General features: G+C 66.7%; 52 protein-coding genes (1 of these 52 cut by a window edge). 21 read left to right on the forward strand and 31 right to left on the reverse strand.

Annotation, left to right across the window (positions count from 1 at the left end):
- From ABS767_RS07800 to ABS767_RS07810, 3 genes are all read left to right on the forward strand, one after another.
- Positions 1–35 carry the 3' portion of a malate synthase G gene (locus tag ABS767_RS07800; protein WP_408077783.1) on the forward strand. It extends 2,062 nt beyond the left edge of the window, so the window shows 35 of its 2,097 coding nt (coding positions 2,063–2,097); its start codon lies beyond the left edge, outside the window; the stop codon is at positions 33–35.
- Positions 36–111: 76 nt separating this feature from the next.
- Positions 112–2,316: an autotransporter assembly complex protein TamA gene (locus tag ABS767_RS07805; protein WP_408077784.1), complete on the forward strand. Its 2,205-nt coding sequence runs from the start codon at positions 112–114 to the stop codon at positions 2,314–2,316.
- Positions 2,316–6,530 (forward strand): translocation/assembly module TamB domain-containing protein, encoded by a 4,215-nt coding sequence (locus ABS767_RS07810; protein WP_408077785.1) that lies wholly within the window; start codon positions 2,316–2,318, stop codon positions 6,528–6,530. Before ABS767_RS07805 ends, ABS767_RS07810 begins: the two co-directional genes overlap by 1 nt.
- 45 nt (positions 6,531–6,575) lie before the next feature.
- Here the strand turns inward: ABS767_RS07810 and ABS767_RS07815 are convergent, their stop codons facing one another.
- Positions 6,576–8,369: a glycoside hydrolase family 127 protein gene (locus ABS767_RS07815; RefSeq protein WP_408078670.1), complete on the reverse strand. Its 1,794-nt coding sequence runs from the start codon at positions 8,367–8,369 to the stop codon at positions 6,576–6,578.
- Positions 8,370–8,662: 293 nt separating this feature from the next.
- Between ABS767_RS07815 and ABS767_RS07820 the strand changes: the two genes are divergently transcribed.
- The gene (locus ABS767_RS07820; RefSeq protein WP_408077786.1) at positions 8,663–10,138 is read left to right on the forward strand and encodes a flavin-containing monooxygenase; all 1,476 of its coding nucleotides are present in this window, start codon (positions 8,663–8,665) and stop codon (positions 10,136–10,138) included.
- Here ABS767_RS07820 and ABS767_RS07825 read toward each other — a convergent pair whose 3' ends face one another.
- The gene (locus ABS767_RS07825; protein ID WP_408077787.1) at positions 10,139–11,941 is read right to left on the reverse strand and encodes an AcrB/AcrD/AcrF family protein; all 1,803 of its coding nucleotides are present in this window, start codon (positions 11,939–11,941) and stop codon (positions 10,139–10,141) included.
- A 107-nt stretch (positions 11,942–12,048) separates the two neighbouring features.
- Between ABS767_RS07825 and ABS767_RS07830 the strand changes: the two genes are divergently transcribed.
- Complete coding sequence (locus tag ABS767_RS07830) at positions 12,049–12,429, forward strand: GtrA family protein (RefSeq protein WP_408078671.1); 381 nt, start codon at positions 12,049–12,051, stop codon at positions 12,427–12,429.
- Positions 12,430–12,432: 3 nt separating this feature from the next.
- Complete coding sequence (locus tag ABS767_RS07835) at positions 12,433–13,164, forward strand: class I SAM-dependent methyltransferase (protein WP_408077788.1); 732 nt, start codon at positions 12,433–12,435, stop codon at positions 13,162–13,164.
- Positions 13,165–13,219: 55 nt separating this feature from the next.
- Here the strand turns inward: ABS767_RS07835 and dacB are convergent, their stop codons facing one another.
- The 4 genes from dacB to ABS767_RS07855 form a co-directional block, all read right to left on the reverse strand.
- Positions 13,220–14,653, reverse strand: coding sequence for a D-alanyl-D-alanine carboxypeptidase/D-alanyl-D-alanine endopeptidase (gene dacB / locus ABS767_RS07840; protein WP_408077789.1), 1,434 nt, complete (start codon positions 14,651–14,653; stop codon positions 13,220–13,222).
- The gene (locus ABS767_RS07845; protein ID WP_408077790.1) at positions 14,650–15,726 is read right to left on the reverse strand and encodes a glycosyltransferase family 2 protein; all 1,077 of its coding nucleotides are present in this window, start codon (positions 15,724–15,726) and stop codon (positions 14,650–14,652) included. The genes dacB and ABS767_RS07845 overlap by 4 nt, the downstream gene beginning before the upstream one ends.
- Before the next feature lie 67 nt (positions 15,727–15,793).
- Complete coding sequence (locus ABS767_RS07850; protein ID WP_408077791.1) at positions 15,794–17,881, reverse strand: RelA/SpoT family protein; 2,088 nt, start codon at positions 17,879–17,881, stop codon at positions 15,794–15,796.
- Positions 17,882–18,000: 119 nt separating this feature from the next.
- A complete protein-coding gene (locus tag ABS767_RS07855; RefSeq protein ID WP_408077792.1) occupies positions 18,001–18,306 on the reverse strand; it encodes a CC_3452 family protein in 306 nt (101 codons plus the stop codon).
- A gap of 220 nt (positions 18,307–18,526) precedes the next feature.
- Between ABS767_RS07855 and ABS767_RS07860 the strand changes: the two genes are divergently transcribed.
- Positions 18,527–18,946, forward strand: coding sequence for a winged helix-turn-helix transcriptional regulator (locus ABS767_RS07860; protein ID WP_408077793.1), 420 nt, complete (start codon positions 18,527–18,529; stop codon positions 18,944–18,946).
- Here the strand turns inward: ABS767_RS07860 and ABS767_RS07865 are convergent, their stop codons facing one another.
- The 3 genes from ABS767_RS07865 to ABS767_RS07875 all read right to left on the reverse strand — a co-directional run bounded on the left by ABS767_RS07865 (position 18,947) and on the right by ABS767_RS07875 (position 22,436).
- Entirely contained in the window at positions 18,947–20,707 is a 1,761-nt protein-coding gene (locus ABS767_RS07865) for a GGDEF domain-containing protein (protein WP_408077794.1), read from the reverse strand.
- Positions 20,708–20,808: 101 nt separating this feature from the next.
- Complete coding sequence (locus ABS767_RS07870; RefSeq protein ID WP_408077795.1) at positions 20,809–21,234, reverse strand: acyl-CoA thioesterase; 426 nt, start codon at positions 21,232–21,234, stop codon at positions 20,809–20,811.
- Positions 21,231–22,436 (reverse strand): LL-diaminopimelate aminotransferase, encoded by a 1,206-nt coding sequence (locus ABS767_RS07875; protein ID WP_408078672.1) that lies wholly within the window; start codon positions 22,434–22,436, stop codon positions 21,231–21,233. The genes ABS767_RS07870 and ABS767_RS07875 overlap by 4 nt, the downstream gene beginning before the upstream one ends.
- Positions 22,437–22,693: 257 nt before the next feature.
- On the opposite strand from ABS767_RS07875, the gene ABS767_RS07880 reads away from it, so the two are divergent.
- The 3 genes from ABS767_RS07880 (at position 22,694) to clpS (ending at position 25,696) form a co-directional block, all read left to right on the forward strand.
- On the forward strand, positions 22,694–24,358 hold the full coding sequence (locus ABS767_RS07880) for a PHA/PHB synthase family protein (protein ID WP_408078673.1): 1,665 nt from the start codon (positions 22,694–22,696) through the stop codon (positions 24,356–24,358).
- A gap of 91 nt (positions 24,359–24,449) precedes the next feature.
- Complete coding sequence (locus ABS767_RS07885; RefSeq protein WP_408077796.1) at positions 24,450–25,181, forward strand: phasin family protein; 732 nt, start codon at positions 24,450–24,452, stop codon at positions 25,179–25,181.
- 170 nt (positions 25,182–25,351) lie between these two features.
- A complete protein-coding gene (clpS, locus tag ABS767_RS07890) occupies positions 25,352–25,696 on the forward strand; it encodes an ATP-dependent Clp protease adapter ClpS (protein ID WP_408077797.1) in 345 nt (114 codons plus the stop codon).
- Between the two features lie 6 nt (positions 25,697–25,702).
- On the opposite strand, the gene ABS767_RS07895 is transcribed toward clpS, so the two are convergent.
- Positions 25,703–26,437: a Crp/Fnr family transcriptional regulator gene (locus ABS767_RS07895; protein WP_408077798.1), complete on the reverse strand. Its 735-nt coding sequence runs from the start codon at positions 26,435–26,437 to the stop codon at positions 25,703–25,705.
- A 124-nt stretch (positions 26,438–26,561) separates the two neighbouring features.
- Between ABS767_RS07895 and murA the strand changes: the two genes are divergently transcribed.
- A complete protein-coding gene (gene murA, locus ABS767_RS07900; protein WP_408077799.1) occupies positions 26,562–27,845 on the forward strand; it encodes a UDP-N-acetylglucosamine 1-carboxyvinyltransferase in 1,284 nt (427 codons plus the stop codon).
- 49 nt (positions 27,846–27,894) lie between these two features.
- Positions 27,895–29,631: a bifunctional metallophosphatase/5'-nucleotidase gene (locus tag ABS767_RS07905; protein WP_408077800.1), complete on the forward strand. Its 1,737-nt coding sequence runs from the start codon at positions 27,895–27,897 to the stop codon at positions 29,629–29,631.
- Between the two features lie 121 nt (positions 29,632–29,752).
- On the opposite strand, the gene nusB is transcribed toward ABS767_RS07905, so the two are convergent.
- The 3 genes from nusB to hisG all read right to left on the reverse strand — a co-directional run bounded on the left by nusB (position 29,753) and on the right by hisG (position 32,262).
- Complete coding sequence (gene nusB / locus ABS767_RS07910; RefSeq protein ID WP_408077801.1) at positions 29,753–30,214, reverse strand: transcription antitermination factor NusB; 462 nt, start codon at positions 30,212–30,214, stop codon at positions 29,753–29,755.
- 96 nt (positions 30,215–30,310) lie between these two features.
- Positions 30,311–31,594, reverse strand: a complete 1,284-nt coding sequence (gene hisD, locus ABS767_RS07915; protein ID WP_408077802.1) for a histidinol dehydrogenase — start codon at positions 31,592–31,594, stop codon at positions 30,311–30,313.
- Positions 31,591–32,262: an ATP phosphoribosyltransferase gene (gene hisG, locus ABS767_RS07920; RefSeq protein ID WP_408077803.1), complete on the reverse strand. Its 672-nt coding sequence runs from the start codon at positions 32,260–32,262 to the stop codon at positions 31,591–31,593. Before hisG ends, hisD begins: the two co-directional genes overlap by 4 nt.
- 73 nt (positions 32,263–32,335) lie before the next feature.
- Here hisG and ABS767_RS07925 point away from each other — a divergent pair, with 73 nt between their 5' ends.
- Positions 32,336–33,388: a DUF2332 domain-containing protein gene (locus ABS767_RS07925; RefSeq protein WP_408077804.1), complete on the forward strand. Its 1,053-nt coding sequence runs from the start codon at positions 32,336–32,338 to the stop codon at positions 33,386–33,388.
- Positions 33,389–33,512: 124 nt separating this feature from the next.
- Here the strand turns inward: ABS767_RS07925 and ABS767_RS07930 are convergent, their stop codons facing one another.
- Positions 33,513–34,835, reverse strand: coding sequence for a methyltransferase family protein (locus ABS767_RS07930; RefSeq protein ID WP_408077805.1), 1,323 nt, complete (start codon positions 34,833–34,835; stop codon positions 33,513–33,515).
- A gap of 111 nt (positions 34,836–34,946) precedes the next feature.
- On the opposite strand from ABS767_RS07930, the gene ABS767_RS07935 reads away from it, so the two are divergent.
- Together ABS767_RS07935 and ppa are read left to right on the forward strand one after the other, a co-directional pair.
- The gene (locus tag ABS767_RS07935) at positions 34,947–36,863 is read left to right on the forward strand and encodes a M61 family metallopeptidase (RefSeq protein WP_408077806.1); all 1,917 of its coding nucleotides are present in this window, start codon (positions 34,947–34,949) and stop codon (positions 36,861–36,863) included.
- Positions 36,864–36,975: 112 nt separating this feature from the next.
- Entirely contained in the window at positions 36,976–37,521 is a 546-nt protein-coding gene (ppa, locus tag ABS767_RS07940; RefSeq protein ID WP_408077807.1) for an inorganic diphosphatase, read from the forward strand.
- Positions 37,522–37,584: 63 nt separating this feature from the next.
- On the opposite strand, the gene ABS767_RS07945 is transcribed toward ppa, so the two are convergent.
- On the reverse strand, positions 37,585–38,310 hold the full coding sequence (locus tag ABS767_RS07945; RefSeq protein ID WP_408077808.1) for an SDR family oxidoreductase: 726 nt from the start codon (positions 38,308–38,310) through the stop codon (positions 37,585–37,587).
- 152 nt (positions 38,311–38,462) lie between these two features.
- Between ABS767_RS07945 and ABS767_RS07950 the strand changes: the two genes are divergently transcribed.
- Positions 38,463–39,350: an AraC family transcriptional regulator gene (locus ABS767_RS07950; protein ID WP_408077809.1), complete on the forward strand. Its 888-nt coding sequence runs from the start codon at positions 38,463–38,465 to the stop codon at positions 39,348–39,350.
- A gap of 6 nt (positions 39,351–39,356) precedes the next feature.
- Here ABS767_RS07950 and ABS767_RS07955 read toward each other — a convergent pair whose 3' ends face one another.
- From ABS767_RS07955 to ABS767_RS07965, 3 genes are read right to left on the reverse strand one after another with little or no spacing between them, the layout of a single operon-like run.
- Positions 39,357–39,707, reverse strand: a complete 351-nt coding sequence (locus ABS767_RS07955) for a TfoX/Sxy family protein (protein ID WP_408077810.1) — start codon at positions 39,705–39,707, stop codon at positions 39,357–39,359.
- On the reverse strand, positions 39,697–40,176 hold the full coding sequence (locus ABS767_RS07960) for a GNAT family N-acetyltransferase (RefSeq protein WP_408077811.1): 480 nt from the start codon (positions 40,174–40,176) through the stop codon (positions 39,697–39,699). Before ABS767_RS07960 ends, ABS767_RS07955 begins: the two co-directional genes overlap by 11 nt.
- Positions 40,173–41,069, reverse strand: coding sequence for a DMT family transporter (locus ABS767_RS07965; RefSeq protein ID WP_408077812.1), 897 nt, complete (start codon positions 41,067–41,069; stop codon positions 40,173–40,175). The genes ABS767_RS07960 and ABS767_RS07965 overlap by 4 nt, the downstream gene beginning before the upstream one ends.
- Positions 41,070–41,163: 94 nt before the next feature.
- Between ABS767_RS07965 and ABS767_RS07970 the strand changes: the two genes are divergently transcribed.
- Entirely contained in the window at positions 41,164–41,991 is an 828-nt protein-coding gene (locus ABS767_RS07970; protein ID WP_408077813.1) for a TonB family protein, read from the forward strand.
- A 6-nt stretch (positions 41,992–41,997) separates the two neighbouring features.
- On the opposite strand, the gene ispG is transcribed toward ABS767_RS07970, so the two are convergent.
- Complete coding sequence (gene ispG, locus ABS767_RS07975; protein WP_408077814.1) at positions 41,998–43,122, reverse strand: flavodoxin-dependent (E)-4-hydroxy-3-methylbut-2-enyl-diphosphate synthase; 1,125 nt, start codon at positions 43,120–43,122, stop codon at positions 41,998–42,000.
- 34 nt (positions 43,123–43,156) lie between these two features.
- Positions 43,157–44,122, reverse strand: coding sequence for a DUF3089 domain-containing protein (locus ABS767_RS07980; RefSeq protein ID WP_408077815.1), 966 nt, complete (start codon positions 44,120–44,122; stop codon positions 43,157–43,159).
- A 144-nt stretch (positions 44,123–44,266) separates the two neighbouring features.
- Between ABS767_RS07980 and ABS767_RS07985 the strand changes: the two genes are divergently transcribed.
- From ABS767_RS07985 to ABS767_RS08000, 4 genes are read left to right on the forward strand one after another with little or no spacing between them, the layout of a single operon-like run.
- A complete protein-coding gene (locus ABS767_RS07985) occupies positions 44,267–45,463 on the forward strand; it encodes an acyltransferase family protein (protein ID WP_408077816.1) in 1,197 nt (398 codons plus the stop codon).
- A 31-nt stretch (positions 45,464–45,494) separates the two neighbouring features.
- Positions 45,495–46,661, forward strand: a complete 1,167-nt coding sequence (locus ABS767_RS07990) for an acyltransferase family protein (protein WP_408077817.1) — start codon at positions 45,495–45,497, stop codon at positions 46,659–46,661.
- Positions 46,658–47,644 carry an isoaspartyl peptidase/L-asparaginase family protein gene (locus ABS767_RS07995; protein ID WP_408077818.1) on the forward strand — a complete coding sequence of 329 codons (987 nt, stop codon included), beginning with the start codon at positions 46,658–46,660 and terminating at the stop codon, positions 47,642–47,644. The genes ABS767_RS07990 and ABS767_RS07995 overlap by 4 nt, the downstream gene beginning before the upstream one ends.
- Positions 47,645–47,654: 10 nt before the next feature.
- Entirely contained in the window at positions 47,655–48,527 is an 873-nt protein-coding gene (locus ABS767_RS08000; protein WP_408077819.1) for a S1/P1 nuclease, read from the forward strand.
- Here ABS767_RS08000 and ABS767_RS08005 read toward each other — a convergent pair whose 3' ends face one another.
- From ABS767_RS08005 to ybgC, 11 genes are all read right to left on the reverse strand, one after another.
- Positions 48,528–48,806, reverse strand: coding sequence for a hypothetical protein (locus ABS767_RS08005; protein ID WP_408077820.1), 279 nt, complete (start codon positions 48,804–48,806; stop codon positions 48,528–48,530).
- A 118-nt stretch (positions 48,807–48,924) separates the two neighbouring features.
- The gene (locus ABS767_RS08010) at positions 48,925–49,140 is read right to left on the reverse strand and encodes a PF20097 family protein (RefSeq protein WP_408077821.1); all 216 of its coding nucleotides are present in this window, start codon (positions 49,138–49,140) and stop codon (positions 48,925–48,927) included.
- Positions 49,141–49,142: 2 nt separating this feature from the next.
- Positions 49,143–49,343, reverse strand: a complete 201-nt coding sequence (locus ABS767_RS08015; protein WP_408077822.1) for a toxin-antitoxin system HicB family antitoxin — start codon at positions 49,341–49,343, stop codon at positions 49,143–49,145.
- A 13-nt stretch (positions 49,344–49,356) separates the two neighbouring features.
- The gene (locus ABS767_RS08020; RefSeq protein WP_408077823.1) at positions 49,357–50,250 is read right to left on the reverse strand and encodes an SPFH domain-containing protein; all 894 of its coding nucleotides are present in this window, start codon (positions 50,248–50,250) and stop codon (positions 49,357–49,359) included.
- 79 nt (positions 50,251–50,329) lie between these two features.
- A complete protein-coding gene (locus ABS767_RS08025) occupies positions 50,330–51,289 on the reverse strand; it encodes a DUF5996 family protein (RefSeq protein ID WP_408077824.1) in 960 nt (319 codons plus the stop codon).
- 238 nt (positions 51,290–51,527) lie between these two features.
- Positions 51,528–52,040 (reverse strand): peptidoglycan-associated lipoprotein Pal, encoded by a 513-nt coding sequence (gene pal, locus ABS767_RS08030; protein ID WP_408077825.1) that lies wholly within the window; start codon positions 52,038–52,040, stop codon positions 51,528–51,530.
- Positions 52,041–52,131: 91 nt separating this feature from the next.
- Positions 52,132–53,502, reverse strand: a complete 1,371-nt coding sequence (gene tolB / locus ABS767_RS08035; RefSeq protein WP_408077826.1) for a Tol-Pal system beta propeller repeat protein TolB — start codon at positions 53,500–53,502, stop codon at positions 52,132–52,134.
- A 2-nt stretch (positions 53,503–53,504) separates the two neighbouring features.
- The gene (locus tag ABS767_RS08040) at positions 53,505–54,314 is read right to left on the reverse strand and encodes a TonB C-terminal domain-containing protein (protein WP_408077827.1); all 810 of its coding nucleotides are present in this window, start codon (positions 54,312–54,314) and stop codon (positions 53,505–53,507) included.
- A complete protein-coding gene (gene tolR, locus ABS767_RS08045; protein ID WP_408077828.1) occupies positions 54,314–54,748 on the reverse strand; it encodes a protein TolR in 435 nt (144 codons plus the stop codon). The genes ABS767_RS08040 and tolR overlap by 1 nt, the downstream gene beginning before the upstream one ends.
- Positions 54,748–55,461, reverse strand: a complete 714-nt coding sequence (gene tolQ / locus ABS767_RS08050; protein WP_408077829.1) for a protein TolQ — start codon at positions 55,459–55,461, stop codon at positions 54,748–54,750. Before tolQ ends, tolR begins: the two co-directional genes overlap by 1 nt.
- Before the next feature lie 7 nt (positions 55,462–55,468).
- A complete protein-coding gene (gene ybgC / locus ABS767_RS08055; protein WP_408077830.1) occupies positions 55,469–55,936 on the reverse strand; it encodes a tol-pal system-associated acyl-CoA thioesterase in 468 nt (155 codons plus the stop codon).
- Positions 55,937–56,014 lie beyond the last annotated feature (78 nt).

A 56,014-nucleotide genomic window follows, 5' to 3' on the forward strand; every position in this document is an offset into this window, starting at 1 on the left:
ACGCATTCCGTGCCCTTGCCAAGGCGCGCGAATGATCCAAATCGCGTCGCATTGAACCTTCCGCGCGCTGGCACGTTGCGCTAGCGGTCGGGGTATGTGCTGTCCTCAGAAATGGCGCGATCCCATTGGGAGGTCAGGGGTATTCCGGGCGTGAGGTTGCTGATTCTGCTGCTGGCGAGCAGCGCGCTGGTTCCGCAGGTTGCGGGCGCCCAGATTCAGGGGGCTGCGGGCAAGCCGGGGCAGGGTGCGCCCGCCGACGAGCCCGATACCCTCAAGCGCGAAGCCGAACGGCAGGCGGAGGGCCAGGACGAGAAGCCGATCGTGCCGGACGCGGAGTTTTCCGAAGCGCTGCCGCAATTGTCGGACGACATGGATGCTCCGCTGGAGACGATGACGCCTCCGGCGCAGACCCCCGCCGAACCGGTGGAGCCGATCGAGCCGGTGGCTCCCGTAGAGCCGATCGAGGACGCGCCGCCGTTCGATGCGACCGGAGCCGAAGCCGAGATCGCCGCACCGCTGACGCCGCTGAGCGCGTTCGACACGACCCCGATCGCCGAGGTTGCGGCCGTGAACGACGAGGCCGCGGTCGAGATCCGCTACGCCACGCGGGTCACCGGGCTCGATGAAGTCGGGCTGGAGGACCGGTTCCGCGACCTCTCCGCGCTCGAGGATGGCGACGGAGTCGCCGCCAATGCCGCGATCATCGGCGCCCGCGCCCGCGAGGACGAAGGGCTGGCGGTGCGGCTGATGAAGTCGCTCGGCTATTACGACGCGACGGCGATTTCGACGATCGACCAGACGCCGCAGGGTGACCGACCGGTCACCGCGACCGTGGCGGCGGTGCCCGGGCCGCTTTACAAGCTCGGCGCGATCCGGATCGACGCGGACCCGACCGTGCCGCCCAATCTGATCGCGGACAATTTCAAGCTGAGGACCGGCGAGCCGATCGACGCGGTGCGCGTGCAGGCGGCCGAGGCGGCGATCAGCGTGGCGCTCCCGCAGAACGGCTATCCCTTCGCGCAGGTGGGGCAGCGCGATATCCTGCTCGACGAGACCACGCGCACCGGCGACTATACGCTGCCCGTCACGATCGGGCCGCGCGCGCGCTTCGGCGGCATCCGTACCGAAGGCGACGCCGTCTTCACGCCCGATCATATCGACGTCCTGACCCGCTTTGATCGCACCGACCTGTATGACAGCCGCAAGGTCGACGATCTGCGCGACGCGCTGATCGCGACCAGCCTGTTCTCGACCGTTTCGGTCGAGCCGGTGAAGACCGGCGAAGTCGCCGCCGATGGAACCGAAGCCGTCGACCTGCTGGTCCGGCAGAGCAAGGGCCCGGCGCGCACGCTTGCCGCCGAAGCGGGGTACAGCACCGGCCAGGGGCTGCGTGCCGAGGTAAGCTGGACGCACCGCAACCTTTTTCCGCCCGAAGGCGCGCTGATCCTGACGGGTGTCGCGGGTACGCAGGAGCAGGGTGCATCGGCAACCTTCCGCCGCTCCAATGCCGGTCGACGCGACAAGACCTTCCAGATCATCGCTTCGGCGCTGCGTTCGGACCTCGAGGCGTTCACCGGTCTGACCGGCACGCTCGCCGCGCGCGTATCGTATGATTCGACCCCGATCTGGCAGAAGAAGCTGACCTATGCCTATGGCGTCGAACTAGTCGGGACGAGCGAAGACCGCTTCGACCTGAGCAAGGGCGTGCGCGAGCGCGGTACCTATTTCATCGCCGCGCTGCCGCTGTTCGCGGGGTGGGACCAGTCGGACGACCTGCTCAATCCGACGCGCGGCTGGCGGGTGAAGCTGAATGTCAGCCCCGAGACATCGGTGCGCGGTGCCGCGCGGCCCTATGCCCGTGCGATGGTCGAGGGAACGGCCTATTACCCCGTGACCGACAGCATCGTCGTTGCCGGACGCGCCCGCTTCGGAACGATCCAGGGGATCGAGCGCAACGATCTCGCCCCATCGCGGCGCTATTATGCGGGCGGCGGCGGATCGGTACGCGGGTTCGGCTATCAGGAACTCGGCCCACGCGCGCCCGACGGCAAGCCGATCGGCGGACGCAGCTTCAACGAATTCGCGATCGAGGCCCGCTATCGCTTCGGCAATTTCGGGATCGTGCCGTTCGTCGATGCGGGGCAGGTCTATGAAGAGTCGACGCCGCAACTGAGCCGCATCCGGTTCGGCGCAGGCATTGGCGGCCGCTTCTACACCAATTTCGGCCCGCTCCGCGTCGACGTCGCGACGCCGATCGCGAAGAAGCCGGGCGAATCGCGCGTCGCGCTCTACATCTCGATCGGGCAGGCATTCTGATGGCCGAAGACACGCCACAGCCCGAAACCGAAGCCGGCACGCAGACGGTCGTGATCGACCGGCGACCGATGTGGCAACGCGTCGCAAAATGGACGGCGGTCGCCCTGGGCAGCCTCGTCGCGCTGCTCGTGGCGGCGGTCGTGGTGCTCGACACCGGCGTCGGTCATCGCTTCGTTGCGGACCGGCTGGCGGGATTCACCACCGCATCGGGCCTCAACGTCAAGGTCGGTCGGATCGAGGGATCGATCTACGGCGCGATGGTATTGCGCGACGTGCGGGTCAGCGACCCCAAGGGCGTGTTCGCCACTTCGCCACGCATCGCCTTGGACTGGCGCCCGTTCGCCTTCGCCAGAAACCATGTCGATATTCGCTCGGCCACCAGCCCGCTGGTGCGCGTCGCACGGCTGCCAGAGCTCACGCCGGGCGACCCCAACGCTCCGATGCTGCCGGACCTCGATATCGATGTCGGGCGGTTAGCGATCGACAGGCTCGTGCTGGAAGCGCCCGTTGCAGGGCAGCGCCATGTCGCGACGCTGACCGGCGAGGTCGCGATCGCGGATCAGCGTGCCCGGGTGATCGTGAACGGCCGCACGCTCGGCGCGGGTGGGGGCGACCGGCTCGCGCTGGTGCTCGACGCGGTGCCGGATCAGGACAAGCTCGACCTGCGCGCAGACCTCAATGCGCCGGTCGGCGGCCTCGTTGCCGGGCTTGCGCAGTTGAAGGCGCCACTTGCACTTCAGCTGCGCGGTGCCGGTAGCTGGTCCAACTGGCGCGGCCGTGCGATCAGTACGCTCGGCGCGGAGCAATTCGCCGATCTGCGGATCGCCGCGCGGGACGGCGCAATCGAAGTGCGCGGCACGACCCAGCCGGGCCTCTATCTCGAAGGACCCGTCGCGCGACTGGCCGAAGGGGGGCTTCAGGTCGCGCTCGATGCCAAGCTCGACGAGCGCCGTGCGGATACGCGGCTGCGGCTGCGGTCGAAGGCGATGGCGCTTGCGACCACGGGGACGATCGACCTCGGCCAGAGCCGCTTCGACCAGTTCCGGGTCGAAGCGATGCTGCTTACGCCCGGGGCCATCGCGCCGAATCTCAACGGCCGGTCGGTGATCGGTGCCGTCGCGCTCAACGGGCCGTTCGCAACGCCGACGGTCGACTACAAACTGCAAGCGGCGGCGCTCGGCTTCGGCGAAACGGTGGTCGAGCGGCTCTATGCCGAGGGGCTGGCGACGGTGAACGCCGACCGTATCCTGATCCCGCTCAAGGCGAAGGCGGCTCGGGTATCGGGCCTGAATGTCGCTGCGGGCGGCCTGCTCACCAACGTCACGATCAACGGCGATCTCGCCATCACCGGCGACCAGATCCTGTCGGAGAATCTGCGCATCCGATCCGACCGGATCGATGCGACGGCGATCGTGGCGGCGGACATGGGCACCGGCCGCTACACCGCCGGACTGAAGGGCCGGGTCAACGACTATACGATCGACGGCATCGGCATCGTCAATGTCGAGACCGACGCCGATCTCTACGCTGCTGCCAATGGCGGCTGGGGGATCAAGGGTCGGATCGTCGGGCGCAGCACGCGGCTGTTCAGCGACGGCGTGCGCAACTTCCTCGGCGGCAATGCGATCGCGCGCGTCTCGCTCGATTTCGGGCCGGACGGCATCATCCGCTTCAGCGATCTCAAGGTCGCGGCGCCCAAGTTCCGCGTAATCCGCGGGTCGGGCCGCTATGACCCTGCCGGGCCGCTCGCGCTCACCGCCGATGCCTGGTCCAATGCCTATGGTCCGATCTTCGCGCGCGTATCCGGCAGCATGGCCAAGCCGATCGTCAACCTGCGCGCGCCGCGCCCCGGCCTTGGCGTCGGCCTGGCCAATCTCGAGGCGCGCGTTCGCGGCGACGGTGTCGCCTATGCCGTGGATGCGAAAGGCGACACCAGCTATGGCCCCTTCACCGCCGACGTCCTCGTCCGCACCGGACAGCAGCTCGCGATCGATGTCCGCAATGCGCGCTTTGCCGGGACGGACATCAAGGGATCGCTGGTCGAGACCGCTGCGGGACCGTTCGACGGCGACCTGACCTTCGCCGGATCGGGGGTCAATGGCGCGGTCGATCTGTCGGCAGCGGGCAAATATCAGCAGGCAGTGCTGCGCGCGACCGCGAACAACGCCGCCATCCCCGGCGACATGGAACTGACGATCGGGCGCGCGATCATCAACGGCACGGCAATCCTGTACGACGATGCCCCCGCGATCACCGGCGAGGCCCAGATCGCCAATCTGCGCAGCGGCACGTTCACGCTGACCCGCGCGCGGGCGAAGATCGACTATCGCGGCGGCAAGGGCAGTGCGCAGGCACTGGCCGAAGGGTCGTCGGGCGTGCCGTTCCGCGTCGCTGCCAATGCGCAGTTTCAGCCCGACCTGTGGCGCGTCGCGCTGAACGGGCGCGCGAACAATATCGGGTTCAAGACGGCGCAGCCCGCGCGCATCGCGATCAGCGGATCGACCTATACCCTCTCGCCCGCGCGGATCGACTTCGATAAGGGCAGCATGCGCCTTGCCGGGAGCTGGGGGGACGGGATGAAGATCCAGGCCCGCCTCGACAAGCTCGACCTGTCGATCGCCAACGCCGTGTCGCGAACCGCCGGGCTTGGCGGCACCGTGACCGGCGCACTCGATTTCAGCCAGGCGAGCGACGCCACCTTCCCTCAGGCGATCGCACGCCTGAACGTGGACGACTTCACCCGCTCCAGCCTGGGCGGGGTATCGTCCCCGGTCGACATCGCCTTTGTCGGCCGCCTGCTTCCCGATGGCGGCGATGCGCGCGCGCTGATCAAGCGTGGCGACACGACCATCGGGCGCATGGTCGCTACCCTACAGCCGCTCGGCCCGGGCGCGGGAAGCTGGACCACCCGCCTGCTCGCCGCGCCGCTCTCCGGCGGTATTCGCTATAACGGCCCTTCGGCGGTGCTCTTCTCGATGGCGGGGTTCGCGGACCAGAGCGTGTCGGGCCCGATCGCGGTCGCTGCCGATTTTTCGGGGCAGGTACGCGCGCCGCAACTGACCGGCCAGCTACGCGGCGAAAAGCTCGTCTATGAGAACGAGACCTGGGGCACCCGCCTGTCGCAGATGACCGTCAACGGACGGTTCGACAACGACACGCTCGAAATCACCGAGCTCGCCGCTGTCGCGGGCAACGGGCGGCTTTCCGGCGCCGGGACGATCGGCCTGTCCGCCGACCAGGGCTTCCCGCTCGACCTCACCGTCCGCTTCCGCAATGCCCGTCTGGCGCGCAGCAACGCGCTCGGCGCCACCGCGACGGGGCAGCTGCGCATCACCAACGGCCTGGATGGCGGGTTGATCGAGGGGCGCATCATCATTCCCGAGGCGCGCTATCAGATCATCCGCCAAGGTGCGGCCGAGGTGCCCGAGCTAACCGGGGTCTATCGCAAGAGCGAGCTGACCGCCGACGGCAAGCGCCCGACGCGGGTCAAGCCGGCGGGCATCTTCCGCCTCAACGTCAGCATCGTCGCCGATAACCGGCTGTTCGTTTCGGGCATGGGCCTCGAATCCGAATGGAGCGCACGGATGCAGGTGACCGGCACGTCCGCCGCCCCGGTGGTGACCGGCGAGGCGCGCGTGGTACGCGGTACCTACAGCTTCGCCAGCCGGCGGTTCGAGCTGACGCGCGGCATCGTCAGCTTCGAGGGCGGGCCGCTCGCCGATCCGACGATCAACATCGCTGCCAGCACGACGGCGGAGGGCGTGACGGCGATCATCAACATCACCGGTACGGGCCAGGTGCCGCGGATCGCCTTCACCTCCACCCCCACGCTGCCGCAGGACGAGGTGCTGGCGCGGCTGTTGTTCGGCAGCACCGTGACCGATCTCAGCGCCACCGAGGCGATCCAGCTTGCCGCCGCGCTCAATTCGCTGCGCGGATCGGGCGGGGGACTCAATCCGCTCGGCCAGCTGCGGTCGGCGGCGGGCATCGACCGGCTGCGCATTCTGGGCGAGGACGATACCACCGGACGCGGCATGGCGCTCGCGGCGGGCCAGTATCTCACCGACGACATCTATGTGGAGATCATCACCGATGCCCGCGGCTTCACCGCAGTGCAGCTCGAAATCGCGCTGACGCGTGCGCTGAGCCTGTTGTCGGCGACCGGATCGTTCGGAGGGTCGCGCGCGGGGCTCAAATATTCGAAGGATTATTGAGCCGGCCCGGCCGGCCCAGGCAGCGGTGCGTGGCCTAGCGCGGGATCAGGCAGCCGCCGGCCGTACCTTCCAATAGGTGGCGTATCGTTCATGCGCGATGCGATGGTACGGGATCAGCCGCACGGGCGCGCGATCGGTCGACTGGATCGTGAACTCCAGCGGCGCCCCCGTCGGGCGCACCTGTCCGGCGATCGCTGCGGGGTCGCCCGCGAGCACGGGCGGGGTGAACGGCGCGTCGTTATACTCGCCATATTTCCGCTCGTTGACGACGATGTCGGCACCCGGCTGAAGCCCATCGCGGCCAAGCGCTCCGGCGAGCACGAGCGGGCCGTAGGTAAAGGCCACGATATCGGGCGCGGCCGGGATGCGTTCCGCAGCGACCTCCATCTGCAGCTCGAGCTCCACCCGGTCGCCGGTGCGCCAGGTCCGCTCGACCGCGATGAAGCTGCCGGGCGTGGAAGATCGCACCGTTTCCGTCCCGTTGATCCGCACCGTCGCGGTCCGGCTCCAGCGCGGATGGCGAAGCTTCAACGCGATCGCGACCGGCGTTTCGAGCGTCCAGGTCAGCATGGTCGACGCCGCATCGGGGAAACGGGTGGTCTGCGTAAGCTTCGCCCCCTTGTCCTTCCAAGTCACGGAGGAGGGAAGGAACAGGTTGACGTACAGCGACGCGGCGTCGTGGAAGTAGATCGAATCCCGGTACTTCACATGGTTTTCCATGCCGGTGCCGGTGCAGCACCAGAAGCTGTCTTCCGGCGTATGGTACAGCTTCATATATCCGGGGCGGGCGCCCTGGAAATAGGTCGCCATGCCGCTGTCCGGATCCTGCGAAGCGAGAATCCCGTTGTAGAGCGTGCGCTCATAATAATCGGCATATTCGGCCTGCGGATCGTGCAGGAACAGCGCGCGGGCGAGCTTGAGCATATTGTGCTGGCAGCACGTCTCGGATGCCTTGGCCGAAAAGACATGCTCTTCGAATTCGGCCGTCGGGAAGAAATGCTCGTTGTCGCCATGGCCGCCGGTGGCGAAGGACCGGGTGCGCGCAACCGTGCGCCAGAAGAAGGCGGCCGCCTGGTTATATCTGGCTTCGCCGGTCGCTTCGAAGACGCGTTGGAAGCCGACGATCTTGGGCACCTGCGTATTCGCGTGCAGGCCGTCGAGATGATCGCGCTCCTGTGCCAGCGGCTCGAGGATCGCCTTGTGCGAAAAGCGCTGCGACAGGGTGCGATACGCGTCCTTGCCGGTCATGAAATAGAGATCGGCGTAAATCTCGTTCATGCCGCCATGTTCGGTGGCGAGCATCGTCTCGAATTCGGCGTCCGACAGCGGACGGGTGGCGACGACACCCCAGTCCGCCAGGCGCAACAACACCTCGCGCGCGGTCGTGCTGTCGGCGAGCAGCGCCGCGTCACGGAGCCCGGCATAGATTTTGTGCAGCGTGTACCACGGAACGCCGGTGATCGGCTCACCGCGCAGATGCGCCGCGACCAGCGAAGCGCCCTTGGGAAAGGCGCAGACCAGGCCTGACTTCGCAGCCTTCTGGCATTGCGCCAGTTCGTTCGCCACATAGTCGATGCGCCGTTTGAACCGCGTGTCGCCGCCGGACCGATAGGCGAGCGCGCACCCGGACAGATAATGCCCGAGCGTATGGCCGTGGCAGTTGATGTCTTCCCAGGTGGAGACCGACTCCCAGCCGCCGTAGACCGCCGCCTTTGGCTTCAGGCCCGCATTGACGCGGAAATTGTGGAGCATGCGGTCTGGCTTGAGCGCGAGCAGATAGCGCTCGGTCATGCGCTGCGCATGCAGAAAGGGGCCTTCGCTCAGCGCCACATCGGCCATGTCGAACGGCTCGAGCTTCGTCGCGGCGACCCTGGCACCCTGTTGCACAGGGGCTGCCAGAACGGGTCCGCTCAGTCCGACGGCGGCGCTCACATTGGCCGCACCGGCGATGAAACGGCGCCGCGAATGGTTTGCGCAGCAATCTGATGTCGTCATGGCGGCGATCCGAAGCAAGGGTGGCAGTCTATTACTCCGTGTATATGGCGCGCCGGTCAATGCGAAGCGCATTCGCCCGTGGCAAATGCATTGCGCTTAACTTACACCCATGTAAGCATCCTCTTCGGGAGAGCGCGATGGCCGAGCATTTCGACGTGGTGGTGGTAGGCGCCGGCATTTCCGGGATCGGCGCGGGGTATTTCCTGCAGCGCGATTGTCCCGACCGCTCCTATGTCATCCTCGAGGGGCGCGAGCGTCTGGGTGGGACCTGGGACCTGTTCCGCTATCCCGGTATCCGCTCCGACAGCGACATGTATACGCTGGGCTACAGCTTCAAACCGTGGACCGAGGCGAAGGCGATCGCCGACGGGCCGACGATCCTGCGCTATCTCGACGAAACCGCGCGCGAGTACGGCATCGACCGCCATATCCGGCATCAGCACCGCGTCGTCGCCGCCAGCTGGTCGACCCCGGATGCGCGCTGGACCGTCACCGTCGAGCGGGGGGCGGAGCGGGAGCGGGTGGAATTCACCTGCAACTTCCTCTTCATGTGCTCGGGCTATTACAATTACGAGGCGGGCTACCTGCCGCAGTTCGAGGGGCGCGAGGATTTCGCGGGCACGATCGTCCATCCGCAGCACTGGCCCAACGGGCTGGACTATGCCGGCAAGCGCGTCGTCGTCATCGGATCGGGCGCGACGGCGGTGACACTGGTCCCCGAGATGGCGAAGTCGGCGGCTCATGTGACCATGTTGCAGCGCTCGCCCACCTATATCGTCGCGCGGCCGAGCGAGGATGGCATCGCCAACTGGCTGAGGCGCAAGCTGCCCGCGGGCATCGCCTATCGTCTGACGCGGACCAAGAATATCGCGCTCGGGCAATTCTTCTACCGCATCGCACGCCGCAAGCCGGACAAGACCAAGGCGCGGCTCGTCCAGATGGTGCGCGACGAACTCGGTCCCGATTACGACGTCGCGACGCATTTCACGCCGAGATACAATCCGTGGGACCAGCGTATCTGCCTGGTTCCCGACGCCGATCTGTTCGCAGCGATCCGCGATGGCAGCGCGTCGGTAGTGACCGACCATATCGAGCGGTTCGAGACCGATGGCATCCGCCTAAAGTCCGGCGACCTGCTGCCCGCCGACATCATCGTGACCGCGACGGGGCTCGACATGCAGCTGATGGGGGGCATCCCCTTCACGGTCGACGGCGCGCGCGTCGATCCGGCGCGGTCGCTGGGGTACAAGGCGATGATGTATTCGGACATCCCGAACCTCGCCTCATCCTTCGGCTATACCAATGCCAGCTGGACGCTGAAGTCCGACCTGACCTGTGCCTATGTCTGCCGCCTGCTCAACGCGATGAAGAAGCGCGGCATGCGCCAAGTCACGCCCCGCGTCGGCGCGGATGTGACGCAGGAGGATTTCCTGACCTTCACCTCGGGCTATGTCCAGCGCGCGATCGACCGCTTTCCGAAGCAGGGCGACAAGCGACCGTGGCGCGTCCACCAGAATTATACGCTCGACCTGATCGACCTCAAATTCGGCGGGATCGACGCAGGAATGGAATTTTCCAATCCCGAACCCGCGCGGGTGCGCGAGCCGGCCTGATCAGGGCCGGTCGTAGCGGATACGCCAGAGCCGATAGGGCGCCTTCTTGGGCAGCGCGACGGGCTCCAGCCAGTCGGGCACGTCGCGTCGGGCGAGCTGGCCGTAGAAGCCGTCGGGCTCGCGCGCGCGATACACCGTGGTCTCCGCCATATTGGGGCACACCAGCAGATACCGCGCGCCATAGCGCCGGGCGATGTCGCGGAACGCAGCGGGCTTGCCGGTAAAGGCATGGTGGACGTCGAGAATGGCCCGCTCGTTACGGTGATAGGGACCGGCAATGCCCTTGTGATGCGTCATCACGATCAGCCGCGGACCCAGGTCGACATGGGTGAACAGGGTCGAGGGGGGCAACGTCCGGTCGAGCATGCGCATCGCCGATGCGCTGGCGCAGCGTGTGTTGGCAGTGCCTACCGCGGCGCGCATTTTGCTTGGCGGATCGATCTTGACCCATTTGACGACGAACCCGGCGAACAGGCCGGAAACGAGCAGGAAGGCGGCAACCGAGCCGAGGATCCGCACCGGCATCCATTTATGGTTGAGGAACCACGGCACGACGATCCAGGCGAGATAGGTGGCACCCGGCGCCGCGAGCAGCTGTGCCGCAGGCCCGGCGCGGACCTGCCACAACAGCATCGCTCCGGCGAACAGGGTGAACAGCCCGATCGCGACCCATGCGACCAGCCGATCGGGCGACTTCGTTCGTAACGCCGCGACGCCCGCCCCGACGATGCCGATCACCGGCAGCACCGCGATGGGGAAGGCGAGCGCGAAGGTTTGCTTGTAGATCGGCCGCGCTTCGCGGACGTTGTTGAGCCAGGTTTCGGCCAGCTCGTCCGAAACGCCCTCCGGTCGCTGCAGGCATTGCGGAAACAGCCCGGCAAAGCCGCCCAGCACGATGCCGCCCGCGGCAGCGGCGAGGCCCAGCCGGACCAGGCGGCTGGCGGGGTTGAGCAGGGTAAGAACGAACAGCAGCGCGCCCGCCACGACCATCACCGACAGCCAGACCGGCGTCAGCGCATCGCAGCGCATCGCGTAATTGGCGTTGGACGCGAACAGCACGAACCCCGCGCTGCTTCCGCCCGCCAGCGCCAGGCCATAGGCGCGCAGCCGTGCGGCCTCGTCACGATCCCACACCCAGCGCAACGCGACGATCGCACCCGCCATTGCGCAGAAGGGCAGCAGCTCGAGTCCGATGGTCAGCGATGCGGCGCTGGCAAGCCCGATGGTCAGGCCACCGCGCGTCCGGCGCGGATCGGCGAGGCCCATGACGGTCAGCGCGAGGAAGGCGAGCTGCCAGCCATGATGATCGATGCGCAGCGGGACGTACTGGGCCATGGTCGCGGTGCAGCCCATCAGGATGATGATCGACAGCGGCCATGCCGTCGGTGCGATCAGCCTCCGTGCGGCCGCGCCCATCGCCAGCATCGCGACCGCGAGCGGGAACAGCGGGGCGATGCCGACCGCCAGTCGTTCGGCCATCGGCGTCCCGACGAACGGCTTGAACAGCAGGATCAGTGCCGCGATCGGGAGGTCGACGAGGCGCGACCAGTGGATGTCGAGGCCAGCGGGCGGATTGAGCCGATATTGCCGCAGGTCGTACCAGCCCTGTCCGTCGAGCAGCCCGCGCACCTGCATCAGGCGCATATTGTCGTCGGTGTCGCCCAGCGCCAGCGCGTTGATATAGCCCCAGCGCTGCCACAGATACCATCCGGCGATCACCGCCCAGGCGAGCAGCGTCCAGCGGATCCAGCGCGCGGTGATCTCATGGCCGAGGTCGAACCCCGCGAATCGCTTGGAACTCAAAATCGCTTCCCCTTCCGCAGCTTGCGCATTACGGCGGCGCCCGGCTTCAGGGCAAGGCAGGCGTGACGGCATTCATCCATCGGTTCGAACACATGCGGCGGAGCGGGATGCTCGGTCAGCTCGTCCGCTTCGGCATCGCGGGTGGCATTTCGACCGTGATCTACTCGGCCGTCTATCTGCCGCTGGTCTGGTGGGTGTTCCCCGACCTTGCCGTGGCGGCGGTGCCGTTCGCCTTTGCGGTCGCGGTGACCTGTGGCTTCTTTCTGCACAGCGCGTGGAGCTTCAAGGGGCACGGGACGCGCGACAATAGCGGGCGCCAGCACCTCAAATTCCTGATCGTCCAGGGCTTTGGCCTGCTGCTCAACGCGCTGTTCACCTGGGTGCTCGCCGACCTGCTGCACTATCCCGAATGGGTGCCGCTGGTCCCGATCGTGACCGTGACCCCGCTCGCGACGTTTGCGCTCAACCGCCAATGGGTGTTTGGATAGGCCATGGACCGCATCGTTTACGACCGCATGGCCGAGCATGATTCCACCCATTGGTGGTATGTGGCGCGCCGCGACATCCTGGCCGATTATATCGCGCGCTATGCCAAGCCGCCCAAGGGAGCGCGCATTCTCGAGATCGGCTGCGGCACCGGGCACAACCTGCCGATGCTGGGCGCGTTCGGCACGGTGGACGCGATCGAGATCGATGCGGCGGCGCGCGACGTGGCGAGCAAGCGGCTGGGCCGGGAGGTCGGCACCGCGCCGTTGCCGGACCTGAGCGGCGTGGCCGAGGGGCAGTACGACCTGATCGCCGTGCTCGACGTGGTCGAGCATGTCGAGGACGACGTCGCGGCGCTGGCGGGCATGGCGAAACGGCTGAAGCCGGGCGGGACGATCCTGATCACCGTGCCCGCGCACCAGTGGATGTGGAGCGCGCACGACGTGGTGAACCATCACAAGCGCCGCTATTCCAAGGCGACGCTGACCGCTGCGCTGGAGAGTGCGGGGCTGAAGTGGCGCAAGCTGCGCTGGTTCAACTCGCTGCTGTTCCCGGCGGCGGTGGCGGCGCGCGTGGCGGGCAAGCTGACCGGCAAGGACGACAGCGACGATTCGCCGCCGATGAAGCCGTTGAACTGGGCGTTCGAGAAGATTTTCGGGCTTGAGCGGCATCTGCTTGGGCGCGTGCCGATGCCGCCCGGCCTGTCGATCATCGTGCTGGCGCAGCCCAAGGGATAGCGCGGGTCCGGCGACGCTGAGGCGCCGTCGCGCTAGCGCCGGCCGTGCGGTCCCGTCAGTTCGCTTCGGCGATCGCCACCAAGGCTGCGTCCATCATCGGCGTTCCCGACGATCCCGAGGGGATGTCGTTGGCATAGACGGCGAAGGTCAGCATCTTGCCGCTTTTGCCCAGCATATAGCCGGCCAGTGCGCTGGTGGCGTTGAGCGAGCCGGTCTTGGCGAAGATCCGGCCTTCGAGGGTGGTTCCCTTGAAGCGCCGCGCGAGCGTGCCGTCAGTTCCGCCGACGGGCAGCGTTTCGCGCCATGCCGTGCCCCAGGGCTGGACGGCGATCCAGCGCAGCAGCGTCACCATCCCGCGCGGGGCGATGCGGTTGTAGGTCGACATGCCGGACCCGTCGGAAAAGTCGAAGGCGGTGCGCGGTACGCCGGCAGCCGCGAACATCGCCTCGACGCGTGCCTGCCCGTCGGCGACGGAGCCGCTGCCGTCGACCAGACCCGTCCGGCGGAGCAGCAGCTCGGCATGCAGGTTCTGGCTGACCTTGTTGATCGTGCGAACATCGTCGGCCAGCGGCGGTGGGGTTAGGGCGGCGAGCCACACTGGCTCGGGTGCACGCGGCGGCGGTGTGTCGCGTCGGGCCGGATCGTCCGACAGATCGGGTGCGCGATAGCGCGAAGTCACCGTCCCGCTCACCTTCACGCCGCGTTCGCGCAGCATCGCGGCCAGCCGCCAGGCGGCATAGTGCGCGGGATCGTCGATGCCGAAGCGCAGCGTTTGCGGCGAGGCATCGGCGGCGATCGTGCCTGTGACCCGCACGGTGCGCTCAAACGGCAGGCGATCGTAATTGAGGTCGGTCTTGCCGCCTGTAACCGTCAGCGCGCGATTGTCGATCGTCACATAGCCGAGATGGTCGAAGCGCGGCGGTTCGCCGGGCTTGCCCGCGGTGACGGTGACGTTGAGTTCGTTGTCGTCGAGGCTGAGCGCCGAGATCGCGGTGCCAGAGCGGGTCGGGATGTTGTTCCAGCTCATCCCCGAACTCCAGCGTTCGTCGGGGAACAGCGTCGCGTCACCGGTCACATTGTGGACGCGGCGGATGCCCGCAGCGATCGCATTGGCGAGCTGGGCAAGGCAATTGGTCACGCAGTCCGGCGCGCTCGACAGCCGGGCGTCCCCGCGACCGGTCAGGATCAGGTCCCGGCCGTCGACGCGCACTGCCGCGCCGCCGGTGTCATCGTGGTTGCCGATCCCCGGCATTGCCGACCACGCGGCGGCCGTGGTCACGATCTTGGTATTGGATGCCGGGATGAAGCGCTGGTCAGCATTGACCGCGACGATCTCGCGCCCCTGCGCGTCGGCGACGACTAGTCCGAAGCGGGTGCCGGTCGCGGCCTTGCCCAATTCCGCCGCCACCCGCGCGTCGAGCGTCGGCGCGTCCTGCGCCGCCAGCGGTGTGGCCAGCGCGAGCGCGGCGAGGGCGAAGACGCGCTTCACAGCAGGGTAGGCGGCTCGGACTTGCGCCGCGCGGGCTTGGCCGACGTTGCTTCGGTTTCGGCGCGCGGCGGTGCGAACGGCGCCACCGTCACTTCGCCCGAATCGAGATAGCGATAGCCGAGCGAGGCATGGCCCTTCACCGGCCCGGCTACGTCCGCGACCAGATAAAGCGGCCGCCGTTTCGATTCGACATAGAGGCGGCCAAGATACTCGCCGATCATGCCGAGCACGAACATCTGTACCGCGCCGAGAAACACCACCACGAGCATCGTCGAGGTCCAGCCCTGCACCGCGTTGCCGAGCAGCCAGCCGATCACGATGTAGAGGAACAGCAGCACCGACAGCCCGGTCAGGGCGAGCCCGACATGGCTGGCGAAGCGCAACGGCGCGGTCGAAAAGCCGGTTACTGCGTCGAGCGCGAAGCGGATCATCTTGGCGAGCGGATATTTGCTCTCGCCCGCGTGCCGCTCGTGCCGGTCGTAGACGAACGGGACCTGGCGGAAGCCGACCCAGGCGACCATCCCGCGGATGAAGCGCGCCTGTTCGGGCAGCGACAGGAACGCGTCGAGCGCGCGGCGGCTCATCAAGCGGAAATCGCCGGTGTCGAGCGGGATCGGCGTGTCGGTGATCCGATCGAGCATGCGGTAGAAGAAGGCGGCGGTGACCTTCTTGAAAAACGTCTCGCCGTCGCGCTTGCGGCGCACGGCATAGACGACGTCTGCGCCCTGTTCGCGCATCGTCGCGCGCATGTCGGTGAGCAGTTCGGGCGGGTCCTGAAGATCCGCATCGATGATCAGGATCTCCTCGCCCGCGCACAGATCGAGCCCGGCGGTCAGCGCGAGCTGATGCCCGTGGTTGCGCGACAGGTTGATCGCCACCAGCCGCGGATCGGCGGCGGCGAGCCGCTGCATCACCGCCCAGCTGCCGTCGCGGGAGCCGTCATTGACGAGCACGATCTCGTAATCGCTGCCCACCGCTTCGCGCGCGGCGGCGGATACCCGCCCGTGCAGCAGCTCGAGACAGCCTTCCTCATTGTAACACGGTACGACGACCGAGAGCTTGGGACGTTGCATGAAGCGCGGTCTAGCGCGCCGCGCGGCCCTCGTCATGCGGGATTTGCGGGTTGGTTCGCAGGTGCGCTCAGACGCGCTCGACCGAACTCACCGCGTCGGCGGCGCGCAGGCCGGCCATCAGCTTCATGAGATGCGCCGCGTCGCGCACTTCGAGATCGATCAGGTTGGTGTGGAATGTGGTGTCGCGCGTGTCGAAGCGGATGTTGAGGATATTCGCCTTGTGCTGCCCGATGATCGTCGCGATCGCGCCCAGCGCGCCGGGCTCGTTCTTCAACGTCACGGCGATGCGTGCGGTGCCGCCCTCGGCGCGGTCGCCCCAGCCGATATCGATCCAGTCCTGATCCTCGACCGCGTCCAGCTTCGGACAGCTGATCTGGTGAATTTCGATCGGCGCGCCGGGTTTCCGGACGCCGACGATACGGTCGCCCGGCACGGGCCGGCAGCAGCTTGCCAGCGTGAAGGCGACACCCGGGGTCAGACCCTTGATCGAGATCGGTGCGCGCTGGACCGGCTGGATATTCGCCTCGTCCTGCGTGGAGCCCGGCATCAGCGCTTCCATCACCTGTGCGTCGGTCAGCTTCTGGCGCGCGATCGCTTCCATCAGCGCGTCGGCATCGTCGAGCTTGAGCCGGGTGAGCGCGGCGCCGAGCGCTTCCTCGCCGATCGGCACCGGCAGGCGGGTGACGATCTCGTCGTAGAGGTTGCGGCCCAGTGCGATGGTCTCGTCGCGCTCCTTGTGGCGCAGATGGCGCCGGATCGCGGCGCGCGCCTTGCCCGTAATCGCGAAGTTCAGCCAGTTTTCCTGCGGCCGCTGTGCCTTGGAGCGCAGGATCGCAACCTGATCGCCCTGGGCGATTTCGGTGCGCAGCGGGACGACGCGGCCGTTGATCTTCGCGCCCACCGCCTGATCGCCAAGATCGGTGTGGACGGCATAGGCGAAGTCGATCGGGGTCGCGCCCTTGGGCAGCTGGATCAACTCACCCTTCGGCGTGAAGGCGAAGATGCGATCCTGATACATCGCCATCTTGGTGTGCTCGAGCAGCTCCTCGGGGCTTTCGGCCTGTTCGAGGATGTCGACGAGGTCGCGGATCCAGCTCACCTGCGTGTCGGGGCGCACCGCATCCTGCTTGTACGCCCAGTGCGCCGCGAGTCCGTGCTCCGCCTGCGCGTGCATCTCGCGCGTGCGGATCTGGATCTCGACGCGCGTGTCGCCGGCGTGCATGATGCTGGTGTGCAGCGAGCGATAGCCGTTGCGCTTGGGGGTGGAGATATAGTCCTTGAACCGCCCGGGCACCATCGGCCAGCGGCGGTGGATGATGCCGAGCGCGCGATAGCATTCCTCTTCGGTGCCGACGGTGGCGCGGAATGCCATGATGTCACTGAGCTGCTCGAAGCTGACGTGGCGCTCCGACATCTTCTTCCAGATCGAATAGGGGTGTTTCTCGCGCCCCGACACCTCGACCTCGAGCCCGCCGCGCGACAGCAACAGCTTGAGGCCGGAGCCGATCTTGGCGATGCGATCCTCGCCCTCGACCTTCAGCGCTTCCAGCCGCCGGGTGATCGATTCATAGGCTTCGGGTTCGAGTTGCTGGAAGGCGAGCGTCTGCATCTCCTTCATGAACTCGTACATGCCGATCCGCTCGGCGAGCGGGGCGTAGATGTCCATCGTTTCGCGCGCGATGCGGCGGCGCTTGTCGGGATTCGAGATGTGATGGAGCGTCCGCATATTGTGCAGCCGGTCGGCAAGCTTGACCAGCAGCACGCGAATGTCGTCCGACATGGCGAGTAGGAATTTGCGCAGATTTTCCGCCGCGCGCTCGCTTTCGGTCTGGGCCTCGATCTTGCTGAGCTTGGTCACGCCGTCGACCAGCCGCGCGACGCTCGGGCCGAATTTCGCTAGAATCTCGTCGGGCGTGGCGACCGTGTCCTCGATCGTGTCGTGGAGGATCGCGGTGGCGATCGTCTCGTCGTCGAGATGGAGGTCGGTGAGGATGCCCGCCACCTCGATCGGGTGGCTGAAATAGGGGTCGCCGCTCGCGCGCTTCTGACTGCCATGCGCATGCATCGAGAACACATAAGCGCGATTGAGCAGCGCCTCATCGGCTTCGGGGTCGTAGGACAGGACCCGGTCGACTAATTCATATTGACGCAGCACGGATTGAAGATGGGGGCGGCCGGTGCTGCTTTGCAACAGGATTCAAGCGAATACGGGCACCGGCCGTGCCGATGCCCGCATAACTGTTGCGCGAAGGTAACTCACCGACGCCGATCGCGTCACTTCGCGCGTTCGTTGCACGCCGCAAGGGCTTCCGCATCGAACGCGGTGTCGCCGACACTGAACGCACTGAGGGCGCCGATGCGCTGCACAACCCGCTGGCACATCACCTTCTCGCTCATCGTCGACTTGGGCGCGACACAGGTGCCGTCCTTGCACTTCCAGACGGTGGTCTGCGTGATGAAGCTGGCCTTCTTCGGCGCTTCCGTCGGGGTGGCGGAATAGTGGCCGGACTGCGCGAGGGCGGGGGTGGCGGCCGTCGCGATGCAGAACGCGGCAGCTGCAAACGGAGCGAGGCGGATCATCGATACTCTCCCTGGGGTGCGTCGCAACAAAGGTTGCGAATCGCTACCTAAAATTCTAGCGAATAAGTTGCAAGTAAAAACGTTTGCTGCGCCGCACGATCTTATCACATTGTGCCGGCCCCAAAATGAGGTAGATTCACCGGTTATGGGTCACACCGGACTGCGAGAGCCGCTTCGCCAGCTAGCGAATAGTTGCAGCCTCCCCGCTGCGCTGGAAGCGATGGGAGAGCGCTGGTCCTTCCTGATCCTGCGCGCCTCGTTCAACGGGCTGTATCATTTCGAAGAGTTCCAGTCGGAACTGGGCATCGCGCGCAACATCCTGGCGAACCGGCTCGCGCGGCTGGTCGATCACGGCATCCTGGCGCGTCAAACCTGCGACGACGACCGGCGAAAGGTCGAATACCGGCTGACGGAGAAGGGCTTCGCGCTGTTGCCGACGATGGTCGCGCTGCGCCAATGGGGCGAACGGTGGGAGACCGGCATGCAGGCGACGCCGGTGCTGGTCGACGCGCGCGACCGGCGGCGGATCGCGCCGGTGCAGGTGATGAGCCATGACGGACGGGCGCTGGGCAAGCACGATCTGTTGTGGTCGCTTCCCGAAGACGTCGCGGGCGAAGAGCCGGCGCGGGCCGCGGAATAGTCAGGCGGCGAGGGGGCCGATATCCGCGAGTTCACTGCGGTTGCGCCCGCGCGACTTGGCGCGATAGAGCGCCGCGTCGGCCCTGCGGAAGACTTCATCGGATGAGAGTTCCGCGCGAATCGGTGCGACGCCGGCGCTGACCGTGATCGAAAAGCCGCTCTCCGCCGAATGGATGCGCGTATCCTGCAGCGAGTTGCGCACGCGCTCGCACGCCGCCAGCGCCGCCGAGGCGCTTAGCCCGGGAAGCAGCACGGCGAATTCCTCGCCGCCCAGCCGTCCGATGACGTCCTCGACCCGCAGGCTGGCGCGCAGCACGTCGGCGAAGACGAGCAGGGCGGCGTCGCCGGCGTCATGGCCGTAGCCGTCGTTGACCTGCTTGAAATTGTCGAGGTCGAACAGCGCGAGCGCGGCGGGAAGCTCCGGCGTACGCCGCCGGTGCTGGTCGATCCGCTCCTGAAATGCGCGACGATTGAGGACGCCGGTCATCGGATCGGTACTGGCCTGGCGCTGGAGGTCGGCCTCGCGCGCCTTGCGCTGGCTGACCTCGCGCACGATGGTGACGATCGTCGCAACCTCTCCATCCGCATCGCGGACGGCGCGCGCCGTCGATTCGAACCAGCGAACGCCGCCGGTCGCGGTGATCCCGCGATATTCGAAGCGGTGCGTCGTGTCGGGTTGATCGATGATCTGTTGGTGCGCGTCGCGGACGCGGGCGCGGTCGGGCTCGAAAATCATGTCGAACGAGGTCGCCCCGACGAGACCCTCAGGCGGATAGCCGGACAATTCGCGTACCGAGGGGGATGCGAACAGCACGCGCCCGTCGCGATCGACGGTGAGAACCGCGTCGGAGGCATGCTCGGCAATCAGCCGGTAGCGCGCCTCGCTCGCCGACACGGCCTGGGCCAGACGATGATTTTGCGCGATCATCGTCGCGAACGGGACCGCGATCAGGAACAGGACGGCAAGGTAGAACTGGAAGAATTGCAGCCGCAGCGCGTAGCTCGCGTCGATCAGTTCGATCGGGCCGTGGCCTGCCATCGTGAACCCCGCCCCGATGATCGCGATCGCGAACATTCCGAGCGCTGCGCCGGCGACGCGATACACCATGGTCGCGGCGATCAGCGGCAGGATCGGCACGAACAGCAGCGGCAGCCGGGTCTGCGCGAAGGAAATCATGGTCACCGAAATCAGGAGCAGCGCGATCGTCGCGAAGCGACCGATGCCGCCGGGCTGTGGTTTGCGTTCGCGGTAGATGGTCCCACCGAGGACGAGCAACGCGATCGGGGTGGCGATCAACGTGCCCAGCCCGTGGCCGATGCCCCAGTTCATCCACACCGCCCAAGGGTCCGATCCCTGAGAAAGCGCCATCATCGCGGCAGGCAGCGGCCCAGTCAGCAGCGGGGAGACGACGCCTGCCGCGGCGACGAACGCGGCGAGCGAGGGGAGTGCTAGAAAAGCGCGCGCGTCGCCGCCGAAGCGCCGCAGCAGGAGCCAGCCGAGCAGCGCCTCACCGATGTTGGCGATGCCGAACAGCGGCGCCAGCGCCGTATAGGGCGAGACGGTTATCGATGCCGAGATCGACGCGGCGAAACAGGCGACGAGGTGAAGCGGGCGCTCTGCGGCAGGCCGGGTCAGCAGCGCCGCGATGAGCGGGCCATTGGCGAGCCAGAGCAGCGCGACATTCTGGTTCAGGCGGGTCAGGCCGATCGCGGCCACCGCCAGAATGAAATAGGTCAGCGCGACCCCGGCGACGATCGCCAATCCGGTTCTGTCACTCGTCCCGTAGCGCATGGCGATTTGATATCGGGCCAAGGTTAAGAGCGCGTTTCCCGCGTCGACCCACACCGGCCGGGCGCGCCGCTTTATTCGCTGTCCTGCATGCGCGCGCGAACTGCGTCCGGCACTGGTGCGGACCGGCCCGTGTCGAGATCGACATTGACGTAGACCAGTTCGATCACGGTATGCAGCGCGCCGGTTCGCGCGTGCACCAGTTCGATCCGGCTGGTGAGGCTCGAGCGCCCGATCCGGTCGGTACGCACGAAGGCGTCGAATTTCTCGTCATAGCGGAACGGCGCCTTGTACTCGACGACGGCGCGCGCGACGTGGAACTCCATGCCGCGCCATTCGGGCAGGTCCGACAGCTTCAGCCAACGCCAATATTCGCTCAGCGCGACATCGGCATATTCGAGATAGCGCGAGTTAAAGACGACCTTTTGCCCGTCGATTTCCGCGTAGCGGACGCGCAGTCGATGGCTGAAGGCAAACCCCTCCCGCGACGCCGCATTCACGCCGACTTCGCGCCGGTGTTGACACCCATCGACTGCAGATAGCGCTTCACGTTGCGCGCGGCCTGGCGCAGGCGCTGTTCGTTCTCGACCATCGCGATGCGCACGAACCCTTCGCCATTCTCGCCATAGCCGACCCCCGGTGCGACCGCGACCTTTGCATGGGTGAGCAGCTGCTTGGAGAATTCGAGGCTGCCGAGATGCGCCAATGCGGGCGGGAGCGGCGCCCATGCGAACATGCTGGCGGGCGGGGGCGGGATATCCCATCCGGCCCGACCGAAGCTTTCGACCAGCACGTCGCGGCGCTTGTGATAGAGCTGGCGGTTCTTCTCGACGATGTCCTGCGGGCCGTTGAGCGCTGCGCAGGCGGCCGCCTGGATCGGGGTAAAGGCGCCATAGTCGAGATACGACTTCACCCGCGTCATCGCCGCGATCAGTCGCTTGTTGCCGACCGCGAAGCCCATCCGCCAGCCGGCCATCGAATAGGTCTTGCTGAGCGAGGTGAACTCGATCGCGATATCCTTGGCGCCCGGTACCTGCAGGATCGAGACCGTCGGCTTGCCGTCGAAGTACAGCTCCGAATAGGCGAGGTCGGACAGGATCCAGACCTGGTTCTCCTTCGCCCAGGCGACCAGCCGCTCGTAAAAGGCGAGATCGACCGTCTCCGCGGTCGGGTTCGACGGATAGTTGACGACGAGCACGCTCGGGCGCGGCACGGTGAAGGCGATCGCGCGCTCGAGGCTTTCGAAATAGGCCGCGTCGGGCGTGGTCGGCACCGCGCGGATCGTGGCGCCGGCAAGGATGAAGCCGAAGGTGTGGATCGGGTAGCTGGGGTTGGGGGCGAGCACCACGTCGCCCGGCGCGGTGATCGCGGTGGCGAGGCTGGCCAGCCCCTCCTTGGACCCCATCGTCACCACGACTTCGGTCTCGGGATCGATATCGACGCCGAAGCGGCGGCCGTAATAATTCGCCTGAGCGCGGCGCAGCCCGGGAATCCCCTTAGACTGCGAATAGCCATGCGCATCGGGCTTGCGCGCGACCTCGCACAATTTCTCGATCACATGATCGGGCGGGGGCAGGTCGGGATTGCCCATGCCCAGATCGATAATGTCCTCGCCGCCTGCGCGCGCCGCTGCCCGCATCGCGTTGACTTCGGCGATGACATAGGGCGGCAGACGCTTCATGCGGTAGAATTCTTCGGACATCGTGCTGGCTTTCGGCTCCTCGTGGTCGCGCACTCCGCGATGCCTCGTTATACAGGGGGCGGGGCGGCAAGCCAGAGGAGAGGCGCGTGGCGACGGCAAAGAAAAAAACGACGACCGCAAAGACGAAGCCCGACACTGCCACGACCAGCAAGCCCGGCGCGAAGCGCACGGCAAAGCCCAAGGCGGCGGACGCGCCCCGCCCGGAACCCGAATCCGCAGCGCAGCCGGGCCTCGAGGATCTTCAGCACTGGACCTGGGTGTTCGGTCGCGCGCAGCAGATGATGATGGAGCAAGGCCTCGATTTCGCGACCATGCCCCCGCTTCCCGCGGCGCCGGCATTCGACCCGTCAGCGGCATTGCGTGCCGGGACGGAGTTCTGGGCCGACACGATGAACCTGTGGCAGCGCTTTCTCGATCCCGCCACGGCGAAACCGTTCGAGGAAACGCCCGAACAGGCACGCGACAAGCGCTTCAAGGCGCCACAGTGGCGCGAGCAGCCGGTGTTCGACTTCATCCGCCAGAGCTACCTGACGCTGTCGAGCCATTTGCTGAAGGGCGTCGAGCAGATCGATGGCCTGACGCCGAAGCAGAAGGAGCAGCTTCGCTTCGCCACCCAGGGGTTCATCGACGCGATGAGCCCGAGCAATTTCCCCGCCACCAATCCGCTGGTGGTGGAGCGCACGATCGAGACCAAGGGCGAGAATCTGCTCAAGGGGCTGGCGCATATGCTCGCCGACATGAGCAAGGGGCAGATGACGCAGACCGCCGAGGGCGTGTACGAACTGGGCGAGAATATCGCGACGACGCCGGGTCGAGTGGTCAAGCGCACGCCGCTGTACGAACTGATCCAATATTCGCCGACCACCGAAACGGTGTTCGAAACGCCGCTGGTAATCTTTCCGCCCTGGATCAACCGCTTCTACATCCTCGACCTGACGCCGGAGAAGAGTTTCATCCGCTGGGCGGTGGAGCAGGGGCTGACCGTGTTCGTCGTCTCGTGGAAATCGGCCGATGCGTCGATGGCCGATATCGTGTGGGACGATTATGTCGAGCGCGGACAGGTCGACGCGATCGATACGGTGCGCGATCTGCTGGGTGTCGAGAGCGTGCACGCGATCGGCTATTGTGTCGCCGGGACGACGCTTGCCGCCACGCTGGCGGTGCTGGCGGCGCGGGGGGAGGCGGCGAAGGTCAAGAGCGCGACCTTCTTCACCGCGCAGGTCGATTTCAGCGAGGCCGGCGACCTAAACGTGTTCGTCGATGACGAGCAACTGGCGCTGATCCAGTCGCTGAGCAGCGACGGCTTCCTCGACGGACGCTACATGGCCGCGACCTTCAACCTGCTGCGCGGTCGCGACCTCATCTGGAATTATGTGACGAGCAACTATCTGCTGGGCGAGGATTATACCCCGTTCGACCTGCTCCACTGGAACTCGGACGTTACCAACCTGCCCGCCAAATGGCATGCGAGCTATCTGTCCGACCTGTATCGCGACAACCTGCTGGTCCAGCCCGGAGCGCTGACGATCGGGGGGACGCCGGTCGACCTGACCCAGGTGAAGACCCCCGCCTATGTCCAGGCCGGGCGCGAGGACCATATCGCACCGGCGCGCAGCGTGTGGAAACTGACCGGGCATCTGGCCGGTCCGGTGCGGTTCGTGCTGGCCGGATCCGGACATATCGCCGGGGTGGTGAACCCGCCGTCGTTGGGCAAGTACCAGCACTGGATCAACGACGGCGCGCCAGCCGATCTTGACGATTTTGTTGCAGGCGCCACCGAAGTCAAGGGCAGCTGGTGGCCGGACTGGATCGCCTGGATCGAGCGGAACGATGCCGCACGCGTTCCAGCAAAAAAGGCCCGTATTCCAACGGAAAATGCGGAACTGGGGGCGGCTCCGGGGCGTTACGTCCGAACCCGCTAAGTTTTTTGTGCACTGCACAATAAGCCTCTTGAACTGGGCCTCCCGACCGCGTATATGCTGCATTGCAATAATCGCAGCGAGGAACGTCGATATGGCCAGCAAGGGTCCGCGTACCGGCGCGAAAAAACCGGTGACCAGGGCGCAGGCCGCGAAGCCGGCGGCCGCAGCGCCGGTCGCCAAGCCGCCGGTCGTCGAGGCGGCGGCAGAACCCGTAGCCGAGGTCGTCGAAGCGCAGCTCGAGGCCACCGCCGAAACCGTGAGCGTCGCGGCGGATGCGGCCGAACAGGCGATGCCTGCCGCAGCCGAGGCGGTCGAGACGCTCGCCGCCCCGGCCACCGAAATCATCGAAGATACCGCCCCGCAGATGGCGGAAACCGCAAGCAAGGGAAGTGCAATCATGGAAAACACGATGGAAAAGAGCCAGGCGATGTTCGCCGAGATGAACGAGCGCGCCAAGGCCGCGGTCGAGAAGAACACCAAGCTGGTCGGCGAAATGACCGATCTGGCCAAGGGCAATGTCGAGGCGCTGGTCGAGAGCGGCAAGATCACCGCCAAGGGCATGGAATCGATGGGCCAGGACGCCGCGGAATATGGCCGCAAGTCGTTCGAGCAGGCCACCGCCACCATGAAGAACCTGGCTGCGGTCAAGTCGCCCGCCGACTTCTTCAAGCTGCAGAGCGACTATGTCCGCTCGGCGTTCGACTCGATGGTCGCCGAGACCTCGAAGAACACCGAAGCGTTCATCAAGCTGGCCGGCGATGCCGCGCAGCCGGTTTCGAACCGGTTCGCCGTCGCAATGGAAAAGATCAAGACCGCGGCCTGAACCGGCCACGGTTCCGGATCGGAACAGATCGGGGCGGTCGCGCGAGCGGCCGCCCTTTTTTGTCGTCCGGTGCAGCGCGCAGCGGATTTTCGCGCGATCGCCCCCTTGCCCTCGAATCCCCGGTGCCATATTTTTAAACGCTCATGACAGCGCGATATCCCATGATGCCGATGGCCCCGACCCAGATGGCCGACGATCCCGACCGCGATGACGAGGGCGGCGCGGCAACCGGTGTCGCGACGCGGACGCGGGCGAAGACCAAGAAGCCGACGCCCTATCGCGTGCTGATGCTCAACGACGACTACACGCCGATGGAGTTCGTCGTGCTGGTCCTGCAGCGCTTCTTCAAGATGGACATGGAGGAGGCGACGCGCGTGATGCTGCAGGTGCATCAGCGTGGTGTCGGGGTGTGCGGGGTGTTCAGCTACGAAGTCGCCGAGACCAAGGTGGCGCAGGTGATCGACTTCGCCCGCCAGAACCAGCACCCGCTGCAATGCACGCTGGAGAAGGCCTGACCCGGTCTATTGCGGTGCGGGTAGCCAGCTGAGGTCCAGCCCTTCGTACCGGTTCACATAGTTCGCCGCGCGCGCCATCGCGTCTTCGTCGACCAGCGTCACCCGGCCCGATTCGCGGGCGATCATTCCCTCCTCCTCGAGCTGGCGCAGCATGCGGTTGACATGGACGGAGGTGAGGCCGGTCGCGTCGCCGATCTCCTCCTGCGTCAGCCCCAGCGTGAACGCCTTTTCGATCGACTTGTCGGTTCCGCGCAGCCGGTTGCGCATCTCCAGCAGGAGCGCGGCGACGCGTGCCTTTGCCGAGGTGCGGCCGAGCGCGGCGAGGCGATCGGTCAACGCGACCCGCTCGATCTGGCACAGGACGAGGATCAGGGCGGACAGGCGGGGGTGCGCCACGCTGAGCGCGCTGAACGCCTGGCGGTCGAAGGGGCAGACCACGCAGTCCGACAGCGCGCACAAGGTCTCGGGCGATTCACGATAGACGATGCTGGACAGGCCGAGCATGTCGCCGGGAAAGTAGAAGCGCAGGATCTGGCGGCTGCCATCGTCGAGCAGCACATAGCTCATCACCAAGCCCTTGCGCAGGATGAACAATTCGTCGGCGCGTTCATTCTCGCGCAGGACCATCGCGCCGCGCCGGATATGGCGCTGCCGCTCTTCCAGCCGCTCGAGAGCAGCCTTTTCCGCCGGTACGAGCTCAACCAGCTCGCCGAGAATTTCCGCGAAACAACTCCCTGACACGCTGTACCTTCCCCCAACTTCCCCCTGCAAAGCAGCCCAGCAAAATCAGTGCATTAAAATCGATCAAGGCGGCGAACGATCTGCCGCACTTGCGCGCGCTTTCCCACACGATAGAAGCCCCGCAATGGACCGTATTCTCATCCGCGGCGGACGCCGCCTAGCTGGTAAAATTGCTATATCGGGCGCGAAGAACGCCGCGTTGACGCTCATGCCGTGCGCGTTGTTAACCGACGAGCCGCTGACGCTGCGCAATTTGCCGCGGCTGGCCGATGCCGACAGCTTCGGGCATCTGCTCAACGAACTGGGTGCCTCGACCGCGATCGAGGGGACGCGGCCCAATGATTTCGGCCGCGTGCTCACCGTCCGCGCCTCGCGCCTGACCTCGCGTGTCGCGCCGTACGACATCGTGCGCAAGATGCGGGCGTCGATCCTGGTGCTCGGCCCGTTGCTGGGACGCGAGGGCGAGGCGACCGTATCGCTGCCCGGCGGCTGCGCGATCGGCAACCGGCCGATCGACCTGCACCTCAAGGCGCTCGAGGCGATGGGGGCCGAGATCGAGCTGGCAGCAGGCTATGTGAAGGCGACGGCTCCGGGCGGGCGGCTGCCCGGCGGACGCTATCGCTTCCCCGTGGTGTCGGTCGGCGCGACCGAGAATGCGCTGATGGCGGCGGCGACCGCGCGGGGCACGACGGTGCTGGAAAATGCGGCGCGCGAGCCGGAGATCGTCGATCTGTGCAACCTGCTGGTGGCGATGGGTGCATCGATCGAGGGGATCGGGAGCGAGACGCTGACGATCGAGGGGCGCGACCGGCTGCACGGGGCGACCTATAGCGTGATGCCCGACCGGATCGAGGCCGGCAGCTATGCCTGTGCTGCGGCGATCACCGGCGGGGACGTGGTGCTGGAAGGCGCGAAGGCGGAAGACATGCGCGCGACTCTCGACGCACTGGTCGAGGCCGGGGTGACCGTCGAGGAACAGTCGCGCGGCATCCGCATCGCCGCGGAGGGCCCGCTCAAGCCGATCACGCTGTCGACTGCGCCCTATCCCGGCTTTGCCACCGACATGCAGGCGCAGTTCATGGCGATGCTGTGCAAGGCGGACGGCGCGAGCGTGCTGACCGAGACGATCTTCGAGAACCGCTACATGCACGTCCCCGAGCTGGCACGGATGGGCGCGAATATCGATGTGCGCGGCCGCACGGCGGTGGTTCATGGCGTCGATCGCATGGTCGGCGCGCCGGTGATGGCGACCGACCTGCGCGCATCGATGAGCCTGATCCTTGCCGGCCTGATCGCCGAGGGCGAGACCCAGGTAAGCCGCATCTATCACCTCGACCGCGGCTATGAGCGGCTCGAGGAAAAGCTGCAGGGCGTCGGCGCGGACATCGAACGCGTCGGTGACGGCTGACCCTGTCGCTGATAGGTCCGCTGCGATTGCGAATCGCGGGAGCCTGTCGATGAAGCCGTTTATGGGAGCCGGACTGGCCCTGCTGGCGCTTGCCGGCTGTGCGCCGCAGCGGGCGGCGGGACCTGTCGCGCCGCTGACGGTGCGGATCATCGCATTCAACGACTTTCACGGCGCGCTGGAAACCCCGGCGCGGCCGATCGACGTGCAGGCTGCGGACGGCAAGACGGTCAAGGTCCCGGCCGGGGGGGCGGCCTATTTCGCGTCGGCGGTGAAGGCGATGAAGGCGGGCAATCCGAACAATGTCGTCGTTGCGGCGGGCGATCTGACCAGCGCCAGTCCGCTGGTCTCATCGCTGTTTCTCGACGAGCCGACGGTCAAGGCGCTGAGCATGGCGGGGCTCGAGTTCAACGCGGCCGGCAATCATGAATTCGACCGCGGAACCAAGGAGTTGCTGCGCCTTCAGACCGGCGGATGCGCGCAAAATACGACGGCTCGGCCGTGCCAGCTCGAGCCGTTCGAGGGCGCATCCTACACGTACCTTGCGGGCAATACGCTCGACGCCTCGGGCAAGAGCCTGATGCCCGCGACCGGCCTCAAGAGCTTCGGTACCGGCAGGAAAAAGGTTACCATCGGCTTTATCGGCATGACCACGCGCATGACCTCCACCTATGTCGATCCGGCGGGGATCGTGGGGTATCGTTTTGCCGATGAAGCGGAGACCGCGAACAAGCTGATCCCGCAACTCAAGGCGCAGGGGGCCGATGCCATCGTCGTGCTGGTACATGAAGGCGGGTACCCGGCCCGGACCGACCAGCCGGAACGGTGCGAGGGGCTGTCGGGACCCATTCTCGACATCATGGAGCGGCTAGACCCCGGCGTGGACGTGATCGTCTCGGGCCACACCCATCGTTCCTATATCTGCGACTATTCGGCGACCAACCCGGCCAAGCCGGTGCTGCTGACCAGCGCCGGCAATAACGGCGTGATGCTGACTGCCATCGACCTGACCTTCGACCCGGTGACGAAGAAAGTATCCGAGCGCTCGGCAAGTCAGCGGATCGTGCAGGGCGATGGCGCGGTGAGCGCTGGCGGGCCGGTCAAGAGCAACCCCGCCTTCCCGGTCTATCCTGCCGACCCGGCCGTCGCGGCGCATGTCGCACGCTACGCCGCCGCCGCCGCGCCGCGCGCCCGGCGGGCGGTGGGCAAGGCGTCGGCACCGATCCTGCGCGACGAAGACAGCGAGATCGTCGAATCGCCGTTGGGGCTGCTGATCGCCGATGCGCAGCTGGCGGCGACGCGGAAGGACGGGGCACAGATCGCGCTGATGAACCCCGGCGGGGTGCGCGCGTCGATCAACCCGGCTGCAGACGGGACGGTGACGTTCGGCGACCTCTACACGGTCCAGCCGTTCGGCAACAATCTTCAGGTGCGCGAATATACCGGCGCGCAGCTGCTGGCGGTGCTGGAACAGCAATTCACCAATGAAGACGGGCCGAAGCTGCTGTTCCCCTCGGGCCTCAGCTACAGCTATGATCGCTCGCGCCCGGAGGGCCAGCGGATCATCGCGCCGGTGGTGCAGGGCAAGCCGCTCGATCCGGCGGCGACCTATCGGGTGGCGATGAACGCGTTCCTGGCCGGGGGTGGCGATGCCTTTCCGACGCTGGCAGTGGGTCGGATCGTCGCGGGCGGGATGATCGACCTGGACGCGCTGGAAGCCTGGTTCGCGCGGGGCGAGGTGGTGACCCCGCCCGCGTTGGGGCGGGTGAAGAATGTGGGTCCGCAATAAACCACAGCGTCATCCCCGCGAACGCGGGGACCCATCTCCCGGACGCGCGGCATACCGCTCCGGATTGGATCTGGAGAGCGCAGGAGATGGGCCCCCGCGTTCGCGGGGGTGACGGTTCGGCTTAAGCCCGCACCACCTTCGCGATTGCGTCGAGCAGGCCGTTGACGAAACCCTTTTCGCGGCGGTCGTAAAAGGCGTCGGTGACGTCGAGATATTCGCTGATCGCCGCGCCCACCGGCACATCCTTGCGCGCGAGCAGCTCATAGGTGCCGGCGCGCAGGATCTGGCGCATCGGACGATCGAGCCGGTCGAAGCTCCAGTCGACCGACAGCTTGGATGCGATCAGCGCGTCGATCTCGTCGCGGCGCGCGTCGACGCCCTTGACGATATCGTCGAAGAACATCGGATCGGCGTCGATATATTCCGCATCCTCGATCGTCGCGCCCAGCCGGTGCTGGTGAAACTCGGCCAGCAGCTTGGGCAGGGGGGTCTTCTCCATCTCCTGCTGGTACAGTGCCTGCACGGCGGCGAGGCGTGCGGCAGCGCGGGCCTTGGATCGGGTTTTTGCGGTGGGACTGGGCATAGGTTAAATTCCGTTCGGGCCACGCGGCGCGCGGCCCCTTTCCTGGGGTCTGTAGGGACCGCGACCGCCTTTCGGCAAGGCCGGGCGAATGCAGTGTTATAGGCGCAGCGCCACCGATCTGGCGTGCGCCGGAAGCCCCTCGGCCTCCGCCAGCGCGACCGCGGCGGGGCCGATTGCCGCGAGGCCCTGCGCATCGAGCGCGAGGAAGCTGGTGCGCTTCATGAAGTCGAGCACCGACAGTCCGCTGGCGAAGCGCGCGCGGCGGCCGGTGGGCAGGACGTGGTTCGGCCCGGCGACATAATCGCCGATCGCCTCGGGCGTCATCCGACCGAGGAATACCGAGCCGGCATGGCGCACGCGCGCGAACAACGCATCGGGATCGTCGACCGCGAGCTCGAGATGCTCGGGCGCGAGGCGGTTGACCAGCGGGATCGCCTCGTCCAGCGAACCGGTCAGGATGATCGCGCCATTGGCGTCCCAGCTCTGCCGCGCGGTGTCGCGTGTTGCCAGTTCGCCGATCTGGCGATCGACCGCCTCGGCCACCTTGCCTGCCAGAATGGCGTCGTCGGTGACCAGGATCGACTGGCTGGTCGGGTCATGCTCGGACTGGCTGAGCAGGTCGGCGGCAATCCAGTCGGGGTCGTTCCTGCCGTCGGCGATCACGACGATCTCGCTCGGGCCCGCAACCATGTCGATGCCGACCACGCCGTAGAGCTGGCGCTTGGCTTCGGCGACCCAGGCATTGCCGGGACCGGTGATCACGTCGACTGCCGCGATCCGCCCGGTGCCATAGGCGAGCGCGGCGATCGCCTGCGCACCGCCGATGCGCCAGATTTCGTCTACCCCGGCGATATGCGCGGCGGCGAGAACCAGCGGATTGACCTCGCCATCGGGGGTGGGGGTGACCATCACGAGCCGGTCGACCCCTGCCACGCGGGCGGGGATCGCATTCATCAGCACCGAGCTGGGATAGGCTGCGCGTCCGCCGGGAACATAGACGCCCGCCGCCTCGACCGCGCTCCAGCGCGCGCCGGTGCGCACGCCCGCAGCGTCGGTGGTGTCGCTGTCCGCGGGCCGCTGTTTTTCGTGATAGGCGGTGATGCGCTCAGCGGCGAGTTCGAGCGCGGCGCGCAGATCGGGCGCGAGGCCGTCGAGTGCGGCGGCGCATTGGGATTTCTCGATCCGCCAGCCGGTATCGTTGAGGTCGTGGCGGTCGAACTTTTTCGTAAAGGCGTGGAGCGCGGCATCGCCTTCGTCGCGCACGCTGGCGACGATGGTGCGCACGTCCCGCGCGACATCGGCATCCGCCTCACGCCGCGCATCGACCAGATCGCGGAACGCCTGGGCGAAGCCGGGCTCGGAAGTGGACAGGCGGATCATGCCGCGTCGCGCTCGACCGCGCGGCGGAAGGCGTCGACCAGCGGCAGCACCTCGGGACGCGTCTTGAACGCGGCGCGGTTGGCGATCAGGCGGCTCGACACCTCCATGATCGTCTCGACCTCGACCAGCCCGTTCTCCTTGAGCGTGCGGCCCGAGGAGACGAGGTCGACGATGCGCGGGGCAAGGTCGAGCAATGGCGCCAGTTCCATCGCGCCATTGAGCTTGATGCACTCGGCCTGCACGCCGCGCGCCTCGAAATGCGTGCGCGTCAGATGCGGATATTTGGTCGCGACGCGAACATGGCTCCACCCGCGCGGATCGTCGCTCGCGGCGAGCGTGGCGGGCTCGGCGACCGAGAGGCGGCAATGGCCGATTCCCAGATCGACCGGCGCATAGAGCTGCGAATAGGCGAATTCGGCCAGAACGTCGGACCCGACGATGCCGAGCTGCGCCGCGCCATGCGCGACGAAGGTGGCGACGTCGAACGCGCGCACGCGGATCAGGTCGATATCGGGCCGGTTGGTCTTGAAGCGCAGCGCGCGGCTGCCGTCGTCCGAAAAGGCCGGTTCGGGCACGATTCCGGCGCGCGCGAGCAGGGGCAACGCTTCCTCGAGGATGCGTCCCTTGGGCACGGCCAGGATGATCGGATCGGGCGCGGTATCGGTCATGGGTTGCGCGCCTTTACTTGGGGGGGCGTGGCGGCGCAACAAGAGCAAGCTTTATCGGGCGAAAGGGCGGGACATGACCGACTGGATGGCGCTGGAGGATGTGCGGACGGCGTTCGCGAACCAGGTGGACTATTGCCGGGCGAACGATGCGCCGCTGACTGCGGCGGTGGTGCAGGCGATCCTCGACGGGATGGCGGGGCCGGGGGCGTTCCGGGCGAAGCTGCGCGACTGGCCGGGCAAGCCGATGGCGGACGCGCTGCCGCTGCGTGCGGCGGGCGGGCTGCACGCGCTGTACCTGACCGGCGCCGCGCCGTCGCTGGCGCCGCTTTATGCCGGGGAGGCGGTGGATGCCGGGCCGCTGATCAACGCCGCGATCGACGCTCATGATGCGGCGCTGCTCCCCTGGCTCGACGGGCCGCCGCAAACCAACGAGGCGGCGCGGTCGAGCAACTATGCCGCAGCGATGCTGTGGCTGGTGGCGCGGGGGCTGCCGGGGCGGTTCGAATGCATCGAGATCGGATCGAGCGCGGGGATCAACCTGATGATGGACCGCTATCGCTACGATCTGGGCGGTGTCGGAGTCGGACCTGCCGATGCGGCGATGCGGATCGCGCCCGAGTGGCGAGGGCCGCCGCCGCCCGAGGCTGAGGTGGAGATCGTATCGCTGCGCGGGTGTGACGTCGCGCCGATCGACCTGACCGACCCGCAGGCGTTGCTGCGGCTGCGCGCCTATGCCTGGCCCGAGCACCGCTTGCGGGCGCAGCGGCTGGAGATTGCGGCGGCGGAGGCCGCGCGGCGCGCGCCGGAGCTAGTGGAGGCGGATGCGGCGGCATTCGTCGCGGAGGCGCTCGCTCGGTCGCAGGCGGCTGGGACGGTGCGCGTGCTGATGCACACGATCGTCTGGCAGTATCTGGGCGAGGCGCGGCAAGCGGCGATCACCGCGGCGATGGAAGCCGCGGGTGCCGCTGCGACGGCGGAGCGACCGCTGGCATGGATCGCGGTGGAGGCCAACCGGCAGACCTTCCGGCACGAGCTGACGGTGCGGTATTGGCCGGGCGACGGTGCGCCGCATTTGCTGGCTGGTGCCCATGCCCATGGCGCATGGGTCGAGTGGATGGGCGTCTAACCCTTCCATCGTCATTCCGAACTTGTTCCGGGGTCCACCAGGAAGCTGGCGCGAAGCAAGAAGCTCAAGCGACGTGGGGAAGGATAAGTGGACCCCGGCACAAGGCCGGGGGTGACAGGCCTGATTATGCTTGAGCAGCCTCGGCCTTACCGCGTTTCCCCGCCACCCACGCAAAAAAGCGCGGGATCGGCGCATTGCGCTCCATCCAGTCGCTATATGCCTGGTAATCGGGATCGGCGCGCAGGTGCTTTTCCTCGGTCTTCGCCCGGACATAATAGATCAGGCTGACAAGGCCGAGCAGGAAGCTCGCGCGCGCGGCGTCGGCGAGGCTGCCCGTGGTGACCAGCAGCGGGCAGGTCGCGATCCACCAGAACAGGTTTTTCGAGAGGTACGCGGGGTGGCGCGTGAACGCATAGGGCCCGTGCGTGATGATGCCGCGATGGGTGAGGTTCGAGAAGCGGAAGCCGAACGCCATCGTCGCCCAGGCGTAGATCGCGGTCAGCGCGACCAGTACCGCGCCGACGATCCAGAGCAAAATGTCGTGTCCCGCCAGCCAGTGCGTCCAGTCCGACGTGCCGGGGTGATAGTCGAGCGGGCCGCCATTCCCCATCAAGATGAAGGGCGGGTAGCAGATCAGCGCCACCGCCCAGGCACCCGCATAGGGATTGGCGGTGCGGATATGGCTGTCGAGCGGGCGGAAGGTGAGGATATAGCCGACGGTCGCGAACGCGACGTCGAACATGAACATACCGGTGATCAGCCAGTTGGCGAGCGCGACGGGATTGGTCAGGATGCCGGTGGCGTCGGCGCGGACGAAGGCGCCGAAGCCGGGCGGCACGATTGCGAGCATGAAGGCGAGGAAGAACGCCTTGACCGTCCAGCTGCGCAGATGATTGTGGATCGCGGCTTCGTTGATCGGATCCTTGCTGCCGAGCAGCCAGGCGCCGAGCATGAAGGCGCCGTCCTTGGGGTTCTCCAGGCGGCGGTCGATCCACAGCACATAGGGGACCGACAGCACGAACAATGCCGGTGCAGCCATCTGGAAGCACCACATGGCAAAGGCGAAGTTCCCCTCCCAATAGAAGCGGCAGATGGCGTAGACCGCCGCGATCCCGCCCCAGGTCAGCCACAGCCCGGCGATCTTGGTGATCGAGATGTCGAGCGTTTCGCTGAGCGGGCGCGGGTCACCCCAGTTCACGCCAGTCGTGGGGTTGCGATAGACCTTGTCGACCAGCACCGCCCACAGCACCATCGGGATGCCGCCCGCGGCAATGTTGACCAGCGCCGCGAACGGGCCGTCGAGGCCATAGGTTCGCGCGATCGTCAGCCAGATCGCCATCCCCGCAAGGCCGGCGAGGCCGCAACCGGTGCTGACGGCGGATTTGGGCCGCGGATCGGCCTTGGCGCTGCGGGCGAGGGCAGGGTCGTGATACATGCCCGTCGCCATAGCGCGATAATGGTAAGCAACCTGTGAAGCCTGTTTGCCACAAGGGTTTACGCCGCAGTGCGCGAGTGGCTAGGGTGACATCATATCCCGCCTCTTCCGAAAGGTTCGTTCATGCGTCGCGCCTTTGCGCTCACAGCCCTGTTGCTCGCCACCCCGATGTCTCTTGGTGCCGCCACCGCCCAGAACAGTGCGCCCCAGCCGCTGCCGTTCGACAACCGCATCCCCGAAGCGCGCGATGTCGCCTATCCCGGCACGATGACGGTCAAGGTCGATGCGACCGATATCCGCCAGGCGATCTATCGCGTGAAGCAGACCATCTCCGTCGCCGACGCCGGGCCGATGGTGCTGATGATGCCCGCCTGGCTGCCCGGCAAGCACGCCGCGCGCGGCGAGATCGAGAAGCTGGCGGGGCTGAAGATCACCGCGAACGGCAAGCTGGTCCCCTGGAAGCGCGACACCGTCGATGTGTGGGCGTTCCATGTCGACGTGCCGACCGGCGCGAAGCAGCTCGATCTCGAATTCCAGTTCCTCGGCGCCACCGACCGTGACCAGGGCCGGGTGTCGATCGCGCCGACGATGCTGAACCTGCAGTTCGAGCAGGTGAGCCTTTATCCCGCGGGCTATTTCACCCGACGCATCCCGGTTGCCGCGGCGGTGACCTATCCCGCGGGCTGGACCGCGGTGTCGGGCCTTCCCGCGCGCAAGGTGGGCGACGCCTATGTCTATCAGACCACCGATTACGAAACCCTGATCGATTCGCCGGTATTCGCGGGCAAATATTATCGCGAATTCAAGCTGTCCGATCGTGTCGACCTCAACGTCTTCGCCGACGAGCCCGAGGAACTCGACGCCAAGCCCGAGCAGGTCGCGGCGCACAAGGGACTGGTCGAACAGGCGGTAAAGCTGTTCGGCGCGCAGCATTACGATCAGTATGAATTCCTGCTGGCGATCAGCGACGAGATGGGCGGCATTGGCCTGGAACATCATCGCAGTTCCGAGAACGGCGTCGGGCCGGGCTATTTCACCAAGTGGAGCGAGGGGCCGGGGTCGCGCAACCTGTTGCCGCACGAGTTCGTGCACAGCTGGAACGGGAAGTTTCGCCGCGGCGCCGACGCCTGGACTCCCGATTTCCGCACGCCGATGCGCGATTCGATGCTGTGGGTTTATGAAGGCCAGACGCAATTCTGGGGCTATGTGCTGCAGGCACGCTCGGGGATCGTCAGCAAGGAAGATACGCTCGACATGCTCGCCAATATCGCGGCGAGCCTCGACAACCGCCCGGCGCGCAGCTGGCGGCCGCTGATCGACACGACCAATGACCCGGTCATCTCGGCCCGCCGCCCCAAGGGCTGGGTGAGCTGGCAGCGTTCGGAAGACTATTACAACGAAGGCCTGCTGATCTGGCTCGAGGCCGATGCCAAGCTGCGCGAGCTTTCGGGCGGCAAGAAGTCGATGGACGATTTCGCGCGCGCGTTCTTCGGGATGCGCGATGGCGACTGGGGTGTGCTGACCTATGATCTCGATAACGTCGTCGCGACGCTGAACGGGGTGCAACCCTATGACTGGGCGAATTTCCTCAAGTCGCGGGTGTACGATGTCGCGCCCAAGGCGCCGCTCGCCGGGTTCACGCAGAATGGCTACCGCCTCGTCTACACCGACGAGCCGACCGCCGCGTTCAAGAACAACGAGAAGCGCCGCAACATGGTCGACCTCAGCTATTCGATCGGGATCACCGTGGGGAAGGGCGGCTCGGTGAGCAGCGTGACCTGGGATTCGCCGGCATTCGACGCGGGGCTCGACCTCGGCGATACGATCGTCGCGGTTGGCGGGCGCGAATATTCCGATGATCGGCTGAAGGATGCGATCACCGCCGCCAAGACCGCGAAGGCCCCGATCAAGTTGCTGGTGAAAAGCGGCACGCGCTACCGCGAAACGACCATCGACTATCGCGATGGCCTGCGCTATCCGCGCCTCGAAAAAATCGGCACCGGAGAGGGTGGTCTGGACAGACTTTTGTCAGCTCGCTGACGCGAGTACGGCACCAGCCCGCTCCCCCACCCGGCCACCCATGGAATATACTGGCGTTGGGTGGCCGGGTGGGGAGCGGGCTGGTGCCGCTCGACCTAACAGAGGAACACCAATGCGCATTGACATGATTCCTGTCGGCGACAATCCGCCGCACAGCCTGAACGTCATCATCGAAGTGCCGACCGGCGGCGAGCCGGTGAAGTATGAGTTCGACAAGGCGTCGGGCGCGCTGTTCGTCGATCGCATCCTGCACACCCCGATGCGCTATCCGGCGAATTACGGCTTCGTGCCGCACACGCTGTCGCCCGATGGCGACCCGCTCGATGCACTGGTGATTTCGCGCTCGCCCTTCATCCCCGGCTGCGTCGTGCGCGCGCGCCCGATCGGCGTGCTCAAGCTGGAAGACGAGGCCGGCGGCGACGAGAAGCTGGTCTGCGTGCCGGTCGACACGACCTTCCCCTATTACACCGATGTCGGCGAGCGCGGCGATCTGCCCTCGATCGTGCTTCAGCAGATCGAGCATTTCTTCAAACACTATAAGGACCTGGAGTCCGAAAAGTGGGTTCGCATCGGCGAATGGGGCGATGCCGAGGAAGCCAAGCGGATCGTGATCGAGGCGATCGAGGCGGCGAAGCAGGCCAAGGCCGCGGCGGCCTGATCCGCCCATCCCGTCAAACAGGGCAAGGCCCCGGATGCATGTGCGTCCGGGGCCTTGTTCGTTTCAGAATGCGCCGCCGGCGGGACGCACGATGATCTCGCTGACGTCGACGCCGTCGGGCTGGGCGATGGCATAGGCAATCGCGCGGGCGATCGCGTCCGGCGTCAGCGACTTCTGGCGCCACTGCTTCAGCCCCTCGGCGATCTCGGGCACGGTGATGTCTTCGCCCAGTTCGGTCGCGACGACGCCGGGCGAGATGATCGTGGTGCGGATGTCGTCATGCTCCATCCGCAGTCCTTCGGTGATCGCCCACACGGCATATTTGGTGCCGCAATAGACCGCCGCGGTCGGAGCGACCATGTGCGCCGCGACCGAGGCGACGTTGACGACATGGCCGCTCCTCTGTGCGGTAAAGCGCGGCAGCACCGCGGCGATGCCGTTGAGCACGCCATGCACGTTGACGTCGATCATCCGCTTCCACTCGTCGCGCTTGAGCGCGTCGAGGCGCGACAGCGGCATCACGCCGGCATTGTTGACGAGCACGTCGACGCGTCCGAAGCGCGCCTCGGCGGCGGCGACGAAGCCTTCGAAACTGTCGCCATCGACGACGTCGAGCTGCCGCCAGGCGACATTGTCGCCGAGTTCGTCGGCCAGCGCGGCGAGGCGGTCGGTGCGGCGCGCGCCGATGAACAGGCGTGCGCCGGCCGCGGCGAGTTCGCGGACGGTCGCTTCGCCGATGCCGCTCGATGCGCCCGTGACGAGAATGGTCTTGTCGATGATCGTGGTCATGTACCCGTTCCTTTCGGCTTGCGTTGGTGACCGTGGAAATGGGTCCGAATCCGCCCGAGGCGGTAGAGCGATCGCCCGAAGAAATTGCACGATCCTCCAAAATCGGACGCGCCGACTTGAGATCGCGCTCGATCTGGGCGACAGCGTCGCACATGGAACGCGTCGCACAGCTCGCATCGATCATCGCACGGCATACCCGGGAACCCGGCATGTTCGCGTCCGACGTGCCGCGGCTATCCTTGATCCGGGGCCACGCGCCGACCGATCCGACACCGGCGGTGTACGAGGCATCGCTTTGCCTGATCGCCCAAGGATCGAAGCGCATTTCGGTCGGGGGCGATAGCCTGATCTACGACGCCGCCAACTATCTGGTCGTATCGGTCGATCTGCCGCTGGTCGGGCACGTGCTGGAAGCGAGTCCCGAGCGGCCCTATTTCTGTTGCGCGATCGGCCTCGACATGACGACGCTGGCGGATCTGGTGGTGGCGCAGGGCGGGGCAGGCGCCCCCACGGCGATGCCGGCGCTGGCGGTGTGCCCCAGCGATCCCGGGCTGATCGACGCGGCGTCGCGGCTGGTCGCGCTGCTCGACACGCCGGGTGACATCGCGATGCTCGCGCCGCTGATCGAGCGGGAGATCCTCTACCGCCTCCTCGCCGGACCGCACGGGCCGATGCTGCGGCATATCGCGGCGGGCGACAGCCATTTGCGGCAGGTGAGCCGGGCGATCGCGACGATCCGCGGGGCGTTCGACAAGCAACTGCGCATCCGGGACATTGCCGATGCGGCGGGTATGAGCGAATCGTCGCTCCACGCGCATTTCAAGGCGATGACGCGGATGACCCCGCTCGAATATCAAAAACAGCTGCGGCTGCAGGAGGCGCGGCGGCTGATGCTGGCCGAGGGTGCGAGCGCGGGGAGCGCGGGCTTTGCGGTCGGCTATGACAGCCCGTCGCAGTTCAGCCGCGAATATCGCCGCCTGTTCGGCGCGCCGCCGCGCCGCGACATCGCGCAGATGCAGGACGCACTGGCGAGCGCATGACGCGCGTCAGCCGCGCTTCTTCTTGACCGGCGCGCGGCGGCTCGCCTCCCGCGCGAGCGACGCCCAGCGCTGCATCGCATCGGCATCGTCATAGACGTCGTCGGGTGCGCGGCGATAGTTCATCGACACGGTCTCGCCATCCTTGCCGGTGAAGGTGAAAGGGGGGCATCCGGCTTCGTCCCAAATGGGCGCGCTGACCTTGTCGTTCTTGAAGTAGATCGCCTCTTCGTCGACCACCGCGAACACCCGGCCCTCGCAATAGAGCACCGCCGCGCCCATCATCGGGCGATGGGTGATGGTGCCGAGCGGTTCGAGCGCCTCCTTTGCCCATTCGATCAGGCCGGCGTCATACGCCATGGGCAAGCTCCTCCAGTGCAGTATCCTGCATCCGCCAGCGCTCCCACCCGTCGACATGCGCCGCGCCAATCTGACGGTAGAAGCCCTTGCCCAGTTCGTTCCAGTCGAGGACGTTCCATTCGAGCCGCGCGCCGCCGCGTTCGATGACGAGCGCGGCGAGGCGTGACAGGAGCGCCCGGCCCAGCCCCGCGCCGCGCGCATGCGGCTCGACGAACAGGTCCTCCAGCCAGATGCCGGGCTTGCCCTCGAAGGTCGAGAAGGTCTGGAAATAGAGCGCGAAGCCGCTGGGCTTGCCGTCGATTTCGCCGATCAGTACCTCGGCGGCGGGGCGCTCCCCGAACAGGTGCCGGTGCAGCGTCGCATCGTCGAAACGGACTTCGTGCGCGAGTTTCTCATAGTCGGCGAGCTTGCGGATGAATCCCGCGACAAGGTCGAAATCCTGCGCGGTCGCCTGACGGATCGTGATCAAATCTGTGCCTCCGTATCGGCGACCGGGGCCTGGTCGCGCCGCCGCGCCGCGATGATGCAGCCGCCGACGATCAGCGCCGCGCCCGCCACGGTGAAGAAGGAAACGCGTTCGCCGAACACGATCCAACCCCAGAATGTCGCCCAGAGGAAGCCGGTATATTCGGTCGGCGCAAGATAATTGGCCTCGGCGCGGGCATAGGCCCAGGACAGGAGGAACAAAGAGGCGGTGGCGAGGACTGCCGCGAGGATCAGCGCGGGGGCGTGCGCGACCGACGGGACGCGCAGCAGCCAGGGCGCGGCAAGCAGGAACAACCCGGCGACGAACAGCGACTGGTAGAAGGCGACCTCGCCCGGCCCCGCGAGCAGCGATTGCTGGCGCATCAGGATGATGTTCCAGGCGTAGCAGAGCGCCGAGCCGAGGATGGCGAGCGCCCCCCAGAATGCATCCTCGCCCAGCTCGGCGCGCGTTTGCCCCCACAGGATCAGCAGCACGCCGGCAAAGGCAAGCGCGGTGGCGACGAGGGTGACGCGGGTGATCCTCTCCTTCAGCAGCCACGCCGCGAGGAACAGCGCGACGATCGGCGCGATGAACGAGAGCGCGATCGCCTGCGCCATCGGCACGCGGCCAAGGCCCCAGAAGAACAGGAAGGCCATCACGGCGGAGACGGCGGCGCGGATCAGGTGCAGCCGCATCGCCGCGCGGCTGGGCCGCTTCGGGCGCGACAGCGCATAGGGAATGCCGCTCGCCGCCACCCCCGCCAGCATCCGCCAGGTCAGCGCGTTATAGGCGCCGAGCGCGAGCACCAGCCCCTTCATCACCGCATCCATCGACGAAAAGATCGCAATGCCGAGCGACGCTACGGCGAAGGCGAGGAGGGGGGCGGCGGGACGCATGGCGGCGGCTTGACCGGTCGCAAACCGCGGGTCAAGCGATGCGGATTGGACATGCTTCGGCGACGGGCTATCATCAACCGTCAGAGGGGAAAACATGTCGAAACTGCTCGCGATGCTGACGACGTTTGCCGTGCCGCTGACGGACGCCCCAAGCGTACTAGAGCCCGCGAACGACTGGTCGGTCGAGCACAGCGATGGCCGGTGTCTTCTTTCCCGCAGTTTCGGTACCGGAGCGGACCGGATCGTATTCGGCTTAGGGCTGTATCCGGTCACGGGCGCGGACCAGATCGTCCTGATCGAACCGGCCCGCGAAGCCAAATCGATCAAACCGACGGAGGCGAGGCTCGTCCTGAATCCAGGGCGTGATCGAGAGACCGTCTATGGCGTAGCGGTGCCACGGGAAGAGGGGGGAAGCATAACAAAATTCGCCGTTCCCGTCGCCTTGACGGATGGAGTCCGGGGCGGGGAGCGGGTGGTGATCCGTACCGAAGGGAGGCGCTATGATCTTCCGTTGTCCGACATGGGCGCTGCCTTCGCCGCAGCGGAGCGATGCCAGAATGACCTGATGCGAAAATGGGGTCTGGACCCGGACCTCGCGACCGCCGTGGTGACGCCTGCCGAACCCGTCGGCAGCCCGGCGTCATGGCTTAGTGCCAATGATTACCCGCGTGACGCGCAAATACGGGAGCCGACGCGCAAGGTCGTTGCGCGTGCCGAGATCGACGCCCAGGGGGCGGTGACCAACTGTGCCGTGGTCCAGTCCAGCGGGGCGGAGGCGCTCGATCAGGTTACCTGTGAGGTGGTCGTCCGCAACCGGGTGCGTTTTCGTCCGGCGCGGAACGCTGCGGGCGAGGCTGTTCCATCGATCTGGATTCAGGGGTTCTGCTGGCTGCGCTGGCCGGACTCGCTTTGCATCCCGTAGCCGCGATCACGCCGCGGCCACCGCCGCAGCCTCGGCCGCCGCCTCGATCTCCGCTGCCTTGGCTTCGACCAGCTTGACGAGATGGTCGAGCATGTCGGCATCCTCGATCGTGTGGTCGGTCACGCCCGACAGATAGACCATGTGCTTGCCGTTGCCGCCGCCGGTCAGGCCGATATCGGTCTCGCGCGCCTCACCCGGGCCGTTGACGACGCAGCCGAGCACGCTGAGCGACAGTGGCGTACGGATGTGCTGGAGGCGTTCCTCGAGCGTCTGGACGGTGCGGATCACGTCGAAGCCCTGGCGCGCGCAGCTGGGGCAGCTGACCACGCGCACGCCGCGGTTGCGGATGCCGAGCGCCTTCAGGATCTCGAACCCGACGCGGACTTCCTCTTCCGGCTCGGCGGAGAGCGACACGCGGATCGTGTCGCCGATCCCGAACCACAGCAGCGATCCGATGCCGATCGCGCTCTTGACCGTTCCTCCGACGAAGCCCCCCGCCTCGGTGATTCCAAGGTGCAGCGGGCAATCGACGACTTCGGCGAGCTGTTGATAGGCGGCGGTGGCGAGGAACAGGTCGCTCGCCTTCACCGCCACCTTGAATTCGTGGAAATCGCGGTCCTGCAGCAGCTTGATATGGTCGAGCGCGCTTTCGACCAGCGCCTCGGGGCACGGCTCGCCATATTTTTCGAGCAGGTCCTTCTCCAGGCTGCCCGCATTCACGCCGATGCGGATCGCGCAACCATTGGCCTTGGCGGCGTTGACCACTTCGTTGACGCGGTCGGCCGAGCCGATATTGCCGGGGTTGATGCGCAGGCACGCCGCGCCGGCATCGGCGGCTTCGAGCGCGCGCTTATAGTGGAAATGGATGTCGGCGACGATCGGCACGCGCGCGGCGCGGACGATCTGCCTGAGCGCCGCGGTGCTCTCCACATCGGGACAGGACACGCGGATGATGTCGGCGCCGGCATCCTCGCAGCGGCGGATCTGGTCGATCGTCGCGACCGGATCGGACGTCGGCGTGTTGGTCATCGTCTGGACGGTGACCGGGGCATCGCCCCCAACGGGGACGTTGCCGACCATGATCTGACGGCTTTGGCGGCGCGTGATATCGCGCCAGGGACGCACGGACATTGGGTTTCCTCTGGCTTTGCCGCGCTATAGCCGATCAGCGCCGGGCGAGAAAGGCGGCGACGCGCGCGGCGGCATTGTGGCGCAGGTCCATATAGACGAGCTGATAGTCCAGCGCACCGTTGCTGCCACCCGGCGCCATGCGGCTGGCATGGGGCTCGCCCGGCGGGGAGACGTACAGCATCCCGTCGGCGCCGCAACGCGCGGTGATCAGTCCGGCGTCAGGCGCGCGCAGCGGTTCGGGAAATTCATAGCCGTTGCGCATCCACGCGCCGCGGTGCGCGGTGCGAGGGGCGAGTGCCGGCCCGGTCGTCCAGCTCAGCGGATTGTTGCACGCGGCGCGATTGGCGGAGGGCTTGGTGCCCTCGATCCGGATCGACCAGGCGACGACGCAGCCGGTGTCGGACTCACCCGCGCAATGGCGCACGGTGCCGCGCGCATCGAACCAGTCGAGCGGCAGCGGATCGCCGATCAGATAGGCGGCCACCATGCGTGCCGCGATCGGCTGTCCGTCGATCTCCCGTTCGATCAGCAGTCGGCCAAGCCGTGCGCCGCCGCCATGCCCCGCGACGATGAACGGGCGGTCGCCGACGCGGCGGCGAAATTCGCGGAAGGCTCGGAGGATGTCGGAATAGGCGAGATCGAATGCTCCACTCCCGTCTCCCGACGTGAAGGCAGGGTTCGCCTGGCGGTAGCGCGGGGCATAGATCGCGCAGCAGCCGTTGAAGGCGCTGGCCTGATTGCGGATCGTCGTCTGCCCGACATCGCCGTTGAACCACACGTCGCGCGTGTCCGCGTTCCACACCGCGCTCCGCAGTGGTACGTCCGAATGGATGAAAAACACGTCGACCGGCGCGCGCAGTTGCGGCGGCTCCGGCACCCCCTTTGGCGTCATGTCGCCATCGTCGCGGATCGACGGCAGTGACGCCCAATTGGCGGGGCCCGCATAATCCGGCGCGGGCGGCGCGGCTGCGGGGTCAAACGGCGGCGGCGATGCGCGCATACGGTCCGTTGCGTGGGGTGCACCGGCGATGGCGCAGCCAGCCAGCACGCTCGCGATCGCAGCGACGCACGATAAGGTGATTTTCCGCCGCATTCCCGCTCCCGCTAACCAATTGGTGAGGCGCCAACCCCTATAGCGCCGCGCGTGAACGAAGCGAACCGGGACCTTGCCCGTGGCGGACGCCATTACGGCCTCGACTGGCTGCGCATCGCTGCGTTCGCGCTCCTGATCCTCTATCATATCGGCATGGTGTTCGCCCCATGGGGTTGGGTGATCCATAGCGACTATCAGATTTCCGCGCTGATCGTCCCGATGGCGCTGCTCACGCCGTGGCGGCTGCCATTGCTGTTTGCGGTATCGGGATTTGCGTCGCGTCATCTGTTCGAGAAGTCGGGTAGCGCCGCCGTCTTCCTGCGCGCACGCAACCTGCGGCTACTGATCCCGCTTGCCTTCGGCATGGTGGTGCTGATCCCGGTCGAGATGTGGGTGCGGGTGCGCGAGGCGGGGTATCCCGAGAGCTATCTTCACTTCTGGACGAGCGATTATTGGCGCTGGGGCGAGTTCTGGGGGCGCACCTTCCCCAGCTGGGAGCATCTGTGGTTCGTCGTGTACCTATGGGCCTATACGGCGGGGCTCGCCCTAGTGCTGTGGCGCTTTCGAGAACCGTTCGATTCGCTGGCGAGGCGGTGTGCCGGCTGGCTGGCGCAGGGATGGCGGCTGTTGTGGCTCCCGGCGGCGGGGCTGGCGCTGGCGCGGCTCGGGCTGCAGTTCGTGGTCGCCGACGAGCAGGGGCTGCTGCGCGACTGGGCAGGGCATGCACTCTATTTTCCGATGTTCCTGTCCGGCTTCGTCCTTGCTGGGTCGCCGTCGCTCTGGCCCGCGCTGAAGCGTGTGTTCGGTGCTGCGCTGCTGGTCGCGATTTTTGCCGGACTTGCGACGGTCGCGATCGAGACCCGATATCCGGGGGAGACCGTGCCGCCGCACTGGGTAATGGCGGTGGCGCGCGTGTCGCAGGTGGCGATGGGCTGGGCGGTCACGATCGCGCTGATCCATCTCGCCGACCGCTACTGCAACCGCGACCATCGCTGGCGCAAGACGATCGCGGAGGCGGTGTTCCCCTTCTATCTCGTCCATCAGCCGGTGATCGTGCTCACCGCCTGGTACACGCTGCCGTTGGGACTGCCGGCGGGCGTCCAGTTCGTGGTGCTCGTCGTCGCGACCGGCGGCGCGTGCCTTGCCACCTATCTGCTCGGGCGCGAAGTCGGCTGGCTGCGCCCGCTGATCGGGCTTGGCCCGCGCGCGGGCCGGGCGGCGCCGGAGATTTCGCCTCAAGCGGCCTGACAAGCGCGCCACCCACGGCTATGGCGCGGGGGTGAAACGGCATTACGGCATGGATTGGCTGCGGATCGGGGCGTTCGCGCTGCTGATCTTCTACCATATCGGCATGGTCTTCGTGCCCTGGGGCTATCATGTGAAAACCGCGGCGCCGGCCGGTTGGGTGACCGTGCCGATGCTGTTCACCAATCCCTGGCGCCTGACGCTACTGTTCGTCGTCTCCGGCTATGCCAGCCGCGCGCTGTGGCGCAAGTCGAGCGGCGCGGGCGGGTTCATGACCAATCGCAGCTGGCGGCTGATCGTCCCGCTGTTGTTCGGCGTCGCGGTGATCGTGCCCCCGCAAGCCTGGGTCGAACTGCGCACGCAATGGCCCTATCCGTTCGATTATTGGACGTTCTGGACGCGCCATTACTGGTATTTCGGGGTATTCGGGCCGACGGTTATGCCAAGCTGGAACCATCTGTGGTTCGTCGGCTATCTGTGGCTGTACACGCTGGGTCTGGCGCTGATCGCGAGCCTGCCGGGCGGCGCGACTGCGCAGCGGGTATTCGACCATGTCTTTGCCGGGACGCGCGTGCTGTGGCTGCCCGCCGCCTATCTGCTGATGACGCAGGTGGTCGTGTTCCAGCGGTGGAGCGACAGCCAGGACGTCATTCACGACGGGGTCGCGCACCTCGCCTATTTCCCGGCCTTCCTGTTCGGCTTCGCATTGGCGGGGTCGGAGCCGGTGATGCGCTGGATCGCGAAATTGTGGAAGCCGGCGCTGGCGATCGGCTTGGCGGGCTATGCCATGACCGCGGCAATCGACATCGCCTATCCCGGGCGCACGCCGTGGCTGCCCAGCCGCATCATGCTGGCGGCGCGCTACATTCAGGCGTGGATGATGATCGCGGCGCTGATCGGGATCGCCGAGGTCTATCTCAACCGCGATCATCGCTGGCGCCAGATGCTGACGGAAGCGGTCTTCCCTTTCTACTTGATCCACCAGACGATCATCGTGGTGGCGATGTACTGGCTGCTCAAGCTCAGCCTTCCGCCCGCAGTCGAGTTCGCGATTCTGGTCCCGGTGACCGCGCTCGGCTGCTGGATCTTCTACCGCTATGGGCGCGAGGTGCCGTGGCTGCGCCCGCTGATCGGCCTGCGCTATGCCCGGCGCGACCGCCCGGCGCCCGTTCCAACCCCTGTCAGCCCGGAGGCCGCATGACCCGCCTGATCGCCCTGATCCTGTCCTTGACCCTGGCGCTGCCGACGCTGGCGCAGGACAAGCCCAGATGGACGCTGGTGATCCATGGCGGTGCCGGGGTGATCGAGCGCGCGAAGATGACCCCGGAGCGGGAGGCGGCGGCGCGCAAGGGGCTGGATGCCGCGCTGGAGGCCGGATCGAAGGTGCTGGCCAGCGGCGGCAGCGCGCTCGATGCGGTCGAGGCGGCGGTGCGCGTGCTGGAGGATGATCCCAACTTCAATGCCGGGCGCGGTGCGGTATTCACTTGGGAGGGGGCGAACGAACTCGACTCCTCGATCATGGAGGGGACGGGGCGCAAGGCCGGGGCGGTCGCCGGGGTGACCCGCACGCGCCATCCGGTCAGCCTGGCGCGCAAGGTGATGGAGGACAGTCCGCACGTCCTGCTCGCCGGATCGGGTGCCGACCGGTTCAGCGTGGAAAAGGGGCTGGAACAGGTCGATCCCAGCTGGTTCGCGACCGACGAGCGGCGCCAGCAACTCGAGCGCTTCAAGGCGCGACGCACCGGCGCACTGCCCGACGACATGCGCTTCGGCACGGTCGGCGCGGTGGCGCTCGACAGCACGGGACAGATGGCGGCGGCGACGTCGACCGGCGGGATGACCGGCAAGCGCTGGGGCCGGATCGGCGACGCGCCGATCGTCGGCGCGGGCACCTATGCCGACGATCGCGCTTGCGCGGTCTCGGCCACGGGGGACGGGGAGTATTTCATCCGCGCGGGCGTGGCGCACGAGATTTGCGCGCGGGTTCGTTTCAAGGGTGAGAGCCTGAAGGCCGCTGCTGCGGTAGTGCTCGCGGAAACCAAGGCGCTGGGCGGGGAGGGCGGCGTGATCCTGGCCGGTCCGGACGGCGAGACGGCCTGGAGCTTCACCAGCGCGGGCATGTACCGCGGCTCGGTGTCGTCCGACGGCAAGAAGGTCGTCGCGATCTATGGCGACGAAGATTAAGAGCGGGCGCATGATTCGCTCCCTCCTCGCCGCGCTGGCGCTCGCCGCCAGCCTGATCGCCACGCCCGCCTCCGCCTATTGGGAATGGGGCCATGAGACGGTGGCGACGATCGCGTACAAGAATGTAAAGCCCGAGACGCGCCGCGCGATCGACCGGCTGCTCGCGCGACAGGGGCTGCTCGAAACGCCGACCTGCCCGGCGAAGACGCTCGAACAGGCGAGCATCTGGGCGGACTGCATCAAGCCGCTCGGCGTGCGGTTCAGCTACGCCTACAACTGGCACTATCAGAATGTGAACATCTGCAAGCCGTTCACGCTCAAGGGCAATTGCCCCGACGGCAATTGCGTGTCGGCGCAGATCGAGCGCGGCGTGAAGCTGTTGCAGGACAAGGACGTGCCGGTGCGCGAGAAGGTGATGGCGCTTGCGTTCCTCACCCATTTCCTCGGCGATCTTCACCAGCCCTTGCATGCCGGCGACAAGGGCGATCTGGGCGGCAACCGTGCGCGGACCGACTACGGCATCTATGGCCCGGAGCGGCTGAACCTGCACAGCATCACCGATGGCTGGCTGGCCGAGCGCGCCATTTCCACCCCGCCGTCGCTGACCATCGTCTATTCGGCGGAGGAACGCGCGAAGGAAGGCGCCGGGACGGTCGAGGACTGGAGCCGCGAGAACTGGCAGGCGGCGCATACCGCCTATGAAGCCGCGTTCGACGGCGATCCGTGCCGCGACGACCTGCCCGCGCGGGGCAAGCTGGACAATGCCGATATCGAAAAGCTGGTCCCGATGATGCGCGAGCAGATCAAGCGTGGCGGGCTGCGGCTCGCCCGGCTGCTCGACGAGGCGTTCGGTCCCCCGCCGCCGGATCAGCCCAAGCGCTGATCAGTCCCGGTCCCGGTCCGGGCCCCAGCGCCAGCGAAAGCCGCCATCGGTCTTGGTCCAGACGAGCCACATGAAGACCACGAGCATCGGCACCGCGAGGCCGATCCGGACGAACCGGGTGGGTGCCCAGTTGATCACCAGCGCAAAGGCCACAGCGAAGGCGATCGTGCTCAGCCAGCCCTGCCAGGTCACGGGCACCGCGCCCCAGCCGAACAGCTTCGGTGCGAACCAATAGCCTTCGCGCACCTTGAGCGCGTCGCGATAGTCGCGCACGCTCATGACAGCGCGACCATCAGGCCGATGCCCAGGATCACGATCGATGCGGCGAGCAGCCAGGGCAGGTGGCTGCGGCGGGCGAAGAGGGCGGTGAGCATGACAGGTACCTTTTCAGAAACGATCAGCCGGTGGCGTAATTTTCCAGATATCCGCAGTTCCGGCAGCGCCAGGTCTGGATGTCCAACTTGCGCAATTTGCGAACCTTCACTCCGGTCCACACGCTCTTTTGCGGTGCGCCCTCGACCCATTTGGTGACGTGGCGCGTCCCATAGCCTTCATCGACCATGAAGCCTTCGATCATCGTGCTCTGGCATTTGGGGCAGTGGCGCGAGCGCATGTTCAATCCTCCTTGGGTGGCCGGCCACGCTTTGCGCGCACCGGGTCCGCCAGCTTGACGCCGCGCCGGGCCAGCGCCTCGCGCAGCAGGCATTCGACCTGCGCGTTGACGCTGCGCAGGTCGGTCGCGGCGCTCCGCTCGATCGCGGCGTAGAGGACCGGATCGAGGCGGAGCGGGAAGGCCTTCTTGGGTGGTGCAGCCAAGATGCGCTCCGGGCTACTGGTACAGCGACCCGGCGTTCACCACCGGCTGGGTGTCGCGTTCGGAGCAGAGCACGACCATCAGGTTCGATACCATCGCCGCGCGCCGCTCGTCGTCCAGCTCGACGACATTCTTGTCGCTCAGCTGCTCCAGCGCCATCTCGACCATGCCGACCGCACCCTCGACCAGCGTCTTGCGCGCGGCGACCACCGCCTCGGCCTGTTGCCGGCGCAGCATCGCCTGGGCGATCTCCTGTGCATAGGCGAGGTGGGTCAGGCGGCATTCGTCGATGTGCACGCCGGCGGCGAGCACCCGCTCCTGCAGCTCGACGCGCAACTCCTCGCTGACATGCTCGGCATTGCCGCGCAGCGTCATCTCCTCATGCGTGAAGTCGTCATAGGGGTAGCGCGACCCGATCGCGCGCACCGCGCTTTCGATCTGGATGTGCACGAACTCGCGATAGTCGTCGACGTCGAACAGCGCCTGCGCGGTATCGGCGACGCGCCACACCACGTTGGACGCGATTTCGATGGGGTTGCCGCGCAGGTCGTTCACCTTCAGTCGCTCCGAGGTGATGTTGTGGATGCGGACCGAGATCTTTTTCTTGATCATCCACGGCCAGGTCCAGCGTAGCCCGGTGACGCGATCGGTGCCCTTGTAATCGCCGAACAGCAGGATCGCCGCCGCCTGGTTGGGCTGAAGTAGATAGAATCCGGGGGCGATAAAGGCGAGCAGCAGTGCGCAGCCGACGGTCATCCACGGCGCCCAGGCGGCTTCGCCGATCTGCGGCGCCGAGACGATGATCGCAATGAAGGCCAGCAGCGCGACCAGCAGCATGACATAGCCGCTGGCGGCGCTTGCAGGGCGTTCGGCACTGGAGCGCAGAGCGCGGGAATCGAAGTCGGACATTTTTGCCTCCCTGTAAATCTGATATCATATTTATATCGACTTTCGCAGGAGGCAAGCGAAATCGGATGCCTCGTGATCGCTAACGCGTGTCGGGGTTCGTCAGGGCGTCCGTCGGTCGAACGATCGAGGGGCGCCCCCGCCTGCACTCCAGCAGATCGCGGTCCCATTGGCCGAGGTCGGCGGCGGCCTCATAGGTCGACTGGAGAAAGGCGAGCAGCGCTGCATCGCCGTCTTCTGCCGCCTGCACCGCGTCATAGGGCAGGATGAACTCCGACATCCCCTCGTGCCAGAACGCCGCATCCGGCTGGACCGGGGCGAAGCGAAAGCCATCGGGCGCCGGATAGGCATAGGCATAGAATGCCGGATACTCGATCCCGCCGCCGCCCGGCCAGAAGCCCGCCGAAGAGACTTCGCGATCATAGGCTTCCTGCGCCACATCGTCCGGCAGTGCCGGTATTCCCCCGCCATGCAGCGGCGCGCGGCGTCCCGAAAAGCGCGTGACCGCCATGTCGAAACTGCCCCAGAACAGATGGACCGGGCTGCACTTTCCCAGGAACGACGTCCGGAACGTCTTGAACACCCGGTCGATCGAGACCAGCGCCCGATGGTATCGCCGGACCGCATCGCGATCATAGGGCCGGTCGCGATGGTCTTTGGTGAAGGGTACCGGATTGGGAAGCTCGTTGGGTTGCCCGTCGAACTTCGGCGAACCGCCGAGATCGGAAACCAGACCGCAGAAGTCGGTGTGAAACTCTGCCACCGTCATCGGCCGCAGGGGGAAGGACGCAGTATGTCCGTCGCCTGCGGTCCCGACGACCTGATGCTCATGCAGGTCGAACAGAATTTCGATCCCCGGACCGTCGGGGATGAGCGAGGAGGTCAGTCCCCGCGGCGTGACGTAAAAGGTCGCGTGCCACGAATGGTTGACCCATGGCGTATGCGCCAGGCGATATTTGCCGGCGACCTGAAGATAGAGGTGCAGCGCGGAACAGGTGTCGCGCCAGCCGAAATAGTCCAGTTCCGGCCAAGGGGTGCTCATGTCCGTTCCTCCGAATCGCGCATGGGTAGGTCCGCGCACCGCAGGCGGCGCTGAACTTCATTCAATCTGATCCCCGGCGGCGCCGAATGCCAGTGGCGCGATCGGCGACGCTGTGTTGCCGGAACCGATACCCGTTAGCGCGTGCCGGTCACGCCCAGCGACGATTCCCCCTGGCGGCGACGAAAAAAAGGGCGCGCACCTCGCGGTGCACGCCCCTTCTGTCCTGCGGTGGCAACCGTCAGTTGATGACGATCGTCACGGCGCGGCGGTTCTGCGCCCAGCTGGCTTCGTCCGAACCCAGCGCGAGCGGGCGTTCCTTGCCATAGCTGATCGTCGTGATCCGCGCAGGCGAGACTCCGCGCGCGGCAAGATAGTTCTTGGCCGCATTGGCGCGGCGATCGCCGAGCGCGAGGTTGTATTCGCGCGTGCCGCGCTCGTCGGCATGGCCTTCGATCGTGATGCGCGTATTGCCATAGGTCGTCAGCCAGCGCGCCTGGCTGTCGAGGATCTGGCGCGCGCGTGCGTCGATGTCATACTGATCGAAATCGAAGTTGATCGTGTCGCTGACGACATTTTGGCGGAAATGCTCGGCCGTGCCGGGCTGCGCTTCGCCGCCGCCGCCGGGTCCGGGTCCGGGGCCGGGATCGACCGGGCCGGGGCCGGGAGGCAGCGTCTCGGGCCGCTTCTTCTGGCAGCCGGCGACGGCCACGGCCATGGTCGCGATGATGAGGGCGGTCTTGAGCTTCGCCATTTCCGGTATCTCCCTAAAGGCACGTATGAAATTCGATACCCCTGCGTAACGGACAGGGTGCGGGTGTGTTCCCCGGTTCGTCAAGCCTGCGTCAGGGACGCAGCGGTCCCCATGCGGGATCGGATCCGTCGAGCGGGGTGGGGATGCGGCGGGCGTTCGTACCGGTCAGGTCGACCGACCACACGTCCGCCTTGCCCTCCCGCCCCTGCGCGCCGCGATAGAACATCAGCACGCGGCCATTGGGCGACCAGCTCGGACCCTCGTCGCCCCAGGCGTCGGTCAGCAGCTTTTCGCCGCTGCCCGAGGGGCTCATCACCCCGATGCGGAAACCGCCGCCGATGCGGGTGAAGGCGATGAGGTCACCGCGCGGGCTCCACGACGGGGTCGCATAGCGCCCGCCGCCGAAGCTGATCCGCTGCTGGTTCGATCCGTCGGCGTTCATTACGTAGAGCTGCTGCGTGCCGGACCGGTCGCTCTCGAAGACGATCTTGCTGCCATCGGGCGAATAGCTGCCGCCGGTGTCGATGCCCGGCGCGGTGGTCAGGCGTTGCGGCGTGCCGCCGGTCGACGCGATGCGATAGACATCGGCATTTCCCGCCACCGACATGGTGAACAGGATCCAGCGTCCGTCGGGCGAGAAGCGCGGCGCGAACGCCATGCTGACATTGGTGACCAGCAGCCGTTGCGTGCCGTTGGCGAGGTCATAGACATAGAGCGACGGCTTGTCGTTCTGGTAGCTCATATAGGCGATGCGCCGCTCGTCGGGCGAGAAGCGCGGGGTCAGCACGATCGACTGGCCGTTGGTCAGGAAGCGGTGGTTGGCGCCGTCCTGATCCATGATCGCCAGGCGCTTGATGCGGCGGTTCTTGGGCCCGGTCTCGCTGATATAGACGACGCGGCTGTCGAAATAGGGACCCTCGCCGGTCAGGCGGGTATAGATGGTGTCGGAGCATTTATGCGCCGCGCGCCGCCATTCGGACGGGCGCACGACGAAGCCCTGCCGCGTCAGTTCGGTGCCGAGCGCGATGTCGTAGAGATAGCAGCCGACGGTGAGGTTGCCGTCGCCATTGGCGCGCACGAACCCCTGCACCAGCGCCTGCGCGGTCGCGCCGCGCCAATAGGGGAAGTCGGGCGCGCTGACTTCGCCGAAGGGGATCGCGCGTACGCCGGTCGGGCCGAGCGGCTTGAACAGGCCGGAATTGCGCAGATTGTCGGCGATCACCTGCGAGATCTGGGAGCCTAGCGCATCGGTGCTGCCAGCCGGGGTGCTGACAACCTGCGCGGTCGGCATCGGCGGGATGAGGATGGTAAGGTCTTGCGCGGCGACGTTGGTGACGTCGACGTCAAGCCCTTCTTCCTGCTGAGGCGCGGCGATGACAGGAGGTTGAACAGTCTGAGCGAACGCGGGTCCAGACGCGACTGCCGCGAGTAGCAGAGGAATCGCCAGTGCTCGAATTTTCATCCTTACAGATCCTCGTAAAGTAGCGGTCTTATGACCTTCCATGCCTCATAATATTCCGCAGGCAATTTGAACGGGGCGGCGAGTTCCACCGCACGTATCGCCCGCTCGCGATGGAGATCCGCCTGTGCGCGGTTGCTGGCGGTGATACCAGATTGCTCCACGCGAGGCGTGCCGACGATGGCGCCTTGCTCGTTTAGCCGCACGATAACGCGGGTGCGCAGCTTATCCGAATCTGCGCCGCTGGGCGGCTTCCAGTGTACCTTGATTTGCCGCATTACCTCGGCAGCCAAGCTGGATTGCACCGCGGCACCGATCTGGCTCGCCTGCGGCCGGGTCGCCTTGCCCTTGCTCGGCTGGTCGGTGAGGCCGTCGACGATGCCCGACAGGCGCCCGGTGGGCTTCACTGCTTCACGCGTCGGCTTGCGCTCGGCCTTGGCCGGAGCGGGGTTGGACTTCTTCGCCTCCACCTTGGGCTGCGGCTTGGGGGCGGGGGCAGGCGCGGCCTTGGGCGGGGTGGGATCGGGCTTGGCCACCGGTTCGGGCTGAGTGTCCGGCACCGGCGGGGGCGTGTCGGGCTCGGGCGGGGCGGGGACCTCGGCAAACCGTTCGGCGGGCGCCTCGCGCTCGATCACCGGCGCTTCGCTCACCAGCCCGACCTCGTCGGTCAGCGACACCTCGATCGGGGTGGTTTCGAGCTTCATCGGGTTGGGCGTGGCGAGAAACCCGACCGAGAGCAGGCCGAACAGCACGGCATGGCCGATCACGGCCATCCCGATCCCTGCTCCTTCCCTCCGGTCGAGCGCCAGCGCCATCAGTTCTTGCCCTCTCCCGTCGTCACGAGGGACACCTTGTTCAGCCCTGCGCGGTTGAGCTCGCCCATCACGCGCATCACTTTGCCGTAATCGAGCCTTGTGTCGGCGCGCAGGAACACTTGCGGGCTTTCGGCGCCGCGCGCGGTGGCGATCTCGTCGAGCAGGCCGGGCAGTTCGGCATCGGTGACCGGGCTGTTGTCGAGGAACACCGCGCCCTGTTCGTCGATCGAAATCTGGATCGGCTTCTGATCCTGGTCGAGCGGCCGGGCGCGGCTTTCGGGCAGGTTCACCTGCACCCCGGCGGTCAGCAGCGGCGCGGTGACCATGAAGATGATCAGCAGCACCAGCATCACGTCGACCAGGGGCGTGACGTTGATGTCCGCCATCGGCGCGCGCCGCCCCTTGCCGCGCCGGGAGGGAAGCTGCGCCCCCATCAGAGCACCGGCTTGCCGCCCGCAGGCGCGCTGTCGAGCTGGCGGCTGAGCGTCGCATGGAAGCCGTCGGCGAAGCGGTTGAGGCGCGCCTCGACCCGGTCGATGCCGTGGCTGAAGCGGTTATAGGCGATCACCGCGGGAATCGCCGCGAACAGGCCGATCGCGGTCGCGAACAACGCCTCGGCAATGCCCGGCGCGACCACGGCAAGCGAGGTATTCTGCTCGCTCGCGATCGCGGTGAAGCTTCGCATGATGCCCCAGACGGTGCCGAACAGGCCGACGAATGGTGCGACGGCGCCGACCGTGGCGAGGATGTTGAGCCTGTCCGACAGCCGGTCGATCTCGAGCGCGACGGCGGCGCCCATCGTCGTCGCCAGCCGTTCGCGTGTCCCTTCCTTGTCGAGCATGCGCCCGCCGGTCGAGCGGCGCCATTCGGTCACGCCTGCGGCGAACACGCGCGCGACCGGATGGTCCTCGTCGCCGTGCAGCCGGTGAAAGGCGTCGATATCGTCGCTCTTGCGATAATCATGCTCGAACTTGTCGGCGGCCCTGCGCACCTTCGCGACGCGGCCGCGCAGCGACAGGATGATGCCCCAGGTCCAGATGCTGGCGAGCAGCAGGCCGATCATCACGGCCTTCACCACCCAGTCGGCCTGCATGAATAGGCCGAGCGGCGACATCGTCGAGGCGTCCAGATTTACGAACCAGTCCATGTGACGCTCAGTTTCCCTTCCAAACAAGCGGCACGAACGCTTCGACCCACTCCTGCGGTTGCCGCCGCGCGCGCCCGTTAGGGGTCACGAACGCGGCTTCGACATCCGCCTGGGTCAGCAATTCCCCGTCCCGCATGACTCGTTGCTGAATATTCACCGACGCCGCACGTACGCGCAGGACCCGGCTGACGACAATCAACGCATCGTCCAGCCGTGCCGGGGCGGCGTAGCGGATGGCGATGTCGCGGACCACATAGACGCCGTCGCCCGCTTCATGCGCCGCGCGCTGGTCGATCCCGGCACAGCGCAGCATATCCGACCGCGCGCGCTCCATGAACCGCAGATAATTGGCGTGATAGACGACACCGGACAGGTCGGTGTCCTCAAAATAGACACGGACCGGAAACACGTGCTCGGCGCCGACGAAGCGGCCCGCCACCGGGGAGATGTTCAGTTCGCTCACCCCCGCGCCCATAGCGGCGGGAGGAATCGAAGTTCAACTGTCACGGTCGGGATGCCTCGCACGCGCGACGAACGGTCGGGCGGCGTCGGC

The sequence above is a fragment of the Sphingomonas plantiphila genome (assembly GCF_046000505.1).
GTDB classification, from domain to species: domain Bacteria; phylum Pseudomonadota; class Alphaproteobacteria; order Sphingomonadales; family Sphingomonadaceae; genus Sphingomonas; species Sphingomonas plantiphila.

What these genes read in the sequence shown, in the direction of transcription:
- nusB (WP_408077801.1), bottom strand. Translation starts at nt 30,214, where the DNA reads ATGCCCAGTCCCACCGCAAAAACCCGATCCAAGGCCCGCGCTGCCGCA.
- ABS767_RS07935 (WP_408077806.1), top strand. Translation starts at nt 34,947, where the DNA reads ATGCGTCGCGCCTTTGCGCTCACAGCCCTGTTGCTCGCCACCCCGATG.
- ybgC (WP_408077830.1), bottom strand. Translation starts at nt 55,936, where the DNA reads ATGGGCGCGGGGGTGAGCGAACTGAACATCTCCCCGGTGGCGGGCCGC.
- ABS767_RS07845 (WP_408077790.1), bottom strand. Translation starts at nt 15,726, where the DNA reads ATGCAACGTCCCAAGCTCTCGGTCGTCGTACCGTGTTACAATGAGGAA.
- ABS767_RS07815 (WP_408078670.1), bottom strand. Translation starts at nt 8,369, where the DNA reads ATGGCCGATGTGGCGCTGAGCGAAGGCCCCTTTCTGCATGCGCAGCGC.
- ABS767_RS07810 (WP_408077785.1), top strand. Translation starts at nt 2,316, where the DNA reads ATGGCCGAAGACACGCCACAGCCCGAAACCGAAGCCGGCACGCAGACG.
- murA (WP_408077799.1), top strand. Translation starts at nt 26,562, where the DNA reads ATGGACCGTATTCTCATCCGCGGCGGACGCCGCCTAGCTGGTAAAATT.
- ispG (WP_408077814.1), bottom strand. Translation starts at nt 43,122, where the DNA reads ATGTCCGTGCGTCCCTGGCGCGATATCACGCGCCGCCAAAGCCGTCAG.
- ABS767_RS08025 (WP_408077824.1), bottom strand. Translation starts at nt 51,289, where the DNA reads ATGAGCACCCCTTGGCCGGAACTGGACTATTTCGGCTGGCGCGACACC.
- clpS (WP_408077797.1), top strand. Translation starts at nt 25,352, where the DNA reads ATGGCCCCGACCCAGATGGCCGACGATCCCGACCGCGATGACGAGGGC.
- ABS767_RS07835 (WP_408077788.1), top strand. Translation starts at nt 12,433, where the DNA reads ATGGACCGCATCGTTTACGACCGCATGGCCGAGCATGATTCCACCCAT.
- ABS767_RS07950 (WP_408077809.1), top strand. Translation starts at nt 38,463, where the DNA reads ATGGAACGCGTCGCACAGCTCGCATCGATCATCGCACGGCATACCCGG.
- ABS767_RS08005 (WP_408077820.1), bottom strand. Translation starts at nt 48,806, where the DNA reads ATGAGCGTGCGCGACTATCGCGACGCGCTCAAGGTGCGCGAAGGCTAT.
- ABS767_RS08040 (WP_408077827.1), bottom strand. Translation starts at nt 54,314, where the DNA reads ATGGCGCTGGCGCTCGACCGGAGGGAAGGAGCAGGGATCGGGATGGCC.
- ppa (WP_408077807.1), top strand. Translation starts at nt 36,976, where the DNA reads ATGCGCATTGACATGATTCCTGTCGGCGACAATCCGCCGCACAGCCTG.
- ABS767_RS07930 (WP_408077805.1), bottom strand. Translation starts at nt 34,835, where the DNA reads ATGGCGACGGGCATGTATCACGACCCTGCCCTCGCCCGCAGCGCCAAG.
- ABS767_RS07885 (WP_408077796.1), top strand. Translation starts at nt 24,450, where the DNA reads ATGGCCAGCAAGGGTCCGCGTACCGGCGCGAAAAAACCGGTGACCAGG.
- ABS767_RS07995 (WP_408077818.1), top strand. Translation starts at nt 46,658, where the DNA reads ATGACCCGCCTGATCGCCCTGATCCTGTCCTTGACCCTGGCGCTGCCG.
- ABS767_RS07830 (WP_408078671.1), top strand. Translation starts at nt 12,049, where the DNA reads ATGCTCGGTCAGCTCGTCCGCTTCGGCATCGCGGGTGGCATTTCGACC.
- ABS767_RS07855 (WP_408077792.1), bottom strand. Translation starts at nt 18,306, where the DNA reads ATGATCCGCCTCGCTCCGTTTGCAGCTGCCGCGTTCTGCATCGCGACG.
- ABS767_RS07805 (WP_408077784.1), top strand. Translation starts at nt 112, where the DNA reads ATGGCGCGATCCCATTGGGAGGTCAGGGGTATTCCGGGCGTGAGGTTG.
- ABS767_RS07905 (WP_408077800.1), top strand. Translation starts at nt 27,895, where the DNA reads ATGAAGCCGTTTATGGGAGCCGGACTGGCCCTGCTGGCGCTTGCCGGC.
- ABS767_RS07965 (WP_408077812.1), bottom strand. Translation starts at nt 41,069, where the DNA reads ATGCGTCCCGCCGCCCCCCTCCTCGCCTTCGCCGTAGCGTCGCTCGGC.
- ABS767_RS08020 (WP_408077823.1), bottom strand. Translation starts at nt 50,250, where the DNA reads ATGTCCGACTTCGATTCCCGCGCTCTGCGCTCCAGTGCCGAACGCCCT.
- hisG (WP_408077803.1), bottom strand. Translation starts at nt 32,262, where the DNA reads ATGACCGATACCGCGCCCGATCCGATCATCCTGGCCGTGCCCAAGGGA.
- ABS767_RS07925 (WP_408077804.1), top strand. Translation starts at nt 32,336, where the DNA reads ATGACCGACTGGATGGCGCTGGAGGATGTGCGGACGGCGTTCGCGAAC.
- ABS767_RS07980 (WP_408077815.1), bottom strand. Translation starts at nt 44,122, where the DNA reads ATGCGCGCATCGCCGCCGCCGTTTGACCCCGCAGCCGCGCCGCCCGCG.
- ABS767_RS08000 (WP_408077819.1), top strand. Translation starts at nt 47,655, where the DNA reads ATGATTCGCTCCCTCCTCGCCGCGCTGGCGCTCGCCGCCAGCCTGATC.
- tolB (WP_408077826.1), bottom strand. Translation starts at nt 53,502, where the DNA reads ATGAAAATTCGAGCACTGGCGATTCCTCTGCTACTCGCGGCAGTCGCG.
- ABS767_RS07875 (WP_408078672.1), bottom strand. Translation starts at nt 22,436, where the DNA reads ATGTCCGAAGAATTCTACCGCATGAAGCGTCTGCCGCCCTATGTCATC.
- ABS767_RS07955 (WP_408077810.1), bottom strand. Translation starts at nt 39,707, where the DNA reads ATGGCGTATGACGCCGGCCTGATCGAATGGGCAAAGGAGGCGCTCGAA.
- ABS767_RS07860 (WP_408077793.1), top strand. Translation starts at nt 18,527, where the DNA reads ATGGGAGAGCGCTGGTCCTTCCTGATCCTGCGCGCCTCGTTCAACGGG.
- ABS767_RS08010 (WP_408077821.1), bottom strand. Translation starts at nt 49,140, where the DNA reads ATGCGCTCGCGCCACTGCCCCAAATGCCAGAGCACGATGATCGAAGGC.
- tolR (WP_408077828.1), bottom strand. Translation starts at nt 54,748, where the DNA reads ATGGGGGCGCAGCTTCCCTCCCGGCGCGGCAAGGGGCGGCGCGCGCCG.
- ABS767_RS07970 (WP_408077813.1), top strand. Translation starts at nt 41,164, where the DNA reads ATGTCGAAACTGCTCGCGATGCTGACGACGTTTGCCGTGCCGCTGACG.
- ABS767_RS07820 (WP_408077786.1), top strand. Translation starts at nt 8,663, where the DNA reads ATGGCCGAGCATTTCGACGTGGTGGTGGTAGGCGCCGGCATTTCCGGG.
- hisD (WP_408077802.1), bottom strand. Translation starts at nt 31,594, where the DNA reads ATGATCCGCCTGTCCACTTCCGAGCCCGGCTTCGCCCAGGCGTTCCGC.
- pal (WP_408077825.1), bottom strand. Translation starts at nt 52,040, where the DNA reads ATGGCGAAGCTCAAGACCGCCCTCATCATCGCGACCATGGCCGTGGCC.
- tolQ (WP_408077829.1), bottom strand. Translation starts at nt 55,461, where the DNA reads ATGGACTGGTTCGTAAATCTGGACGCCTCGACGATGTCGCCGCTCGGC.
- ABS767_RS07945 (WP_408077808.1), bottom strand. Translation starts at nt 38,310, where the DNA reads ATGACCACGATCATCGACAAGACCATTCTCGTCACGGGCGCATCGAGC.